The sequence below is a fragment of the Desulforamulus hydrothermalis Lam5 = DSM 18033 genome (genome assembly GCF_000315365.1).
Classification (GTDB): Bacteria; Bacillota; Desulfotomaculia; order Desulfotomaculales; family Desulfotomaculaceae; genus Desulfotomaculum; species Desulfotomaculum hydrothermale.
In genome coordinates this window covers 56,235-110,566 of sequence record NZ_CAOS01000007.1, presented here as the reverse complement: position 1 = coordinate 110,566, position 54,332 = coordinate 56,235, and the positions used below count along the sequence as shown (strand labels likewise).

Below are 54,332 nucleotides of genomic sequence, written 5' to 3'. Positions count from 1 at the left end.
ACCCCCCCCGGAGGGGGGCATAAAATAAAATTTTTTTTTTTTTTTTTTTTTTATTATTAGTGATGTCTCCCACTGGTGGGGTTCTATTTGGCCCGGGAGCCTTTTTTTTTCCTTTTTTTTCCGGGGGTGGGGGCGCGGGGAAATTTTTCGCCCACACCCTTTTTTTGTTTGGGGAGGTTTTGGGAAAAGTTTTCTTCCGGGCCCAAATTTTTTGTTTTTTTTCCACTTTTTTAAAAAAGCCCCCCTTTTTTATGGCCGAAAAAATTTGGGGGGTTTTTTTTAGCCATTCTGGGCAAAAAGATTTTTTGTTGGGCGGGTTGGTTTATTCCTACCCCCCCTTTTGGTTCGGCCCAGACTTATTTTTCCCTTTTTCAATTCCCGCCAAGGGCCCCGGTCCACCTTATAGTTCGTAAAATAGAATTGACCCCTTGATTGTCAAATAAAACTGCCCCACCCATATGATAAAATTTCCCCCGAAAAGGGGGATGCAAAAAAAAGTTGGTCAGTAATGTACAAATGGCAACGTTTTAAAGCTCTGTATGCCCAGGGGGTTAGCATTCAGAAAAATAGCCAAAACAGTGGGCGTATCAAGAAACACCGTTAGAAAATACCTAAGAGATGTTAATCCGCCGGAGTTTAAGGCCAGAAAGCATGAAAAACAACTTGATCAGTACCGTGAAGAAATCCAAACTATGCTCCATAAAGGCTATATTGGTACAAGAATCCACAAAGAATTGGTTCAAAAAGGCTACAAAGGCTCTTTATCCAGTGTACACCGTTTCCTGCGAGCCTTTAAAGAAGATGATAAGGCCGATAAATTAGCTACTACCCGTGTTGAAACTGATCCTGGCAGGCAGATGCAGTATGATTGGAAGGAGTGGATGCTGCCGGTTGCCGGAAAGCCAGTAAAAATATATATCCATGAAGTAGTCTTATCATGCAGTCGGATGAAACATTATGCCTTCTCTTTGAGTATAACCACGGCCGACGTAATCCGTGCCCTTGCTGAATCCTTTGATTTTTTTGGCGGGTATGCTCTGGAACTGGTAATGGACAATGCCAAGCAAATGGTTATTACCCACCGGGGGACGGTATCGTTCGTTACAATGATGATTTTCTAAAGTTCTGTGGTTTATATGGTATCCAGCCATCAGCCTGCGAAAAGTACCGTGCCAGAACAAAAGGAAAAGTTGAACGTCCGTTTTATTATGTTCAGGAACAACTGCTGCGTGGCCTGGAGGTGGACAGTTTAAGTGATTTTGCCGTTAAACTTAGAGAATTCCAGGATGAATACAATAAAAGACCCCACAGCACGTTGGGGCGGCCACCGGAGCAAATGTTTGAAGAAGAAGAAAAAGCACACCTGTTGAAAATACCTTCTATCGAACCGGCTTTATTACAATTCAAAGAACCCAGGAGGGTAAGTAATGATGGCTATATTTCCTATGAGGGTAATCTTTATCCCGTCCCCATGCGCTACTGCACAAAAAGGGTGTGGACAGAGATTATCTATGGACGGCGAATGAAAGTATATGACGAGGCTGGAAAACTGCTGAGTGAGTTTGATCTTTACCTGCAGAAACAAGCCAGCCGTCCGGTCCACCCGGAACATGAGGCTATGAATCGTCAATTTCAAGAAAAGAAAACCAGAGTTCGTTCCGCTCTGGTAGAGAAGTTTATCAGCACTTTTGGCGAAGCTGGCCAGGTTTATCTGGAGGGCCTGCGTAATCAGGCAGGTGCCAACCTCTACTGGCATTTAGCAGAAATTATACGCTACCAAAACATATATACCACTGAAGAAATTATTACAGCCATAAAAGAATGTCTGAATATCGGCTCTTTTCACAAAAATAGTATTAAAAGACTACTGGAGAAAAAAGAAATTACCCCGCTTTCTTTGGCTGGTTATAACAAGACAAATCTTAATCTGCCATCAATGAAAATTAAACGTGACCTTTCTTATTATGACCTGAATGAAAGCGAGGCGGCAATTTCATGAGCAATAAGTTGACCAGTTATTTAGAAAGCCAGATGAAAGCATTAAAACTGAAAGGTGTACTTACACATTATCAGGAAATCACGGAAAAGGCAAGTCAAAACAACTTGTCTTATAAAGAATACCTCTCTCTGTTATTCGAAGAGGAATTAAAAAGAAAAAACGAGGGAACAGTCAGGACTAAAATTAACAAAGCCCGCTTTCCATATATTAAAACATTGGAGGAATTTGACTTTAGCTTTCAGCCTTCACTAAGAGAAAAAGAAATCATCAGCTTAAGTTCTTTGGACTTTATTGAGAAAAAGGAAAATGTAATTTTCTTAGGCCCGCCTGGGGTGGGCAAGACCCACCTGTCAGTAGCCCTTGGTATTAAGGCATGCATGGCCAAATACCGAGTGGTATTTATTACTGCCCAGAAGCTGATGGAAGAATTAATGCTAAGCTCACGGGATGGTAGTCTTATGGACAAGCTCCTGGGCTATTCCCGGCTTAATCTTTTGATAATAGATGAACTTGGTTATATGCCAGTAAGCAAAGAGCAGGCCGATCTTCTTTTCCGCTTGGTCTCCATGCGCTATGAGAAGGGAAGTATTATCTTAACCAGCAATTATAACTTTAATGAATGGGGGGGGATATTTTCTGACCAGGTGGTGGCGGCGGCCATAATTGACCGGCTTGTCCATCATGCCCGGATATTTTATATCAACGGGACAAGCTATAGGCTAAAGGGCAAGCTAAAACCAGAAAACAACCCATTAAAATGAAAGCCCATAACCTCATGCTCTTTGACCTTTAAATGCTAAAATTTTGCCTGCCTTACAGGCGGCAGCAACCGGTACAATTGATTGAGGCGAGGCGGTTAGCCCAATCATCTCCTCATTGCCTCGCTCCTGAACCGGCTGCTGACGGTACCTGTCATGGCTGAGCGGAAGCGAGCCAGGCAAAATTTTCGCCTCATCCGTGATTGTTTTATTATTTTAGGTATTCAGGTGGGTCAAATTTATTTGCACAAGGTGGGTCAAATCTATTGACAATCAATAAATACGTGGCGTGGCTTGACCGGCCCTTTACAACGGCAGATGTTATCCAGATTCATGAAAATGCTTTTGCATACTTTGGTGGTATGACAAAAGAGATTGTCTACGACCAAGACCATCTTATCCTGGTCAGCGAAAACTACGGAGACCTGATTATGACGCATGAATTTGCCGCTTATGCGAAAAAACGGGGTTTTCAAATCTACATGTGCCGTAAACAGGACCCAGAGAGCAAAGGACGGATAGAAAACGTAGTGGGATACGTAAAAAAGAACTTTGCTAAACATCGGATGTTCTTTAACCTGGACAAGCTAAACGAAGATTGCCTGGCTTGGCTAGAACGGACAGGTAACGGAAAGAAGCATAACACGACAAAGAAAATACCGGCGGAAGTGTTCGTCCTCGAAAAACAACACCTTCGACCGGTTCTTGAAAAAATGGAAATAAGTTGTACCAATAGTATAACAAGACGAGTTCGAAAAGACAATACTGTTTGGTACAACGGCAATCGCTACTCGGTTCCGTTGGCGGTTAAACCCCCTATTATTAGAGTCTTTATCCCAAAATCGTCTTTTTCCATAGTTTTTTATTAAGTTAACGTTTAAACTTTCCATGAAGGACCAGCGGCCTTGACAGCCCTAAGGACTGCGGTGCTATTTAAATACCGACGGGCGGCTCCGAAAACATGCAATAAGGTTATACGTTCCGTCAGGATAAAATTATACCACAGCCCTTTTAACGGGCTGTCAAGGCTACCCTACGGCGCTTGGTGCTTAATCCAAAGGAACCTCTGGGACTCACCAAAAACATGCTTGATTAAACTTTTACGATAAATGGTTTCACTCTGCCTGCTGCTAATTGATTAATAAATTCCAATGGCGATAAATCATATAAACTGCCATGCAGGCGGCGTTGGTTGTAAAACTGAATATGATCACTAACAATCCGGTAGGCATCCTGGTAACTGGCAAATTCGTGCCTGCTCAGGCAATCCCTTTCCAAAATAGCATGAAATGATTCAATATGGGCGTTTTTGTTCGGTGTCTTGGGTGGAATACGCTCATGTTCTGTGCCATATTCCGAACAAGCATCTTCAAAGGCATGGCTAATAAACTGTGGACCATTGTCATTTCTAATAATTGGCCTGGTTGACTCAGAAAATAGCCGACGTTTCCACAAAGCTGGGCGGCATGTTTTCCTTCGCAGAAAAGCCCAATATGATAATCTATAATCATCCGATCATAAACATCTTATGATACACATTAAGTAAAAAAATCTATTTTCGCCTGCAATATATCCGTATTTAACGTCGATTTCCCATAGCTGGTTGGAGCCTGTTATTTCCCGGTTCATAGCAATTCTGCGCGGGTGTTTAAGGCGTACCCTGCGTTGCGGCTCTAATATGTCTAACTCCTTGCAAAGACGATATACTTTCTTTTTGTTAACCACGAGGTTATACTGGCGTTGCAAGCATCGTGTAAGCTTACGGTACCCATATACGTTTTCTTCCCCGGCAATTAGCTCTAAAAGCCATTCTTTAATTTGTTCATTCTAATTGGCTGATTGTTTAAAGTTAGTGAATATCCAGGAATTTTTCTTCCGCCATTGTATTCGCGCCGCTCCTTAGGAGGATATTTTTTGCGGTAATAGTAGGTGGCTTCATTTACGCCGACAATCCGCAATACAATGGCTGCTTAGTATCCCCGGGCAATCCATTTGTCGGCTATTTCTATTCTGTATGAAAGCCCGGGTTTTTCTTTTTTATTAAATCCCTCAATATGGCGATTTCAAGATCCTTTTCGCCCAGGAGTTTTTTTAATTGATTGTTTTCCTTTTCTAATTGTTTAAACTCTTGATGTGAGGGCACATAAACTGCTGTTTTCTTTGCTCCGCTGCTTGTATGCTCCCATGCTTTGTGTTTTGACCGGCTAATCCAGCGGTAGAGGGTTTTGGGGCTGATTTCGTGGCGCTTGGCCACTTGTACGACGTTACCGGTTTCCACTGTTTCTTGAATTAATTGGTCTTTAAATTCCTTTGGGTATCTCTTGCGCTTCATTCTTATCCCCTTTCTGTTGATTAAAGTTTATATCATTTGGGGATAAGACTCAAATCTTTTCAAGGGGCTAAATAGTCCTTGCAGCCATGCTCTAAGTTTATAATCGTTCCAACTTCTAGCGAAGTTTTCCTGTTGAGAAAAAAGTTTAATTTTAATATAGATATCTAATATCCTCTTACAATAAATCTAACTTCATACATATACTGTCATAACAGGCACAATTTAATGCTGATTTTTGCAATAGACTTTCCGGAATCTCACTTCGCTCTATTTTAGTAAAATCCCATCTTGCCATATAGGTAGCTGCTGTATTAGTAAGTAAATACGCTGTATTCCCTCCAGTTTGAATGGCTCTTTCTAGAGCTTTATTTACAAGTGCTGTGGCAATTCCTGACTTACGCCGGTCAACGGAAACTGCTAATGAACGCAGCAATACTGATGTTCCAGACCTCTCCATGCCAATAACACCTACTATATTGCCATCATAATCGGCCACAAAAAAATCATTCAAATTCTCTAATATCCCCTCTACCGGGAGACCATTAGAACTTAAGAGTCTTTCAATAGCTGGGTAATCACTGCTATTGGCAGAACGGATATGATAGTCCAAGCCTGGTGTAAGCTTAATATTTGCTTTCTTTGCCCGGATAAAGGCACTGACTATTGACCCGTTTAATTCATGACGTTCATCATCTGTTAAGTTGGGCAGAATGTCCTTCCCCTGTGAACTTGTTAAATCGTAGACTCGGGTTACCTGAATCTCAACATTTTGAAATCCTGCTGCAGTAAGTTTTTCTCGATATTCTTTTTCTTGCAGTGCACCGGCGATACATCCCGCCCAGGCCATTAAATCTTGCTGTACTTTTGGTGGGAGTGGGCGAGTTAAAACAATATCAGATACAGCAAATCTACCTCCTGGCCTTAGTACCCGATATGCTTCCTTTAACACACGATCCTTGTCTGATGAAAGATTGATAACGCAGTTAGAGATAATAACATCTACGCTGTTATCCGGTAACGGAATATCTTCAATATGCCCTTTAAGAAATTCCGCATTACTAATGCCTGTTTTAGCCTGATTCGCTCTGGCTGCTGATAACATTTCATCGGTCATATCTAAACCAAAGGCTTTTCCATAGGGTCCCACTCGTTGGGCAGATAAGAGAACATCCAGCCCAGCGCCACTCCCCAAGTCCAATACTACTTCACCCGCATGTAGTTCCGTTAGAGCAGTGGGGTTGCCACATCCGAAAGTTTTTGCCACCAAATCTTCAGGCAATCCTACAACCTGATCCTGCTGATATAGGTTACCGGTGATAATTTTCGTAGCTTGACTTAAGGAATCTCCCCCACAACAACTACTTCCACCACAGCAACTACCTTTGTTAGTGATAGCCTGGGCATATTTTTCTTTAACAAGTTCTCTAATATCTATCTTCATAACGAACCTCCTTTTGCATCAAATTTATTTGATGCAATTGCTTAAAAAAATTATTTCAAGGCAAAATCCTGTGTAATTTGTTCAATATATTGTCTTAAAGCCTTAGTATTAATAAAATACATTTTCCACTTACCTCTGGGTTCCTCTGTGACCAGACCCGCATCCACTAATTCCTTCATGTGATAGGACACTCTGGACTGAATCATGCCCAATGCTGACATTAATTCGCAATTACAAAACCCCGGCCTTTTGTCGTCCTCACCGGGAATAGGACAACAACCCTCCTCACTTTGGGCCAGCATCAGCATTATTTTGTAACGGATAGGATCACTTAAGGCCTTTGCTATTTTAACTGTATCTATCATAGTTATATCATATCAAATAAGTTTGATATTTCAAGTTAAATAAAATAATCTTATTTATCTTTTAGAATTCGATCCAAAATTTCCGCAGCATCCTTCACAAGTTTGGGACAAATTGTAGTAAATAACTTCTCTTCTCTGGCCCTTTTTAGTTCATCATTGTTACTTATATCGCAGTTTAACAGTTCCTTACAGGTTATAGTTCCGTTTTTGGCTTCAAATTCATTAACAAACTCCTTAACTATGGCATATGCCTTCTCTTTTGTCTGTCCGTCACGAGCCTCAGTATGACCATATTTCAGTCCTAGTACCATAAATGCACCGTTAACAGCGCCACATGTTTCCGCCATCCGAGCAACCCCTCCGCCAAAGGGTGCAGACAGTTTTAATGCTGTCTCTCTGGAAATCCCAAATTCGGGGCCGTAGGTTGCAAGTATTGCCTGGGAACATAGATATCCTTCTTCAAATAGCTTAACAGCTTTCTCAACTTGATTCATGACCAACCTCCTAAATGTAATAATAATTACACATATCATATCAAATAATTTTGATGCTAGCAATATCATGTCAAATTATTTTGATGTTAATACAAAAAAATAAGACACACCAAAAGTATAGGCGTGCCTTGTGAACTAACCATTGGCTATTTCACCAAAGGTTTTCATATTTTCATTAGCCTGTTTGACAAGTATTTGCCCCAAAACATCCAGCTTTCTATAATTTCAGGATACTTAATGCTGTAGATGGCCTTTAAGCCTTCCTTTCTACTTTGCAGGATATCCTGTTTTTTCATTACTGCAAGGTGTTGGGAAGTATTTGCTTGTTCAACGTTAAGTTCTTCAAATATTTCACAGACACAAAGTTCCCCTATTCGAACACACCTGTAAATACTTACAACAAATGACCCCAGCCTTTTTAGGACAGGGGTCATTTGTATTGAAAATTTACAGCTGCGCCCACTAGTTACCAATATTATTACTTAGTTACCGACTTTACTATAGAGTTACCAAGTATATTATTCGGTTACCAACTTTATTATCATTGAAGCAACAACATAATATGATCGCTACTCCTACTCCACCGTCACGCTCTTGGCCAAATTTCTCGGTTTATCCACATCGCAGCCCCGGTATACAGCCATGTAATAGGCCAGCAGCTGCAGCGGGATAACTGTCAGGATGGGCGCCAAAATCTGGTGCGTTTTGGGAATATACAGCACCCGGTCGGCAATTTTGGCCACTTCGGTATGGCCTTCCATGGCCAGGGCAATTACCGAAGCATCCCTGGCTTTAACTTCTTTAATGTTGCTGACCATCTTTTCAAACAGGCTTTGCTGGGTGGCCAGGGCAATTACCGGGATGTTTTCCACAATGAGGGCCAGGGTGCCGTGTTTGAGTTCGCCGGCCGCATAGGCTTCCGCATGGATGTAGGAAATCTCCTTCAGTTTCAAGGAACCTTCCAGAGCAACGGCATAGTCCAGGCCGCGGCCGATGAAGAAGGTATCTTCGGACCGGTGGTACTGCTGGGCAAATTCTTTAACGGGCGCCGCATTATCCAACACTTCCTGGGCTTTGGCATAAATTGATTTCAGTTCGCCCAGGATTTCTTTAATATTGCCGGCAGCCAGGGTGTTGCGTTCCTGGGCCAGGTAGAGGGCCAGCAGGTACATGGCCACCAGCTGGGTGGTATAGGCCTTGGTGGAAGCCACTGAAATTTCCGGGCCGGCCCAGGTATAAATGATGTCGTCAGCTTCCCGGGCCACTGAGCTGGCGATCACGTTGGTAATTGCCACCACCCGGGCGCCGCGCCGCCGGGCTTCCCGCAGGGCAGCCAAGGTATCGGCGGTTTCGCCGGACTGGCTCACCACCACCACCAGGGTATCTTTATCTATAATGGGGTCACGGTAGCGGAATTCGGAAGCAATGTCCACTTCCACCGGCAGCCGCACCAACTGTTCAATAACATATTTGCCTACCAGGCCGGCATGATAGGCTGTGCCGCAAGCAGTAATGACAATTCGTTTAATACCCTTGATTTGTTCCGGCGTCATATTAATTTCATCCAGCATAACTTTGTCGCCGGCATGGGAAATGCGGCCTTTCAGAGTATCCCGCAGGGCCCGGGGGCTGCTCGTAGATTTCTTTCAGCATGAAATGGTCATAGCCGCCCTTTTCGGCCTCTTCGGCATCCCAGGTAACTTCAAAGATTTCCTTTTCCACCACTTTGCCGCTGACATCCCGGATGATTACCCGGTCTGCTCTTAACTCCACCACATCACCGTCATTAAGCAGGTAACAGCGGCGGGTGTGTTTTAACAGGGCCGGAATATCTGAAGCCAGCAGGTTTTCGCCCTGCCCCAGCCCCACCACCAGCGGCATATCTTGACGTACCGCCACAATCCGCCCCGGCTGGTCCACCGAGATGGCCATAATGGCATAGGAGCCTTCCAGGTGCGAAACCGTTTTTTGCACCGCTTCCACCAGGTCACCTTTATAAAAATGCTCAATTAAGTGGGGAATTACCTCGGTATCGGTTTCGGATTTAAATACATGGCCCATGGCAGACAACCATTCCCGCAGCTGCAGGTAGTTTTCAATAATGCCGTTGTGCACCACCGCAATTTTGCCGTCGTTGGAGGTGTGGGGGTGGGCATTAATGTCGCTGGGACGGCCGTGGGTAGCCCAGCGGGTATGGCCAATACCGATGGTGGCATCCAGTTCTTTGCCGCTTAAAGCCTTTTCCAGTTCGGACAGGCGCCCCATTTTCTTTTCCACTTTCAACCCGTCCTGATCCAGCACCGCAACACCGGAAGAATCGTAACCTCTATATTCAAGCTTTTTTAATCCTTCTAAAATTATGGGAGTGGCAGGTCTGCTGCCTACATAACCGACTACGCCGCACATAGATGTCGACCTCCTTAAAATAGCATGCCGCAGCCACACCGGCTACGGCTTGTTGTTTTTCTGTGTAATTTACCCTGATTAAGGCAATACCATACCAGGGCGTGAACACTGCAAAATGCCGCCTGCTGGTCACCTGTAGTTTTTGGCCCGGAAGTTGCCTCCCGGATTTGTTCTACGCTGCGGCCGTGACCGGGCCGGAGGGCATCCGCCGAAAAATTCGATCTTCCCTCTCCTCGTCAACCCAGCACAAGCTGGGCTCTGGCGCTTGTTTTTTTATGCAGTTTTCTTTTGAACCGTCCTTATCACCCCCCTTAGCGGATTACAGGGTTGTTGTCAACTTTATATTATGCGGGCAGCAGTTAAATGCTGCCCACAATTTCTGCCATTTTGTCGACAATGGTCTGCAATTCTGCCATGTCTTTGCCTTCCACCATAATGCGCACCAGCGGCTCGGTGCCGGAGGGACGTACCAGAATTCGCCCCTGGCCGGCCAAATCCCGCTCAAAACGGCGAATGGCTTCGGTAATGATGGGGCTGTTCATAACTGCGGTTTTATCCTGTACCCTGACGTTTTGCAATATTTGCGGGTATTTTTCCATTTGTTCCGCCAGTTGGGCCAGGGATTTACCGGTTTCTTTAACCACCGCCAGCAGCTGCAGCGCTGTGATAATACCGTCGCCGGTGGTGTTGTGCTCCAGAAAGATAATATGCCCGGACTGCTCGCCGCCAAAGCGGGTGCCGGTTTCCAGCAGTTTTTCCAGCACATAGCGGTCGCCTACTTTGGTTTCTACCACACTGATGCCGCTCTTTTCCAAAGCCTTGTGCAAACCAAGGTTGCTCATCACGGTTACCACAACGGTATTTTTGCGTAGTTTTCCCTTGGCCTTAAGGTGTTTGGCACAGATAACCATAATCTGGTCGCCGTCCACCAGGTTGCCGGCGCTGTCCACCGCCAGCACCCGGTCGGCATCGCCGTCATGTGCCAGGCCCAAATGGGCACCCTGCTTAACCACCTCTGCCATCAGGCCCTCGGGATGGGTGGAACCGCAGTTGTCATTAATATTAACACCGTCCGGCAGGTGATTAATGGCAATAACCTCCGCTCCCAGTTCAGCTAAAACCCGGGGCGCTACCCTATAAGCCGCCCCGTTGGCGCAGTCTACCACCACTTTAAGGCCTTTGAGGTCGGTATTAACAGTGGTTTTAACATATTCCACATAGCGATCTAAGGCATCCTCCACCCTGTACATGCGGCCCAGTTCGCCGCCGGTGGGTTTGGGCAGCTTATCTTCCGCATCGGTGGCCAGTTTTTCAATCTGGGTTTCCAGTTCATCAGGCAGTTTGTAACCGCTGGGCCCGAAAAATTTAATGCCGTTATCCTCAACCGGGTTGTGGGAGGCAGAAATAACCACCCCGGCACCCGCTCCCAGCGCTCTGGTTAAATAAGCAATAGCCGGTGTGGGCAATACGCCAACCTGGTAGACATCCACGCCAACCGAGCAAACGCCGGCAGCCAGGGCAGCCTCCAGCATGTCGCCGGAAATCCTGGTATCCCGGCCGATAATAACTTTTTTCGGCTGACCCTGCCTGGTTAAAACATGAGCACCGGCCCGCCCCAGCCGGTAGGCCAGCTCGGCTGTCAGCTGGGTATTGGCCACGCCGCGCACACCGTCGGTGCCAAATAATTTTGCCATTATCTCACTGTTTCCTCCTTATATCACAAGCAAACCCATAATAATCAAAGCTATTATATAACCAATAACTTTTGACTGTCAATTTTTTAAATAACCCGGGCGCTACTATTTGGAGGACGCCCGCCGGGGCTAATCAGGGCTGCACCTCCGGTGCCGCCGGGCCGGTATTGTCCTGGGGTTTTTCAACCGGCTCCGGGTCCGCCGGCTGCTTGGGTTTAACCTGGAAGGCCAGCTCCACTTTGCCGGGAATTATATCCACCACTCCGGCCGGCAGCAGTAACCGGGCTTCCTTAATAACATCACCGGTGATACCGTCAATGCGGATGGTTTCAGTATTGATGATGTCCAGGTTCTGCAGCACTTCCACCGGGGCGTAAACCTGGACGGTGGCCGGTTGGGGAATCACCCGCAGCAGTTGGTAGGGATCGGCCGGGCTGCCGGAATAGCGGGGCACCACCGGCAGGGTACGGGAAGGCAGGGCCCGGGTAACGGGCACCAGTACCTTAACCCTGTCGGGCGTGGCGGCAACTCCCGCCGGCAGCGGTATCATCAGTTGTTGTTCGATATTTTGGCTGGTGCCTGTAATATCAACCGTCAGCTCCAGTTTTTTGAGATCCTGCAGCACCTTGGCCGGCCCCCGCACCAAAACCGCCGTGGGTTGCACCACCGGTTCCAGGGCGGTATAGCCGCTCAAGGGCTCGCCCTTCACCGCAGCAGCCACCGGCAGTTGTTTTTGGATCAACCTTTCTGCCACCAGGTTTAACCGGGCAGGGTTTACCTGTATTACCTGCAGGCCGCTGGGAGCGGATACCTGCACAGGCCGGCTGTTTTCTCCTTCGCCGATGTTGCCCAAATCAACATAAGCCTGAAAATCTGCAGACCGGATGCCGGAAAGCTGGGTATTTTTCCCCTGCACCCGCACGGTTACGCTTTTGGGCAGGCCGCTGACGGTTAAGCCCTGGGGCAGTTCCCCCCTGGTTTCCAGGGCTACCCTGAATTCCTGCTCTTTAACGGGATTTTGCACGATGTTAACGTAAACCCAGAGCAGCAAGGCCAGCAGCACTGAAAGCAACAGCATGGTGTTTTTGCTCCATTTCAGCCGGATCATGCTTCGTTCCTCCTAAAAATGCTGCCTAAGGAACCGGGTTGTTTTTGCTCCAAAGCGTCATTTAATTTTTGTTTCAGGGTAGATTCATCCAGCATGCGGTCAATTTCGCCGTCCATTGCCATTGAAATGGCACCTGTTTCTTCAGAGACAATAACCGCCACCGCATCGGATACTTCGCTTATGCCAATGCCGGCCCGGTGCCGGGTGCCCAGTTCCTTACTGATGTATGGGTTTTCCGACAGGGGCAAAAAACAGGCGGCCGCAGTTACCCGGTCGCCCCGGATAACAACCGCCCCGTCATGCAGGGGGGTGTTGGGGATGAATATATTCACCAGAAATTCCGCCGTAACAATACCGTCAATTTTTATGCCGGTATCAATGTATTCTTCCAACCCGGTGACCCTTTCGATAATGATGAGGGCACCCATTTTATTTTTGGTTAACACCTGCACCGCCCGCACCACCTCGTTAATCATCCGGCTGCGGTCTGCTTCTTTCAGAGTGTTAACGGTACGGCTGAAAAACTTGCCCCGCCCCAGAGTTTCCAGGGCCCGCCGCAGTTCCGGCTGAAATACGATGGGCAACGCCACCACCAGGGCAGTCATCACCTGTTGCAGCAGCCAGTTAACGGTGTACAGGTGCAACCAGCTGCTGACGGTGGTGGCCACCAGCAGCACCACCAAGCCCTTAATCAGCTGCACCGCCCGGGTGCCCTGAATAATCAGCATAAAGCGATAAAATACATAGCTGACCAGCAAAATGTCTAAAATGCTGGTAAAGTTAAATATATCAAGGTTCAGCGCCTTCAGTTGTTCCAGCAACCGGCACTCCCCCCACCTTCAGATATTTGTAGTATTTCTCAGAAAGATGGACTAATCCTTATTTGTTTTTTCGCTAACATATTTCATTTAACCTTCTAGTTATTATAAGGAATATTTTCACTTTTGGGGAAGTAAAAAATAAGATTGGGCCCTAAGTCCCAATCTTATTATGCCGGGAAAGCTTGCCTTGTCACTGGATTTTGTGTTCTTCCAGCAGGCCGTAAGCCATGCTGTCGGCCAGGGCCTGCCAGCTGGCTTCAATAATGTTGGTGGAAACCCCTACGGTGCCCCAGGTTTTTTTACCGTTGCCGGTTTCAATTAAAACACGCACCATGGCTTCGGTGCCGGCCTTTTCTTGCAGTACCCGCACTTTGTAATCCAGCAGCCGCAGGCCCGCCACTTCGGGATAAAAAGTTTCCAGGGCTTTGCGCAGGGCGTTGTCCAGGGCATTGACCGGTCCGTTGCCCTCCGCTGCCGTATGAACAACCTCATCTCCCACCTTTAGCTTAATTACCGCTTCCGAATGGATAGGCTGTTCCTCCCGCATTTCCAGAATCAGCCGCATGCTTTGCAGTTGGAAAGGCTCCCGGTAACCGTTAAGGGCCTTGCGCAGCATCAGTTCCAGGGATCCCTCGGCCGCCTCAAACTGGTAGCCGCGGTGTTCCAGGTTTTTCAACCGGTCTAATACCTGCCTGCCCTCGGGGCTGTTTTTATCTAAATGCAGTTCTTTGTATTTATACAGCAGGTTAGAAATTCCCGCCAGTTCAGACATCAACACCCGCCGGGTATTGCCCACCAGCGCCGGGTCCAGGTGTTCGTAGGTACCCGGTTCTTTTAACAGGGCACTGACATGGATGCCTCCCTTGTGGGCAAAGGCACTCTCGCCCACATAAGGCTGGTTGGCCACCGGGTTTAAGTTGGCCAGTTCATAGACATAGCGGGAAAGCTCGGTCAGGTAAACCAGGTTTTCCCGGGGGATGGTGGTGCAGCCCAGTTTAAAGGTAAGATTGGGGATGACGGAACAAAGGTTGGCATTGCCGCACCGCTCGCCCAACCCGTTAACGGTACCCTGCACCTGAACAGCCCCTGCCTGCACCGCCATCAGTGTGTTGGCCACCGCCATCTCGCCGTCATTATGGGCATGGATACCCAGTTCTACTCCGGGCAGCTCCTCCTTAACCCGGCTAACCGCCTGCCAAACCTCCAGGGGCAGGCTGCCGCCGTTGGTATCGCAGAGAATCACGGCATCCGCGCCCCCCTGTACGGCCGCCCGCAAAACCTCCAGGGCATAATCGGGGTTAGCTTTGTACCCGTCAAAAAAATGCTCCCCGTCAAAGAACACCGTCAGGCCATGGGCCTTAAGATAGGCCACCGACTCCCTTACCATGCGCAAATTTTCTTCCAGGGTGGTGTTTAAGGCCCTGATAACATGAAAATCCCAGGCTTTGCCGAAAATAGCGGCCGCCTTAACGCCGGCTGCCAGCAGGCAGTTAAGGTTGGCATCCTGATCGGCTGCCACGCCGGGCCGGCAGGTACTGCCAAAGGCGGTTATGATAGCGTTTTTCAAGGGGTACTGCCGGATACGGTTAAAGAATTCCATATCTTTAGGGTTGGAACCGGGCCAGCCCCCCTCGATATAATGAAAGCCCATTTCGTCTAAACGCAGGGCAATTTTAATTTTATCATCGGCCGAAAGGCTGACCCCTTCCCCCTGGGTGCCGTCCCGCAGGGTGGTATCGTAAATTTTAATGGTTGCCTTTAAATTCCCAATGTGAACCACCTCATTTATGCTATGGGGTTTTTCTTAACGGTCAGGCATCCTGGCCCAGCGCACTGATAACGGCATCGGTCATTTCCACTGTACCCAGGCGTGTTTTGCCCGGCTGCATGATGTCACCGGTGCGGTAGCCCTGTTGCAGTACCTTATTTACCGCCCGTTCAACAGCGGCAGCTTCATCCTCCAGGCCAAAGGAAATGCGCAGCATCATGGCCGCCGACAGGATGGTGGCAATAGGATTGGCCAGGTTTTGACCGGCTATATCCGGTGCTGAACCGTGGATAGGTTCATACAGGGCCACTTCGCCGCCCAGGCTGGCGGAAGGCAGCATGCCAATGGAACCGGTAAGTTGGGAAGCCAGGTCGGTTAAAATATCGCCAAACATGTTTTCGGTTATCAGCACGTCAAACTGTTTGGGGTTGCGCACCAGTTGCATGGCGCAATTATCCACATACATGTGGCTTAATTCCACATCCGGGTATTCGCCGGCCAGGCTTTCCACCACTTCCCGCCACAGGCGGGAGCTTTCCAGCACGTTGGCTTTATCCACCGAGGTCAGCTTTTTACGGCGCCGGCGGGCCATTTCAAAACCCAGCCGGGCCACCCGGGCCACCTCATGGGTGGTATATTCCAGGGTTTCAACCGCTTTTTGGCCGCCCCCCGGCAAGTCCTGCCGGTGTTTTTGGCCAAAGTATAGACCGCCGGTAAGTTCCCTGATAATCAAAATATCCAACCCTGCCACAATATCTTCTTTTAGGGTGGAAGCAGTCGCCAGGGCAGGATTTACCACTGCCGGGCGCAGGTTGGCATACAGCCCCAGCTTTTTGCGCAGCGGCAACAGGGCCCCCCGCTCCGGCCGCAGTTCGGGGGCCAGGTTATCCCATTTGGGGCCGCCTACCGCCCCCAGTAAAACAGCATCGCTGTTACGGCAGACCGCCAGGGTTTCCTCCGGCAGCGGGTGGCCGGTGGCATCGTAAGCTGCCCCGCCGATTAAAGCGGTTTGCAACGCAAACTGACGGTTATATTTTTCCCCCACCGCCTGCAGCACTCTGACCGCCTGGGGGATTATTTCCGGGCCGATACCGTCGCCGGGCAGCAGCGCAATTTTATACATCCTGCTTCACCCGCCCTTTAACGTAGTTAATCAGCCCGCCCGCTTCAATAATCTGCCGCATAAAATCGGGAATGGGTACGGCCTGGTAAGTTTTTCCGTCAGTCAGGTTGGTGATGGCGCCCGTGGCTGCGTCTACCGCAATAACATCCCCTTCCTGCAGTTCATCAATAATCTCGGGACATTCAAAAATAGGCAGGCCGATATTAAAGGCGTTGCGGTAAAATATCCGGGCAAAGGATTTCGCCACCACACAGGATACCCCGGCCGCCTTAATGGCAATGGGCGCGTGTTCCCGGGAGCTGCCGCAGCCAAAATTTTTGCCCGCCACCAGGATATCGCCGGGCTTTACCCGGGAGGCAAACTGCGGGTCGGCATCCTCCATGCAGTGCCTGGCCAGCTCTGCCGGGTCGGAGCTGTTAAGGTAGCGTGCCGCAATAATTAAATCGGTATCCACATCGTTGCCAAATTTCCATACTTTACCCTGCAGCTTCATTTACAGCACCTCCTCGGGATGTGATATGCGGCCTGTCACGGCACTGGCAGCGGTAACTGCCGGGTTGGCCAGGTATACTTCACTTTCCGGGTGGCCCATGCGGCCCACAAAGTTGCGGTTGGTGGTGGCAATGCAGCGTTCCCCCTTGGCCAAAATGCCCATATGGCCGCCCAGGCAGGGGCCGCAGGTGGGGGTGCTGACCACCGCGCCGGCATCCAGGAAAATTTCAAACAGTCCTTCCCGCATGGCCTGGCGGTATATTTCCTGGGTACCCGGGATAATAATTAACCTGACCCGCTTGTTCACTTTTTTGCCCTGCAGCACTTGGGCAGCCAGGCGCAAATCTTCCATCCGCCCGTTGGTGCAAGAACCGATGACCGCCTGGTGGATTTCCACCTGGCCGGCCTGGCTCACCGGCCGGGCGTTCTCCGGCAGGTGAGGAAAAGCCACCTGGGGTTCAATTTTGCTTGCATCAAATTCGTAAACCGCTGCATAAACGGCATCCGGATCGCTGGTATAAAAGGTGTAGGGGCGTTTGGCCCGACCCTCTACATACTGCCGGGTAATCTCATCCGGCTCAATAATGCCGTTTTTGCCGCCCGCTTCAATGGCCATATTGCACATGGTAAACCGTCCGTCCATGGAAAGCCGGCGGATGGCTTCGCCGCAAAATTCCATGGCCCGGTAGAGGGCGCCGTCCACCCCGATTTGGCCGATCGTATAAAGGATGAGGTCTTTGCCGCCCACCCATTTGTTTAAGGAACCGTGATAAACAAACTTCAGGGATTCCGGTACTTTAAACCAGGTTTCGCCCAGGGCCATGGCGGCAGCCAGGTCGGTGCTGCCTACCCCGGTGGCAAAGGCACCCAAAGCACCGTAAGTGCAGGTGTGGGAATCAGCCCCGATCACCACATCGCCGGGACCCACCAGCCCCTGTTCGGGCAGCAGGCAGTGTTCAATGCCCATACGGCCCACTTCAAAATAATTGGTCAGTTCCTGGCTGTGGGCAAAGTCCCGCACCAGTTTTGCCTGTTCCGCAGACTTGATGTCTTTGTTGGGGGTAAAATGGTCGGGCACCAGGGCTACCCGTTCTTTATCCCAAACCCTGGTCAGGCCGATTTTTTGAAATTCTTTAATGGCCACCGGTGCGGTAATATCGTTGGCCAGCACCAGGTCTACCTTGGCGTTAATCAGCTCCCCCGGTTTGACGCTATCTTTTCCTGCTGCCGCAGCCAGTATCTTTTCTGTTATGGTCATGGGCACGGTACTTCACCTCTCATATTAGCTAAAAATGCTTAACTTCTGTCATAAATCAATTTATTTACGGCATTGACATAGGCTTTGGCGGATGCTTCCAAAATATCGGTGCTGACCCCCCGGCCGGTGTAAATTTTTTCCTGGCCGCTGCACTTTAGTTTTACGGTAACATCGCCCAGGGCGTCTGTGCCGCCGGTAATGGCATTAATGGCATAGTTAACCAAAGTGCAGGAAATGCCGGTAATTTTGTCCACAGCCTTGTAGATGGCATCCACCGGGCCGTCGCCGCAGGCGGCATCTTCCTGCCGTTCCTCCCCTACCCTAAGCCCTACGGTGGCTGTCGGCACCACCGTACTGCCGCTGGAAATGTGGAAGTATTCCAGCGTATAGGTATCCGGGATATGCCTGATTTCATCTTCCACAAGGGCCTGCAGGTCGTCATCCGTAATTTCTTTCTTTTTATCGGCCAGTGCCTTGAATCTGGCAAAGGCCAGGTTCAATTCTTCATCCGACAGGTTGTAGCCCAGCTCCGCCAAACGGTCCCGGAAGGCATGCCGGCCGGAATGTTTGCCCAGCACCAGGTTGCTGGCCGCAATGCCAACCAGCTCCGGGTTCATAATTTCGTAGGTGGTGCGTTCTTTCAACACGCCGTCCTGGTGGATGCCGGACTCGTGGGCAAAGGCGTTTTTGCCCACCACTGCTTTGTTAGGCTGCACCGGCATGCCGGTTAACGAACTAACCAACCGGCTGGTGCGGTAAATTTCCCGGGTGTTAAAACCGGTGGTGAGGCGGTAAAGATCCTGGCGGGTGTACAGGCCCATCACCACTTCTTCCAGGGCGGCGTTGCCCGCCCGCTCACCAATGCCGTTAACGGTCCCCTCCACCTGACGGGCGCCTGCTCCAACGGCAGCCAGGGAATTGGCCACCGCTAACCCCAGGTCATCGTGGCAGTGTACGCTGACCACTACCTTTTCAATGCCCGGTGTTTTCTCCATCACCTGTTTAATAAACCGGGCAAACTCATCGGGCATGGCATAACCTACGGTATCCGGTATGTTAATTACCGTAGCGCCTGCTTTAATTACCTCGCCAAACACCCGGGCCAGGTAATCCACATCCGAACGGGAGGCATCCTCCGCCGAAAACTCTACATCCGAAGTGTATTTTCTGGCGTGCCGCACCGCCGCCACAGCCGCCTCCACCACCTGATCCCGGTTCTTGCGCAGCTTGTATTGCAGGTGTATATCCGAAGTGGCAATAAAGGTATGGATGCGGGGCTGTTCGGCATCCCGCAAGGCTTCCCAGGCGCAATCAATGTCTTTAAAATTGGCCCGGGCCAAGCCGGCCACCGTAACTCCCCGCACTTCCCGGGCCACTGCCTGCACAGCGGCAAAATCCCCGTGGGAGGTAATGGGAAAACCGGCTTCGAGAATATCCACACCCAGGCGGGCCAGTTGCCTGGCAATTTGCAGTTTTTCGTTGATGTTTAAACTGACGCCCGGGGATTGCTCACCATCCCGCAGGGTTGTGTCAAAAATATAAACCCGGTTGCTCAAACCATTCCCTCCTGTCATTCTTCTTGCCGGTCTACTGCATTACAAATGTCCGCACCTGTCAGCACCATGGGCAACACATTTTCATCCGGGTCAATGGCGCAGTCCACCAGCACCGGCCCCGGTTCATTGAATACTTCCGGCAGGGCTGCCAGCAGCTCCTGCTCGGTGCGTACGGTTAAGCCCTTGAAGCCATACAGGCGGCCCAGTGCCGCAAAGTCAGGCACAAAGCTAAAGTCCACTGCCATGTACCGTTTATCACAGTAAAACTCCTGCAGCTGCCGCACCATGCCCAGCCGCCGGTTGTTTAAGACAAATATTTTTAAAGGCAGGCTTTGTTCCGCGGCGGTGGCCAGCTCATTGAAGGTCATTTGAAAACTGCCGTCACCGGTAACCAGCACCACTGTTTTGTCCGGCCGGCCAAAATGGGGCGCCGATGGCACCGGGCAAACCGAAGGCCCATGCAGCCCAAACCGCCGGAGGTAACCAGTTGGCGGGGGGATTTAAAAGGAAAGTGCTGGGCTACCCACATCTGGTGCTGGCCCACATCGGTGGCAATAATTACATCCCCGCCGCTGTGGCGGTAAATTTCTTCTATTATATATTGCGGTTTCAGGTAACGGCCCCCCATGCGGTACCTGGGGGCAAATTCCGTTTTCCAATAGCCCACGGTGTTAACCCAGGGTGTGTTTTGTTTCTTATCCAACCGTACCAGCAGGTCTTCCAGCACCCTTTTGGTATCACCCACGATGGGCAGGTGGGAAATAACGTTTTTACTGATCTCCGCCGGGTCGATATCCACATGGATAACCTTGGCCCGGGGAGCAAAACCGGCCACCCGCCCGGTTACCCGGTCGTCAAAACGGGCCCCCAGGGTAATTAACAGGTCACACTCGGTAACCGCCAGGTTAGCCGCTTTATTGCCGTGCAGCCCCAGCATGCCCAGGAAAAGCGGGTGGTCGCCGGGAAAAGCCCCCAGCCCCATCAGGGTGGAAACCACCGGGGCGTCAATGGTTTCTGCCAGCCACACCAGTTCTTCCGATGCGTTGGCATTTACCACCCCGCCGCCGATGTAAATAACCGGCCGCTGGGCCTGCATGATCAGTTTGGCGGCCTGGTTGATTTGTGCCATGTGCCCTTTAACGGTGGGCTTATAGCCCATCAGCTCAACCTCCTGGGGATATTTAAACTGAATGGGCGTCATGGCAATATCCTTGGGCAGGTCGATTAAAACCGGGCCAGGCCTGCCGGTGCGGGCAATGTGGAAAGCCCGCTTAACAATCATGGGCAGCAGCTTGGGGTCTTTAACCAGGTAGTTGTGTTTGGTAATGGGCATGGTGATGCCGGTAATGTCCACTTCTTGAAAGGCATCCGTCCCTACCTGAACGGTGGGAACCTGCCCGGTAATGGCCACCAAGGGTATGGAATCCATATAGGCGTTGGCCAGGCCGGTGACCAGGTTGGTGGCGCCGGGCCCGGAGGTGGCCATACAGACGCCTACCTTGCCGGTAGTCCGGGCATAACCGCTGGCCGCATGGGCTGCCCCCTGCTCGTGCCGGGTAAGTATGTGCTTGATCTGGCTGTCTTTTAAGGCATCGTACACAGGGAGGATGGCACCACCGGGATAACCAAAAACTAATTCCACACCCTCCATCTCCAGGCAGCGAACCAACGCTTCGGCACAGGTAATTTCCAAAGCATATCCCTCCCGAACAGGCTGACTGCCGTCAGCCGTCAGCTTATAATCTAAAAGGCGCTTATTTTTTCAACCAGGGCATCATCTGGCGCAGCTGGGCGCCCACCTTTTCCACCGGGTGCTGTTGTTCCGTTTTGCGGATGGCATTAAATTGCGGCCCGTTTACCTGGTTTTCCAGCATCCAGTTGCGGGCAAAGGTACCGTTTTGAATTTCTGCCAGCACCCGTTTCATTTCTTCCCTGGTTTGCCGGTTGATGATGCGGGGACCCACCATATAGTCGCCGTATTCTGCGGTATTGCTGACCGAATATCTCATGCGGGAAAGCCCTCCCTCGTAGATCAGGTCGACAATCAGCTTCAGTTCGTGCAGGCACTCAAAGTAAGCCATTTCCGGAGCATAACCGGCTTCCACCAGGGTATCAAAACCTGCCTTAATCAGCTCACTGACACCGCCGCACAGCACTGCCTGTTCGCCAAACAGGTCGGTTTCGGTTTCTTCCTTAAAGGTGGTTTCAAAAACCCCCGCCCGGGTGCAGCCGATGCCCTTGGCATAAGCCAGGGCAATGTCTTTGGCTTTACCGGTATAATCCTGGTGCACTGCCACCAAACCCGGCACCCCTTTGCCTTCTACATACATGCGCCTGACCAGATGGCCGGGGCTTTTGGGCGCCACCAGAAAGACATCCACATGCCGGGGCGGCACAATTTGCCCAAAGTGAATATTGAATCCGTGGGAAAACATCAAAGCCTTGCCTTCGGTGAGATGGGGCGCAATTTCGGTGGCATAAACCCGTCCCTGAATTTCATCCGGCAGCAGCACCTGGATGACATCCGCCTTGGCGCAGGCTTCCGCCACAGCCGCCACTTCCAGCCCGTCTGCCTCCGCCTTGGCCCAGCTGGGGCTGCCCCGGCGCAGCCCTACCACCACATCCAAACCGCTGTCACGCAAGCTCTGCGCCTGGGCGTGGCCCTGGCTGCCGTATCCTAAAACAGCAATCTTTTTGCCCTTTAAGTACTCCAGATTAGCATCTGCATCATAATAAATCTTTACCATGTTTAGTCCTCCTCTTTTGTCCTGTTAAGATTGGTATATTTGGCACCCCGCAGCATGGCTACTTTGCCGGTGCGCACCAGTTCTCTGATGCCAAAGGGCCGCAAGGCTTCTTCAAAGGCATTGATTTTTTCCTGGTTGCCGGTGCATTCCAAGGTTAAGTTTTTGTGGCCGTAATCCACAATGTTGGCCCGGAAAATCTGGGCAATCTGCATAATTTCTCCCCGGGTGCCTGACTCGGCGTTAACCTTGATCAGCACCAGTTCCCTGTCAACATGGGGGGATGAGGTAATATCGCTGATTTTAATGACATCAACCAGCTTATGCAGTTGTTTGCTGACCTGTTCCAACACCCGTTCATCTCCCTCCACCACAATGGTCATGCGGGAAATTGCCGGGTTGTCGGTGCGTCCCACCGCCAGGCTGTCGATATTGTAGCCCCGCCGGCTGAACAGTCCGGCCACCCGGGCCAGCACTCCGGGGCTGTTTTCCACTAATACCGCCAGTGTATGGTACATCACGGCACCCCTTTCTAACCTATCATTTCGTTCAGCGCCTTGCCCGGCGGCACAAAGGGCAAGACGTTTTCTTCTCTCTCAATCACAAAATCCATCAAAACAGGTTTGCTTGACTGGATGGCAGCCTGCAGTACCTCGGCCACTTCCTCCCGGCGGGTTACCTGGTAACCCTCGGCGCCGTAGGCTTCGGCCAGTTTAACAAAGTCCGGGTTGTTCATCTCGCTGTAGGAATAGCGCCGGTTATAAAACATTTCCTGCCACTGGCGCACCATGCCCAGGTAGCCGTTATTCATAATGGCCACATTAACCGGCAGGTTGTAATCCACTGCGGTGGCCAGCTCCTGGATGTTCATTTGAATGCTGCCGTCGCCGGCGATGTCAAAGACTGTTTCTCCCGGGCAGGCCACCTGAACGCCGATGGCGGCCGGAAAACCGTAACCCATGGTGCCCAGGCCGCCGGAGGAGATAAAGGAACGGGGCCGGGTGTAGGTGTAATAGTGGGCTGCCCACATCTGGTGCTGGCCCACTTCGGTGGTAATGCGGGCCTGGCCGCCGGTCTGCCGGTAAATCTCCCGGATCACCTGCTGGGGCTTTAAATTACTGCCCTGCTCATTAAAATCAAGGGGATATTCCTTTTTCCAGGCGGCAATTTTATCCCGCCAGGCCGACTGCAGTTTTGCTTCAATGCGTTCCAGCAGCTGGCGGAGTACCGTCTTCACATCTCCGGCAATGGCAATATCCACCCTTACATTTTTGCCCAGCTCGGCCGGGTCAATATCAATATGGATGATTTTGGCGTTGGGAGCAAAGGATTCTACCTTGCCGGTGACCCGGTCATCAAAGCGAACTCCTACAGCAATCAGTAAATCGCATTCGCAGATGGCATAGTTGGCGTACTTGGAACCGTGCATGCCCAGCATGCCCAGGGACAGCGGGTGATCGCCGGGAAAGCCTCCCAGCCCCATCAGGGTGGTGGCCACCGGCGCCAGCAATGACTCGGACAGCCGCAGCAGTTCTTCATGGGCGCCGGCGCTGATGATGCCGCCGCCGGCATAGATAACCGGCCGCCGGCTGGCGGCAATGGCTTGCAGCGCCTGGTTAACCAGCTCTTCCCGGGCTTTGCGGGGCGGGTTGTAGCCCGGCAGGTCCAGGAAACCGTTGCGGTGGTAATCCATGGCACCGGAAGAAACATCCCTGGGAATGTCAATCAAAACCGGGCCGGGACGGCCGGTACCGGCAATGTAAAAGGCTTCTTTAACAATTCGGCCCAGATCCCGGATGTCTTTAACTATATAGTTGTGCTTGGTAATAGGCAGGGTGATGCCGGTAATGTCTACCTCCTGGAAAGAATCCCGGCCCAGCATGGCAGTGGGCACCTGGCCGGTGATGGCCACCAGCGGCACCGAATCCATGTAAGCGTTGGCAATGCCGGTTACCAGGTTGGTGGCGCCGGGGCCGGAAGTGGCCAGGCATACCCCCACCCGGCCGGAAGCCCGGGCATAGCCGTCGGCGGCGTGCACCGCCCCCTGTTCGTGACGGGTTAAAACGTGATGAATATCCGCATCGTACAGGGCGTCGTAAATGGGGAGCGCCTGCCCGCCCGGGTAGCCGAAAATGGTTTCGACGCCCATTTCTTTTAAACTGTCAATTAAAATTTCCGCTCCGGACATTTTCATATAAAAAACCTCCAATTATGCCTATGCATTTTTTGGGGGGGCTTCTCAGCTTAATACCGCACCCTGACCGGCTGAAGACACCTGCTTGGCGTAACGGGCCAGGTAGCCTTCAGTTACTTTGGGTGCCGGGGGCTGCCAGGCTTCAAGGCGCTGCTTGATTACCGTTTCATCCAGCTTAGCCGCCAGCCGGTAGTTGGGAATATCAATTTCTATCATGTCGCCGTCCTGCAGGAGAGCAATTAATCCGCCTTCGGCGGCTTCCGGGGAGATATGGCCGATGGAAGCTCCCCGGGAGGCTCCGGAAAATCGCCCGTCGGTTAACAGGGCCACTTCTTTATCCAGCCCCATGCCCGCCAGCACCGAGGTGGGTGCCAGCATTTCCCGCATGCCCGGGCCGCCTTTGGGGCCTTCGTAGCGGATAACCACCACATCGCCGGGCTTGATTTGGCCGGCCATAATGGCTGTAATGGCGGCTTCTTCGCCGTCAAACACCCTGGCCGGGCCGGTATGCCGCAGCATCTCGGGTGCCACCGCCGCCCTTTTTACCACCGCCCCGTTAGGCGCCAGGTTGCCCCGCAGAACAGCCAACCCGCCGGTGGAACTGTAGGGTTCCTGCACACTGCGGATTACCTGCCGGTCTTTTACTTTAGCCTGTTCTAATAATTGTCCAACCGTCAAGCCACTGACAGTTTTAATGTTTGGATTAATCAGACCGTTATTAAGCAGTTCTTTCATCACCGCCTGGATCCCGCCGGCGGCATCCAGATCCTGAATGTGATGGCGGCCCGCCGGGCTCAGCTTGCACAGGTGCGGTGTCCGCTCGCTGATTTCGTTAATTAAATCCAGGTTAAGCTCTATACCCGCTTCCCGGGCAATGGCCGGCAGGTGCAGTACCGTATTGGTGGAACAGCCCAGGGCCATATCCACCGCCAGCCCGTTGCGGAAGTTTGCCATGGTTAAAATATCCCGGGGTCTCAGGTTTTCTCGCACCAGCGCCACCGCCCGCAGGCCCGCTGCCTTGGCCAGCCGGCGTCTGGCGGCACTGACGGCGGGAATGGTGCCGTTGCCCGGCAGTGCCATACCCAGTGCTTCGGTTAAACAATTCATACTGTTGGCGGTAAACATACCGGCACAGGAGCCGCAACCGGGGCAGGCGTTTTCTTCCAGTTCCGCCAGTTCCTCAGGAGTCAGGCGGCCCGCCTGCACTGCCCCCACTGCTTCAAACATTTGCGTAACTGAAACATCCTGGTTTTGAAACCTGCCGGCCAGCATCGGACCGCCGCTGACCACAACAGCCGGTATGTTTAACCGGGCCGCCGCCATCAGCATCCCCGGCACCACCTTATCGCAGTTGGGTATCAGTACCAGCCCGTCAAAGGGATGGGCCTGAGCCATAATTTCTATAGAATCGGCAATAATCTCCCGGCTGGCCAGGGAATAGCGCATGCCCGGGTGCCCCATGGCAATGCCGTCGCACACTGCAATAACCGGGAATTCCAGCGGCGTGCCGCCGGCCATGCGAACGCCTGCCTTCACGGCTTCGGCAATATCCCGCAAATGGATATGCCCGGGTACAACCTCGTTAAAGGAATTTACTACGCCAATCAAAGGGCGGGATAATTCTTCATCCAGCAGCCCCAGTGCTTTTAACAAACTGCGGTGGGGCGCCCTGGCCAGCCCCTCTTTCATAACATCACTGCGCATAACCAAACCTCCCGAATTCCAAGTATACAAAAAACCTCCCGCCCCTGGCATTAATGCCAGGGACGAGAGGTTTATCCTTCCGCGGTACCACCCTGATTGCTCATGAAGAGCCGCTCATGCACAAAACACATACCATACCTGTGCCTTTTGATAACGGGTTTCTGAAAACCCGGCCCCCATTACCGGTGCCGCCGGCACGTTCACAAGGGCAGCTCCCGGGTGAGCCCAGACTGCCCAGTGACACCGGTTCCCACCTGCTCCGGCTCTCTGTGGCCCTGTTCAGCCTGTTATCCCGATCATGGCTGTTAATTATACCTACTAAATAAATTACTAGTAAGTATAGTTGTTTCGCCTGGTGGTGTCAAGCAGTTCTGTGTTATGATCGGGTTAAATTTGCGGGTGTTACAACAAAAAACCTCTCGTTCCCGGCCACTGCCAGGGACGAGAGGTATTCCTTCCGCGGTACCACCCTGATTGCTCACAAAGAGCCACTTTTGCACAGCATACAGACGTACTTGTGCGGTTTGATAACGGGTGCCTGACCCGGCCCAGCCTACTTGCAGCATGCGTTCGGAAGGGCAGCTCCGGGGTGATGTAGGTAACCTGTCATGCGGCGCCGGCTTTCACCTAACCCGGCTCTCTGTGGCCCTGTACCAGATTCCCGGTCCCCATCAAAGCTGTTTGGCTATTAATTACTTTTTAGTATAATTTTTTAGTCAACTGCTGTCAAGAAATAAATAAATTTTTGACTGCATAAGCCTTGCGGCTGCTGACATTTTCCTGCCGGCTTCGCTTTATTTGTTAACCGTCTGCCGGCTTAGATATTCCTTGCATGGCCTTAAGAAATACCTCTACCAGCTGGGGGTCGAAGTGTTTGCCGGCACAGTTTTTTATTTCCGCCAGGGCTTCTGCCGGGCTCTTGCCCTTGCGGTAAGGGCGGTCACTGGTAATGGCGTCGTAGGCATCGGCAATGGCAATGATCCGGGCCACCAGGGGAATTTGCTTGCCCCGCAGGCCGCCGGGGTAACCGCTGCCGTCATATTTTTCCTGGTGATACATAACCCCTTCGTATATCTGTTTCATCACCGACTTGGGTTCGATTTGTTGGATAATCTGGGCACCGATCACCGGGTGGCTTTTCATGATCCGCCACTTGTCTTCGTCCAGGGGACCCGGTTCCAGCAGTACGTTATCCCGGATACCGATTTTCCCCACATCGTGCAGCAGAGCCGCCTGCTGCAGTATTTCTTGCTGTTGGGGGCTCAGTCCCATTTCCCTGGCAATTAATAAAGACAGCCGGCTGACCCTTTCCGAATGACCGCGGGTGTAGGGATCCCTGGCATCAAGGGCGGATGTAAGGGCTCGAATCAGGCTGATCATTAATTTTTCCTGGTTGGCCAGCAGCAAGCTGTTGTCAATAATTACCGCCGCCTGGCTGGCAAAAGTGTGGCACAACCGTATATCCCGCCGGCTGAATTGGCTGCCGTCCTGTTTGTTGATTAACTGCAGGCAGCCCAGCAGGCGGCCTTTATTAATCAGAGGCAAAAATACCATGCTGGTAACGGCAAAGTTTACCGCATAGGTTGCTCGCTCTAAAATACAGCCTTCCTGTTTGCCGTTGCCGGTAATCACCGGCTTTCCTGCCGCCGCCAGGCCGTTAACGTAGTCCTGCAGCTGCCTGTCCAGCAGGGCGACAGCATCATAATCCAACCCGTAGGAAGCCGCCGGGACAATGGCCGCTTCTTCTCCCTGCTTCAGCCACAGCACGCCGGTTGCCGCCTTTACCAGCAGCACCGCCTGATCCATTAATATTTCCACCACCTCCTCCAACCGGAGGTTTGAACTGAGTAAGGCACCCACTTCGATAAGAGCTTCAACCTCCTCGGTGGTGAAGGATGTTTCAGCCTCAGCACTGATATATTCTTCCATAGGATTATTCTCCCTGACAAAGTGTATGCCAAATATATTGGCTGTTTTTTACCAATCCACCTTCCTGCCGGGAGAAGAAAAATAAGCATTTTCTTAAAAATGTTGCAATTTTAAAGTTGTAATTATTGCGCTTAGCCTTAATAATTTATATTAAGCGGGGTGCTATTTATGGATATTCTTTGTTTTCTGTTGCTAGTCTTAATTTGGGGCATTGCTTGCTTGTTTGCTTCATTTTTTGCCTTTTTGATCGGTTCTTTCTTTGAGTATGCGCTTGGCGCATGGTTTTTTTGGCCCGGTTTTGTCTTTGGCTTTTTCGTTTTTATGTATAACCTGCGCCCACTGCTGTTTTTCTACAATGACAGTATTACAGTGGAACCACCGAAAAAACATAAATCAATTCTTCCATTTATTTTAGGTTTATGGCTAGGTATAGAATTTTTTGATAATGAAGAAAAATGACATGGCTTACCGCATGCCAAACGGTAAACCATGTCATTTTTCTTAAAAATAAATTGAACAAGTCGTAGTAGAAAGCCTCGGCAAGCACATTATACCACTGTTTAATATCTCGCCAGCAGCCGGCGGGCGGCGGCGACAGCCTGCCGGACTGCTTCGGGAGCCGGACCGCCCCGCACTTTGCGGGCAGCGGCACAGTGTTCGACGCCTATAACTTCATACAAATCATCGCTAAAGTGGGGGGATAATTTTTGGTATTCCTCCAGGGTCATTTCTTCCAGGGTTTTTTCTTGCTGCAGGCAGTAAAATACCGCTTTGCCCACAATTTCATGGGCTTCCCGGAAGGGTACACCCTTTTTGGCCAGGTAATCCGCCACATCGGTGGCGTTGGTAAAACCGCCCCGGGCGGCTTTGGCCATGTTGTCCCGGCGCACAGTCATGGTGGCAAGCATGGGACGGCAAACCATTAAACAGCCCTTCACAGTATCAATGGCGTCAAAGAGAGCCTCTTTATCCTCCTGCATGTCTTTGTTGTAGGCCAGGGGCAGCCCCTTGAGCATGGTTAACAGGCCTATTAAATCGCCGTAAACCCGGCCGGTTTTGCCCCGGATCAGTTCCGCCACGTCCGGGTTTTTTTTCTGGGGCATAATGCTGGACCCGGTGCTGTAAGCGTCATCCAGTTCAATAAAAGCAAATTCGCCGCTGGACCAGAGAACAATTTCTTCGCACAGCCGGCTGAGGTGCATCATAATCAGAGAAGCGGCGGCACAAAACTCCACCGCAAAATCCCGGTCGCTGACTGCATCCAGGCTGTTTTCACTGACAGCGGCAAAACCCAGCAATTCGGCGGTGTACTGCCGGTCCAGCGGGAAGGTGGTGCCGGCCAAGGCACCGGAACCCAGGGGCATCACATCCGTCCGCCGGTAACAATCCGTCAGCCGATCCATATCACGCAAGAACATTTGCACATAGGCCATTAAATGATGGGCCAGGGTAATGGGCTGGGCCCGCTGCAGGTGGGTATAACCCGGCATAACGGTCTGCAAATGCTGTTCTGCCAGGGCCAGCAGTGTTTCTACCAGTTCTTTCAGCAGCAAGCGGATGGCAGTAATTTCGTCCTTAAGGTACATACGAATATCCAAGGCCACCTGGTCGTTGCGGCTGCGGGCAGTATGCAATTTCTTGCCCACCGCACCGATTTTCGCCGCCAGCAACTGTTCCACATTCATGTGAATATCTTCTGCCGCAACATCAAAGGCCACCCGGCCGCTTTCGATTTCCGCCAGGATTTCCTCCAAGCCCTGCACAATCTGCCGGGTTTCCTCAGGGGTGATAATGCCCACCTTGCCCAGCATGGTGGCATGGGCGATGCTGCCCCGGATATCCTGCTTGTACAGTCTTTGGTCAAAAGAAATGGAGGAGTGAAAATCCTCCACCAAACGATCGGTTGTTTTCTGGAAGCGACCGCCCCAGAGTTTCATGTCAGACACCTCGCTTGTCTTTCTGTGGCAATTACCTTAAGCCCGCCTTTTTCTCCATCAAGGCCCGGACTTTCAGCGGTAAGCCAAACAGGTTGATGAAGCCCGCCGCATCCGCCTGGTTGTATACCTCATCCCGGCCAAAGGTGGACAGCTCTTCGTCATAAAGGGAATAGGGAGAGGTGATACCGGCAGGCATAATGTTGCCTTTGTACAGCTTCAGTTTAACCGTACCGGTAACGGTGCGCTGGGTGCTGTTTACAAAGGCATCCAGGGCTTCCCGCAGGGGCGAGAACCAGACACCGTCATATACCAGTTCGGCGTAGCGCAGGGCCACCTGTTCTTTGTAGTGCAGGGTAGCCCGGTCGAGGGTCAGCAGTTCCAGTTCGTGGTGGGCATACACCAGGATGGCACCGCCGGGGGTTTCATACACGCCCCGGGATTTCATGCCCACCAGGCGGTTTTCCACCATATCTACAATACCGATACCGTTGGCACCGCCGATGGCATTTAGTTGTTCCAGCAAACTGACGCCATCTAGCCGCCGGCCGTTTAACGACACCGGAATGCCCTGCTCAAAGCCGATTTCTACATAGGTGGGCCGGTCCGGCGCCTGTTCCGGCGGGACGGTAAGCATCAGCATATCGTAGGAAGCTGCGTTGGCGGGGCTTTCCAGCTCGCCGCCCTCGTGGCTGATATGCCAGATGTTGCGGTCCCGGCTGTAAATGCTTTTCTTGGTGACCGGCACCGGAATGCCCCGGGCCGCCGCATAATCAATAGCATCTTCCCGGGAACGGATGTCCCATTCCCGCCAGGGAGCAATTACTTTTAAGTGAGGTGCCAGGGCCTTGACGCCCAGTTCGAAGCGCACCTGGTCGTTGCCCTTGCCGGTGGCACCGTGGGCCACCGCCACCGCCCCTTCCCGCTCGGCAATTTCTACCAGTTTTTTGGCAATCAGGGGCCGGGCAAAGGAGGTACCCAGCAGGTATTTGCCTTCATAAACAGCTCCCGCTTTGAGGGTAGGCCAGATGTATTCCTCAACAAATTCCCGGCGCAAATCTTCAATGTAGATTTTGCTGGCGCCGCTGCGCAGGGCCTTTTCTTCCAGTGGTGCCAGTTCTTCGCCCTGGCCCAGGTCGGCGGTCATGGCAATCACTTCGTAGCCGTAGTTTTCTTTCAGCCAGGCAATGATAACGGAGGTGTCTAAGCCTCCGGAATAGGCCAAAACAACCTTTGACATGTCAGTAAGCTCCTTCCTGTGCATAATTATTCGTTTACTATTATAACATATGGCTGCAGACACGCCGCCTGGTTGAACAATTTTTTTACATTAACAGAGCCATTACGGCCTTTTGGGCGTGCAGGCGGTTTTCCGCCTCATCCCACACCACCGAGTGGGGCCCGTCGATGATTTCTGAGGTCACTTCTTCGCCCCGGTGGGCCGGCAGGCAGTGGAGGAAAATGAAATCACTTTTGGCCTGGGCGCACAGGGCTTCGTTTACCTGGTAAGCAGCAAAAGCTTGTACCCGTTCTTGCTGTTCGGACTCCTGCCCCATGCTGGCCCACACATCGGTCACGATGACATCCGCCCCCTGCACCGCTGCCACCGGGTCGCCGGTTACCTGGATTTGGGCACCGGTGGCCCGGGCCTCCTGCCGGGCCAGTTCCACCACCCAATCTTTGGGCCGGTAGCCTGCCGGGGAAGCCACGCTGATGTTCATACCCACCTTGGCACAGCCCAATAACAGGGAATGGGCAATATTGTTGCCGTCTCCCACATAGGCCAGTTTAAGCCCCTGTAATTTCCCTTTGTGCTCTTGAACGGTCAGCAGGTCGGCCAGGATTTGGCAGGGGTGAGTTAAATCTGTCAGGCCGTTAATTACCGGCACATCGGCATACCGGGCCAGTTCTTCTACCTCGCTTTGCTGATAAGTGCGGATCATAATGCCGTCCACCATGCGGGACAATACCCGGGCGGTATCCGCCACCGATTCCCCCCGCCCCATTTGAATATCCTTCGGGCTTAAAAACAAGGCGTAACCGCCCAGCTGGTACATGCCTACCTCAAAACTGACCCTGGTACGGGTAGAGCTTTTTTGAAAAATCATAGCCAGGGTTTTGCCCCGCAAATAAGGGTGAGGGATGCCGGCCTTTTGCATGGCTTTCAGCCGGGCGGCTTCCTCCAGAATCAGGTGAATTTCTTCGCCGGTTAAATCACGCAGGGACAGCAAATCCCTGCCTTTTAGCTTTGTTCTTAATTCTTTCATTTATGTCATCCTCTCCGCATCAACCTGCATGCTGGGCAGGCAAATGTTTGAGAAATTGCGTAAATTGATCCAGGGAAACCGGCGTAACCGGTTCGCCCCGCAACAGTTCATGCAGCACCCCGGCCATGGCCCGGGCGGTATCCAATGAGGTTAAGCAGGGCACCTTGTACTCGGCAGCCAGCCGGCGCAGGCGGAAGCCGGGCCGTCCGGGTATCTTGCCCCGGGTGGGAGTATTGATAACCATTTGCACGCCGCCGGAGCGTACCAAAGCCAGGGGATCTTCCGTGCCCACCACCGGCAGCCCGGCGGTGGCCAGGGCTACGGCGGTTTGCGCGGTGGCATACAGCTTAAAGCCCAGCTGGTGATACTGGCGAGCCACCGCCACTGTCTCCAGTTTATCCCGGTCGGCTACCGAAAACAGTACTGCCCCGCTTTGGGCCACCTTTAAACCGGCGGCCACAATGGCTTTGTAAAAGGCATGGGAGAAGGTTTTATCCACCCCCATAACTTCGCCGGTGGATTTCATTTCCGGCCCCAGGGAGGTTTCCACCAGTCCCAGTTTTTCAAAAGAAAATACCGGCGCTTTTACTGTCACATGGTCGGACAGCGGGCCCAGGCCCGGGCGGTAGCCCAATTCGGCCAGGCTTTTCCCCAGCATGCAGCGGGTGGCGGTTTGTACCATGGGCACCCCGGTTACCTTGGAAAGCACCGGTACCGTCCGGGAAGCCCGGGGGTTCACTTCCAGTACAAAAACCTCCCCTTCCCCCACCACATACTGAATATTCATCAAACCGCAGATTTTTAAGGCCCTGCCGATGCGCTGGGTGTATTCCACCACCCGCTCCAGTTCCTGCTGGTTTAAGCTCTGGGGCGGGTAAACGGCAATGCTGTCGCCCGAATGCACGCCGGCCCGCTCAATGTGTTCCATAATGCCGGGGATAAAAATGTGCTGCCCGTCTCCGATGGCATCCACTTCCACTTCTTTGCCCCGCACATATTTATCTACCAGCACCGGGTGACGGGGGGATACCTGCACTGCGCCGGACATGTATTTCAACAGCTGGTCTTCATTGTAAACGATTTCCATGGCGCGGCCGCCCAGTACATAGGAGGGGCGTACCAGCACCGGAAAGCCCAGGTGGGCGGCAATTTGCCGGGCTTGCTCCACAGTGGTGGCGGTTTTCCCTTCGGTTTGGGGAATATCCAGGCTCTTTAGCAACTTTTCAAACTTTGCCCGGTCTTCGGCGGCATCAATGCCTGCCACCGGGGTGCCCAGGATGTTCACGCCCAGCTCCGCCAGGTCGTTGGCCAGGTTGATGGCGGTCTGCCCGCCAAACTGGACTACCACACCCAGGGGCTGCTCTTTTTCGATAACGTTCATCACGTCTTCGACCGTTAATGGTTCAAAATACAGTTTATCGGCGGTATCAAAATCGGTGGATACTGTTTCCGGGTTGTTGTTAATAATGATTGCTTCGATATTTTCCTGTTGCAGTCCCCACACCGAATGCACCGAGCAGTAGTCAAATTCTACACCCTGCCCGATGCGGATGGGACCGGATCCCAGCACAACCACTTTGGGCCGCTGGGATACCATTACTTCGTCCTCGCTGTCATAGGCTGCATAATAATAGGGGGTGGCGGCCTCAAACTCGGCGGCGCAGGTATCCACCACCTTGTAGGTGGGCAAAATATTGTACTGCCGGCGCAAGCGTCGTATTTCCAGCATGCCGGTGCCGCACAGGCGTCCGATATGGGCATCCGAAAAACCGCAAACTTTGGCCCGGCGCAGCAATTCTTGGTCGGGCAGCCCGCCGGCATTGCGGATCTGCTGCTCCAGCACCACCAGATCTTTGATTTTTTCCAGGAACCAGTAGTCAATGCCGGTTAACTGATGTATTTCTTTCAGGGTCCAGTAACGGCGGAAGGCCTCGGCCACCACAAACAGCCGCTCGTCGTCCGGCCGGCTCAGTTTGCTTTCCAGTTCCATCTCGGTCCAACTGGCGCTGCCCTTGATTTGCAGGCTGTCCACGCCGATTTCCAATGACCGCACCGCCTTCATTAAGGCCCCTTCAAAGGTACGGTCAATGGCCATGACCTCGCCGGTGGCTTTCATCTGGGTGCCCAGGGTACGGTCGCCGCTGGCAAATTTGTCAAAGGGCCAGCGGGGAATTTTTACCACCACATAATCCAGGGTGGGTTCAAAGCAGGCGGTGGTTTTGCCGGTTACCGGGTTGGTGATTTCGTCCAGGTTGAGCCCGATGGCAATTTTGGCCGCCAGTTTGGCAATGGGGTAGCCGGTGGCCTTGGAGGCCAGGGCTGATGAGCGGCTGACCCGCGGGTTCACTTCAATAACGATATAGTTCATGCTGTGAGGGTCCAAGGCAAACTGCACGTTGCAGCCGCCGGCCACCTTGAGGGCCCGGATAATTTTAAGGGCGGCGCTGCGCAGCATTTGGTATTCCCGGTCGGACAAGGTCTGGGAAGGTGCCACCACGATGCTGTCGCCGGTATGAATCCCCACCGGGTCAATGTTTTCCATATTGCAAATGGTGATGCAGTTGTCCGCATGATCCCGCATCACTTCGTATTCTATTTCCTTCCAGCCGGCTACGCTGCGTTCCAGCAGAACCTGGTTGATCATGCTCATTTTTAGGCCCCGGTGGCAGATGGCGGTTAATTCTTTTTCATCCCGGGCAATGCCGCCGCCGGTGCCGCCCAGGGTGTAGGCCGGCCGAACAATCAGCGGATAGCCGATTCGATTGGCAAACTCGATGCACTCCTCCAGGGTGCCGGCAATCGTGCTTTCCGGAATGGGCTCGCCGATGGCCAGCATGGTCGCCCGGAACAGCTCCCGGTCTTCCGCTTTCTTAATCGTTTCCAGGGAGGTTCCCAGCAGCTCTACGCCGTATTTCTCCAGGATGCCGCGTTCCGCCAGTTCCACTGCCATATTTAACCCGGTCTGGCCCCCCAGGGTGGGCAAAATGCCGTCCGGCCTTTCTTTGGCAATGATTTTTTCTAAGCTATCCCAGGTTAAGGGTTCGATATAAACAACATCCGCAATATCTTGGTCGGTCATAATGGTGGCCGGATTGGAATTCACCAGCACCACTTTGATGCCCTCTTCCCGCAGCGCTTTGCAAGCCTGGGTTCCGGCATAATCAAACTCTGCCGCCTGGCCAATGATAATAGGACCGGAACCAATCACCAGTACCGTATTAATGTCTTTCCGTTTGGGCATCTTTTCCCTCCATCCGCTATTACTTTATTGTATTTATCCGGCAGCCATCGCTTGCTCCAGTATTGCCATCGCCTGATCCGCTTCCTGGCGGCTGACCGTCAGCGGCGGCAAAAACCGCAGCACATTGCCGTTAGTACAGTTAATCAGTAAACCCTGCTCCTGGCAGCGGGCCACAATCTCCTTGCCTTCGACAGTCAATTCCATACCCAGCATTAAGCCCAGGCCCCGCACTTCTTTAACATAGCTGTACCGGCGGGCCAGTTCCTGCAAGCGGTTGGCCAGGTAGGCCCCTGTGCTGTTGGCTTTTTCCGGCAGCCCGTCTTGTATAATGGTTGTCACGGCTGCCAGGGCGGCTGTGCAGGCCAGAGGGTTGCCGCCAAAGGTGCTGGCATGATCCCCCGGCTGAAAGGCTGCCGCCACCCGGTCTTTGGCCAGCATGGCACCGACCGGGAAACCGCCGCCCAGGGCCTTGGCCAGTGTTATGATATCCGGTTCCACCTGGTAGTGTTGGTAAGCAAACAGCTTGCCGGTACGGCCCAGGCCGCATTGCACTTCGTCAAAAATCAGCAGCAGCCCCTTTTCTTTGCATAATTGCGCCACTCCCGCCAGGTAGTCCGGTCGGGCCGGTATAACGCCTCCTTCGCCCTGCACCGGTTCCAGCATCACCGCGCAGGTGTGGGGGCCAATGCTTTGTGCCAGTGCTGCCAGGTCGTTAAAGGGCACATAGCGAAACCCCTGCGGCAGCGGGTCAAAACCCTTTTGGTATTTGGTCTGGCCGGTGGCCGTAACGGTCGCCAGGGTGCGCCCGTGGAAAGAGTTGGTGGCAGTAATAATTTCATATTTATCCGGCCCCAGGTTTAATTTGGCATACTTGCGGGCCAGTTTGATGGCTCCTTCGTTGGCTTCCGCCCCGCTGTTGCAGAAAAATACCTTGTCGGCACAGGAGTTTTCTGCCAGCAATTGGGCCAACTTTACCTGGGGCTCAATCCAGTAAAGGTTTGAACAATGCAGCATGGTACCGGCCTGCCGGCAGATGGCCGCCGCCACTGCAGGGTGGGCATGGCCCAGGGAATTTACCGCCAGACCCCCCACAAAATCCAGATACTCCTTGCCGTCGGCATCCCAAACCCGGCAGCCTTCCCCTTTTACCAGGGCTATGGGCAGCCGTCCGTATGTATGCATTACATACTGTTGCCCCAAAGCAGCAATCTCTTGATTATTCATTTTTTTCACCGTCCTGTCACTTATCGCCGACAACCATGGTGCCAATGCCTTTATCTGTAAATACCTCCAGCAATATGGCATGGGGCACCCGGCCGTCCAAAATGTGGGTGGTGGTGACCCCGCCCTTGATAGCGTTGACGCAGCACTCCACCTTGGGAATCATTCCCCCCTGGATAATGCCCCGCTCAATCAGTGCCGGTATTTCTTCCACTTTGATGGTTGACAGCAGGGATGTTTGATCGCTGCGATCCGCCAGAATACCTTCAACATCTGTTAAGATAATCAGCTTGTCGGCCTGCAGGGCGGTGGCGACGGCGCCCGCCACCGTATCGGCGTTGATGTTGTAGCTTTCGCCGGCCGGGCCGCTGCCCACCGGGGCAATCACCGGGATGTAGCCCTCCTTTACAACCGTTTCGATGAGCTGCGGGTTAACTTGCGCCACCTGCCCTACAAAGCCCATGTCCTGCCTGTCTTTGCCCAGTTTTTTTGCGGCTATAATTAAATTGGCATCCTTGCCCGACAACCCTACCCCCCGGCCCCCCAGCCGGTTAAGCAGGGCAACAATTTCTTTGTTCAGCTTGCCCAGTACCATCTCCACCACTTCCATGGTGGAAGCATCGGTGACCCGCAGGCCGTTAACAAACCTGGATTCAATGCCAAGTTTTTGCAACATGCCGGTAATGGCCGGGCCGCCCCCGTGCACCACCACCGGGTTAATGCCCACATATTTCATTAACACCAGGTCGGTCATCACGGCCTGTTTTAGCCGGCTGTTGATCATGGCATGGCCGCCGTACTTGATAACAATGGTTTTGCCGGAGAATTTTTTAATATATGGTAAAGCCTCCACCAGAATTTCTGCTTTTTCCAGCGCGGTTAACATGGTAGGATCTCCTTTTCTTTAAGGTACTGACTCCGATGCAGCCTGGTTATGTCCGGTAGCTGCCGTTTATGCGCACATAATCATAGGTAAGATCGCAACCCCAGGCTGTGGCACGGTGCGCGCCGCATTTTAAATCCACCCGCACGGTTACCGGGTCTTGTTTGAGCATGGCTGCCGCACGTTCTTCAGCAAAATCCAGCGCCCCGCCGTTGCCGGCCACCTGGACATCGCCAATATAAATATCTACCCGGTCCGGACGGAAGTTGGCACCGGAATAACCTACGGCGCACAGGATGCGCCCCCAGTTGGCATCCTGGCCGAACACCGCTGCCTTAAACAGGTTGGAACCGGCCACCGCCCGGGCCGCCAACCGGGCGTCTTGAACCGTGGGCGCACCGGTAACGGTTACTTCAATCAGCCGGGTGGCCCCCTCGCCATCCCGGGCAATCATTTTCGCCAGGCAGCTGCATACCTCCAGCAGCCCTCCATAGAACAGTCGGAAATCATCGGTATCCGGCATAATCTCCGGATTAGCCGCCTGGCCGTTGGCCAGGGCCAGCACCATGTCATTGGTGCTGGTATCACCGTCCACCGTTATCATGTTAAAGGAATCATCCACTGCCTGTTTTAGAGCGGCCTGCAGGGCCTGGCTGCCGATGTTCGCATCGGTGGTGATAAAGCACAACATGGTGGCCATGTTTGGATGAATCATGCCGGACCCTTTAGCCATACCCCCGATGGTAATTGTCCGGTTGGCCAGCGCCACTTGTACCGCATATTCTTTGGCTACCAGATCAGTGGTCATGATGGCCCGGGCTGCCCGGCTATGGTTTTCCGGGCTGAGGGAAGCCGCCAAAGCCGGTACGGCAGCGGCAATTTTTTCTACCGGCAGCGGTACGCCGATTACGCCGGTGGAGGCCACCAGCACCTGCTGTTCCTCAATATCCAGGGCAGCAGCAGCAGCACCGGCCATGGCGGCCGCATCCGACAGCCCCCTGGCACCGGTGCAGGCGTTGGCGTTGCCGGCATTGATAATCACCGCCCGGGCGGTGCCTGCGGCAACCCTCCGGCGGGTTAATACCAGCGGGGCGGCTTGTACCAGGTTAGTGGTATACACCCCGGCTGCCCGGGCAGGGGTGCTTGAATAAATTAAGGCCAGATCCAATTGGCCGTTTTTCTTAAGCCCGGCAGCTGCCCCGCCGGCCAGAAAGCCCCGGGCTGCCGTTACGCCGCCCGGTACAGGTTGATATGCTCCTGCATTAATCATTTGGTTTCCTTCCTCTCTAGGGATACATGCCTGCGAAATTTAACCCGGTATCTTCCGGTAAGCCATACATAACATTGAGATTCTGCACCGCCTGCCCGGCTGCTCCTTTCAGCAAGTTGTCAATGGCTGCCAGCACAATTACTCGTTTAGTCCGCGGGTCTACGGTGACTGACAGGTCGCAGTAATTGGAACCGGCCACACCCTTGGTGGTGGGATAGCGGCCCGGCGGCAACACTCTGATAAACCTTTCGTTTTGATAAAAGCTGCGGTAGATATCGGTCAGCTCTTGTACATTGAGGTCTACCGACAGTTTGGCGTACATGGTGCTTAGGATGCCCCGCACCATGGGAGTTAGGTGCGGCGTGAAGTTCACCACCACCGGCACGCCGGCCAGGGCCGACAGCTCCTGCTCAATTTCCGGCGTGTGGCGGTGGGTAGCCACCCCGTAGGCCTGAAAATTCTCAGTGGTTTCAGAAAAATGGGTTTTCAGGCTTAAGCCCCGGCCGGCTCCCGAAACGCCTGATTTGGAGTCAATAATGACGGTATCTGTGTCAATTAATTTATTAGCCAGCAGGGGTGCTAAGCCCAAAATGGCACTGGTGGGATAACAGCCCGGGTTGGCCACAATGACACTGTCCTTAATGTCTTCCCGGTACAGTTCCGGCAGCCCGTAAACCGCTGATGCCACCAGCACCGCAGCGGTATGCTCTGTTTTATACCAGGACTGATAAACATCCACGTCTTTTAGGCGAAAATCCGCCCCCAGGTCAATCAGCCGCCGGCCCCGGCGCATTACTTCCTGGCCGACGGTCATGGCATGGCCGTGGGGCAGGGCGGTAAATATTACCTCGCAGCGGGCCATCAGTTCGGGAATATTTAACGTTTCCAAGGTTTTATCCACGATACCGTATAAATGGGGAAAAACCTCCCACATTTTTTGTCCGGCATAACTCTGGGATGTCAGGACGGCTATTTCCACTTCCGGGTGCCCGGCCAGCAAGCGAACTAATTCCGCCCCGGCATAACCCGTTGCCCCCACCACTCCTACCTTAATCATGGCCATTCCTCCCCATCTATGTATAAATCATTGCATATTTATTCTGTTTATGCAGTAAAACAGCGGTTTAATATTTATAATTATACATTCAAATGAATAAAATACAATAATTATTTTAGCAAATTATCTTAATTGGCTCTCCGCACTGCCGGCAGGCCTGTCCCGCCAGGCCCACCTTGTTGGTTTGATAGCCGTTTCTTTGTACCAGCAGGTTCCGGCACCGGGGGCAATATGTGTGCTGGTATTGGGCTTCCCCCAGGTTGCCCAGGAAAACATAATTTAACCTGGTCCGGGCCAGCTCGTAAGCCCGCCGCATGGTGGCCGGCGGGGTGGGCGGCAGATCAAATTGGTAGTTGGGAAAGTAGCGGGAAAAATGCAAGGGTATATCCGGGTCCAGATCGGCCAGCCAATCCACCAGCCGCTGCAGGTCTGCTTCGTTATCATTAAGGCCGGGTACCAGCAAGGTGGTAATCTCCACATGGCAATACTGCCGGGCGGTTGCCACCGTTTCCAGCACAGGCGCCAACTGCCCCCGGCAGCTGCGGTGGTAATATTCCTCCGTAAACCCTTTAACATCAATATTCATGGCATCAATACAGGGCAGCAGCTGCTTTAACGGTTCCTGCCGCACATAGCCGTTGGTTACCAGCACATTTTGCAGGCCCGCTTGTTTGGCCAGCCGGGCGGTATCGTAAACATATTCATACCACATCAGGGGTTCTGAGTAGGTGTAAGCAATGCCCACACAGGGCAGTCCCCGCTGCTTTTGCTGCAGGGCCAACTCCACCGCCTGCCGTGGAGTCAGTTGACAGGTGGGCGGGTCGCCCTGGGCAATTTGCCAGTTCTGGCAAAAGCCGCAGCGCAGGTTGCAGCCCACGGTTCCCAGGGAAAAGATCAGGCTGCCGGGATAAAAGTGATACAGGGGTTTCTTCTCCATAGGATCCATGGCATAAGCGGCAACCCTGCCGTAATTCAGAGTATATAAGCTGCCATGCCGGTTTTCCCTGACCCGGCAGTACCCCCGGTGCCCTTCCCTGATGCGGCAGCCCTTAGGGCACAGCCGGCAAAAAACAACATTGTCATCCAGTTGCTGCCAATACATAGCTTCCTGCATTAAAATCACTCCGCGATAAAAAAACTATGCTCCGCCGGCAATATGACCGCGGCCACAGGTTGTTGCAAAGCCCGGTGCTTATTTGTATCTGATTACGGCAAACCTTTCCAGGCGAATCTCCTCATCAGGTGCAATGCCTGCTTTTTGCCGGGCAATCGCAACCTGCTGTTCCGGCGTATCAACCCCCTCCAGGTCGGGCAGCAGCAGCCCGCTTTTATTGCCGGCCCGGACAATCACCCCGTATTTTTTGACATCCAGCTGATGTAAACCGTCTACCGGTTCCGGCGGCATCAGCACGTCTACCGAAACCGTCAGTTCGTCCAGCTCGTCCGGGCGGATGGGATAAAAACGCGGGTCCTGGGTGCCGGCACTGACGGCGTTGTAAGCCACTTCTTGCACCACGTTGGGCCGGGTAGGGGCGGTGGTACCGATGCACCCCCGCAGGCGTCCGTTCTTTTTAAAGGAAACAAAGGCGCCTGCCCGGCCGGCAAACTCCGGTGGTACCCGATAGCCAGCGGGGTCTTGCCACTGCCCCTGCAGGTAACTGGCTAAACTTTGCCGTGCCACCTGCACCGGATAACTTTCTCTGCTGTGCTGTTCTGCCAATAATTTTTGCCGTCTTTCCTGCAGTTGAGGCAGCAGCTCTCTGGCCGCATCAGCGCCGGTTGGTACCAGTTCGGCCACCAGGTAGCCCACCCCGAAGGGGCCCTCATAGGAGAGCACCTCGCTGCGGACGGCCAATCCGTCCAAGGCTCCCAACATCATGGTTATGGAGCGGTGGCCGCACTGGCCGGCTCGCTCGCAAAAATCTTCAGACAGGGCCAGCAGCCCAAGTACATCCGGTTGTTTAATCAATTCCTGTACGGCCCGGTCATATTGCTGCCCCACCGGGTCAAAACCTGCCGGCGCATCCGGTGTCAGGCGGTGCGACAGGTCGCCGCTGGCAATTACCGCCACTTTGGTGTCGGTTGCCCGGGCCGCCCGCTGCACCGCCACGCCAAAGGCATACAGTTTTTCCGGTGCAAACAAACCTATGGAACAAGGTACCAGGGGCAAGTCCACCCCCGCTTGCCGCAAATAATACAGGGGAACTGTAAATCCATGGTCGAGGCTCAAATCTACCCCCAACCGTTTAGCAATTTTTTGATCAATCTCCGCCACCGGCAGGCCCAGATCTTCTGCCTGCCAACTGATTTCGTCAGCCAGCTCTTTATTATAACGGCAGTTAACGGCTGCCTGCGGTGCCCCGAAGCGTCCCAAATCACCTCTGGTTTCCGGCAATCCGTTAATGGCAATGGCATCCCCGAAAACCGCAGCGTGAGGCGAAATCATCACCAGGGTCGCAGCGCCGCTTGCTTTGAGCCGCTGTCCCAGCTCCCGCATGGCCTGCCGGGTAACAGCAATCTTAGCTGACTCGTCGCCCCCCACAGCCGGCACAGCAATGGGCGGGTGGGGCATAATACCGCAAAATACCACCGTCATAAACCATCCCTCCCCAACCTGCTGGTAATCAACAGGGGCTTTCCGGGTATTTTGACTTGAAAGCCCGGTTTTTATGTAATATGTCATAAGACCTGATTTTTACTTCTGGCGGCCGGGGGAAAATCCTGCTGTTTGGTTAAGGTGCAGGAACATTTTTGTTTATGTCGAACGTATACTGCAACCAGGGGGTGGTGGGATGATTGATAAAATAATGGCCGGCCTGTTTAAAGCAGCAGACAACATGCGGGTAACACCCGGCAAGCCGGTGGATAAAGTGCAAACCAAACCCTTTACCCTGGAACAAAATCCGGCGGCCGAAACAACCCGGGAAGCGGCCAGGGTTGCCCGCCCGGCCGGCAAAACGCCCCTGCCTGTGCCAGCCACCGAACGGCAGGATCAGCCGGTTTATGTGCCGCTGCCCTGGCGCACCCCTTTATATCAGGATGCTAAATTTTACTGGCAGGTGAAAGATTTCTCCGCCAAACTGGATACCCGGGGCGAGGCGAGAGTTATCTTCAGCGTCGATACCCTAAACCTGGGGCTGTTATGGTTTAGTATGACGGCACAGCCCGGCAGTTTACTTTCTGTCCAGTGCATCGCCGAAACACAGGCAGCGGTTGAAGCCTGGCAGGCAGCTGCCGGCCTTTTGCAGCAGGAGTTAGCCGACCTGGGCTTTAACCGGGTAATTATCAGCGGCCGCCGGCAGGCCGGCATACGCAGCATAACGGATATCGACCCTCATTTCGGCTCGGCGGCAGACAGCCTGTTATTGGATGTGAAAATATGAGCAGGCAGCAAAAAAAAGAGCGGGTGGCCGCCGCCTTGCGTTACCGTCACGGCCAGGATAACGCCCCCAGGGTGGTGGCAGTGGGCCGGGGCGAGCTGGCCGACGCCATCGAGGAGCTGGCCCGGCAGCACAACATACCCCTGCACCGTGATGAAAATCTGGCCCGTACTTTGGTTGAGCTGGGCCTGGGGGTGGAAATACCCAGGCAGCTTTATGAAGCGGTGGCCAAGGTGTTGGTGCATGTGGCTGCTTTAGACAATAAGCTGACTCAGAACAAATAACAGCTCGCCGCTTCTAACGGGCGAGCCAGACTGTAGACAAAATCTGCAAAACAATATCAAGGTGGTTTTATGATCCCCTGTCGGCGACTTGTCGAAGCACCGGTCACAGCACTTGATGAGCGAAGGAGCCATTGGGGTGGCGCCCACAGGACGTGGGCGCCAGCCGAACCGGGCCAGGATGGCCCGTTTGAGGCAACCCCAATGGCGATCGTAGCGAATCATAGTGCTGTCGGTGCGTAGACCGGAGCCAAAGGGGATCATAAACTACCGATAATGTTTGTCGAAACTCCGGCTCGCCGCTTCTAACGGGCGAGCTTCATATTTTGGGGCTGCTGTGTGAAATCCACCGCCGATGTGATTTTCTTGTTATACCGGCAGTACCTTGAGGGGGCTTGCGGCAGCTATTTGCCGCAGGGCAGCCAGGGCATAATCCACTTCTTCCGGCGTGTTGTAATAAGAAAAACTAAACCTCACCAGTTTTTCTTCAAAGGTACCCAGAGTGCGGTGGGCATCCGGGGCACAATGCAGACCGGCCCGGCAGGCAATGTTATATTCTTTGTCCAGCCGTTCTCCCACTTGCCCGGCTTTATAGCCGTCAATGCGGAAGGAAACCACCGGCACCCGCCTGGCCAGCTCTGTTGGCCCGTAAACCTGCAGCCCGGCTATGCCGGCGGCTCCCTCTAAGAAGCGCCGGGTCAGTTGCAGTTCGTGTTCTCTGATGTTAGCCATACCTTTTTTACGCAAGAATTTTAACCCAGCTCCCAGTCCGGCAATGCCCACTGCATTTAAGGTGCCGCTTTCGTATTTTTCCGGCATCAGGTTGGGCTGATAGGGTGTTTCAGACCCGCTGCCGGTACCCCCTTCCCGCAGGGTCATTAACTCAACATCTTCCCGTATATATAAACCGCCCGTCCCCTGGGGCCCCAGCAACCCTTTGTGTCCCGGGAAAGCCAATAAGCTGATGTTTAGTTTTTTTACGTCAATATCCAACAGCCCGGCCGTTTGGGCCGCATCCAGGATAAAATGAATGTTGTGCCGGGCAGCCAGCCGCCCTGCTTCTTCCACCGGCATAATGGTGCCGGTAACATTGGACGCATGAGTCAAAATGATGGCCCGGGTGTTGGGTTGGATTGCTTCGGCCATTTTGTTCACGTCAATATGGCCCTGTTTATCGCACTGTATTTTAGTTACCTGCACGCCGTAAAATTCCAGGGTATGGAGGGGGCGGGTCACCGAATTATGTTCCATGGAGCTGGTAATAACATGGTCGCCCGCCCGCAGCAATCCCTTAATGGCCAGGTTTAAACTGTCGGTGGCATTTAAGGTAAAGATGATGCGATGATGGTCAGCTACATTAAAAAGGTCTGCCAGTAACTGTCTGGTTTCATCCACAATGCGGTTGGCCTCGACGGTTTGTTGGTGGCCGGCCCGGCCGGGGCTGGCTCCCACTTCTCTGATAAAATGCTCCATTGCCTGCCAGACTTCCGGCGGCTTAGGCCAGGAAGTGGCAGCCGTATCAAAATAAATCATGCCCATCCCCCCATAGACGCAGCAGGATAACCGCCGGCGCTGCATCTTAAGAATGTTCCGGCCCCTTAACTGACAATTATTGCCGGCGGCCCCGCAGCCGGCTTGCCGGTGTTTGCTTGCGTTGTTTTCTTTCGTTAATTTACCATAATATGCAGGTGATTATGCGCCGGTGCATCTCCTGTAGCGGGCAGTAATTAACCGGCCGGGCCGGTAGGCCCGGCCGGCCGGTTTGGTCAGGGCGCCGGTATATAGCTGCCCGGCTGCCGTTGAAAGGTTTGCAATATTTCTTTTTCTTGAGGGTCCAATTCCTTTTGTTTGGCTTCATAGTATTTGATCAGGCCGGCTGCAATGCTCCAGGCCACCTTGCTCTGGTACAGGGGCTCCTGCAGCAGCCGGTCTTCCTTCGGGTTGGTAACAAAACCAATTTCCACAATGGCCGCCGGCATTTTAGTGGTTCTCGTGACATAGTAGTCCACTTGCTTGGCTTTGCGGGCAGTATTGCCTAAAATATCCGTCATCGCCGCCTGAATGCTTTCGGCCAGCCGCTTGCTTTCCTCTGAGCCGGGCTGCGAAAATACCTGGGCTCCATGTTCCCGGGGGCTGGTGAAGCCATTGCAATGGATGCTGATAAACAGGTCGGCCTCCCTCTGGTTGGCAATTTCTGCCCGCCGGTTTAAATCCTGCCTTTTTTTGTTCCCGCTTATTGTGTTATCGCATAAATCCATATCGCTGTCCCGGGTTAAAATTACCGCGGCCCCCATTTCGCCCAGAAGAGTTGCCAGCCGTTTCGCCACCGCCAGGTTAATGTCTTTTTCAGGCACGCCGCTGACGCCGATTTTGCCGGGATCTCTGCCGCCATGACCCGGGTCAACCACAATGATTTTGTTAGCCAGCACATATGATAAGGCTGCTATGTGCCGCTCTTCAGTTTTCAGGCCGGTCAGCTTGTATATATTAACCGCCAGGGCCAGCAGGACGAGACAGCCAATGAGGTACCTTTTTTTTATTTTAACCGCATGGATGACAGCCAAGTTTACCACTCCTTTAGTTGTACAAGTCTCCTAAAGGAATGGTATGCAGTTTAACTGGAAAATAGAAGCAAAAAAGGAAGGCTCCTGCCTTCCTTTGATACAGGTTAACGTTTGGAGAATTGAGGCGCGCGGCGGGCTTTCTTCAGACCGTACTTGCGACGTTCTTTCATCCGCGGGTCGCGGGTAAGGAAGCCGGCACGCTTTAACACCGGGCGCAGGTTGGGGTCGGCTTGCACCAGGGCGCGGGCAATGCCGTGTCTGACTGCACCGGCCTGGCCGCTGACACCGCCGCCTACCACTTTGGCAATAACGTCAAAGCGACCGGTCGTGTTGGTCAGCTCCAGGGGCTGGCGAACAACCATATCCAGGGTTTTGCGTCCAAAATACTCTAATACTTGTTTGTTATTTACAACAACCTTGCCTTCGCCGGGTACCAGGTAAACTCTGGCCACTGCGTTTTTACGACGGCCGGTTCCGTAAAATTGTACTTGAGCCACAATATTTCCTCCTTCCGGTAAAGACTCTAATGATTAAAAGTTCCATACTTCCGGCTTTTGAGCCTGATGGGGGTGTTCGCTGCCGGCGTAGACTTTCAGCTTTTTAAATTGCTGGGCGCCTAAACGGTTATGGGGCAGCATGCCTTTAACGGCCTTTTCTACCATCAGCTCAGGGCGTTTATCCAGCATAATGCGGTATGAGAACTGTTTTAAACCGCCGGGATACCCACTGTGCCGGGTGTACATTTTTTGATCCAGCTTTTTACCGGTAAGGATTACCTTATCAGCATTAATTACAATTACATGGTCACCGGTATCTACGTGGGGGGTGTACATGGGAGTATGCTTACCACGTAAGATACGAGCAGCTTCTGCAGCCACACGACCAAGGGCCTTTCCTTCAGCATCTATAACATACCACTTGCGCTGTATTTCAGCTGGCTTGGCCATGAATGTTGTCTTCATTATCCGTATACCCTCCTTACTGCACTGGGCTGCTTTGCGACAACGGGGCGGGAATCGCAACCAGCCGCACATAATAGTATTTTAATAGATTGCCTTTGAAGTGTCAAGTATTGAGGCATGACTTGTGTGACAAACAACACTTAGTATTCCACTTCCATCAAGCACAAGCCCTGGGGCGGAACAGTGGTGCCGGCCAGGGTGCGGTCCCGGGCTGCTATGATCTGGGCCATTGCCGACGGCGGTATTTTGCCCATGCCGATGTCCAGCAGGGTACCGGTAATGATGCGTACCATATTGTAAAGAAAACCGTTTCCTCTCAGGTAAAGGTGAATTAGCGGCGGCTCGCTGAGGATTTCTGCCCGGTAAATGGTTCTCACCGTGTCTTTTACCGGGGTACCCTGGGCCTGAAAACTTTTGAAATCATGGCTACCCACCAGGTAGGCGGCCCCTTCCTGCATGGCCCTGACGTCCAACAGCCTGGGTTCGTGGTAGCAGTACAGCCGGTGCAGGGGGGACATAACCCGGTGATTATAAATAGAGTAGCGGTAAGTTTTAGCCGTAGCGGAAAACCGGGCATGAAAATCCAGCGGTACTTCCTCGGCTTGCAGCACTTTGATATCGTCCGGCAGCAGGGCGTTCATGGCCAGGTGAATTTTTTCGGTGGGAACCGGCCAGCGCCCGCTGCGAAAATTAACCACTTGGCCCCAGGCATGCACGCCGGCATCCGTACGTCCTGCCCCGATTACCTGGATGGTGTCTTTGGCAATTTTGCTGAGGGTGCTTTCCAGTACCTCTTGCACGGTGGCCAGCCCGGTTCCCCGTTGTTCCTGAAAACCGTGGTAATTGGTGCCGTCGTAGGCTACAGTTAATTTTATATTTTTCATGCCGCACATCACCCTGTCCTGTTATTTCCAGCGTGCTGCCGCTACGGCAACCGTTAGCACGAATAAACCCGCCAGTGCCGCAATATCTGCCGGCCGGTATCGCAATTGTTTTAGCCTTGTGCGTTGGATATCGCCTCGGTAGCACCTGGCCTCCATGGCGGTGGCCAGCTCATCCGCCCGCCGCAGCGAACCGGCCAGCAGGGGCACTAAAAATGCCACCAGGGCCTGCAGCCGCTGCGTCAGGCTGCCTCTTTTCAGGGAACCGCCGCGGGCCTGCTGGGCTTTCAAGATTAATGTGGCCTCGTCTAATAATGTAGGGATAAACCGCAGGGCAATGGTCATCATCAGGGCCAGTTCGTGAGCCGGCACGCCGGCTTTTTTAAAGGGCTGCAACAGTTTTTCCAAGGCGCTTGTCAGGTTAAGCGGGGTGGTGGTCATGGTTAATAACATGGTGGAGATAATAATCAAACTCAGCCGGTAAAAAAGCAGCAGTCCCAGGCTAAGGCCCTCCCGGCTGACGCTGATAAAACCCCACTGCCACAGTTTTGCGCCCGGTACCGTCAAACCCTGGATGACCAGGCCGATTAGCAAAATGATCCACAGGGGCCGTAATCCCTGCCAGAAATGGCCGGGCGGTATTCCTGCCGCCAGCAGGGCCAGCACTACCGGCCCGCCGGCCATGATATAACCGGCCGGGCCGTCCGCCAGCAGTCCCATAATTATCAGCAGCGGCAAGGCCAGGATTTTTGCCCTGGGATCCATCCGGTGCAGGAATGAGCTGCCGGGATAATATTGACCTATGGAAATATGGGAAAAAAGGGACATGGTCAGCCACCCGCCCGCTTGATTTTTGAACACCTATGCAACAATTCGGCCACTTGCCGCTCTGCTTCTGCCATGGTTGTCATCTGCCGCACCGGCAAACCCTTTTCCTGCAGGGCGCCGGCCAGTTGGGCAGCAAAGGGCAGTGCCAGTCCTATCTCTGCCAGCCGGCTTCGGCAGGCAAAGACTTGCCGGGGGCAGCCCTCCAGAACAACCCTGCCCTGGCTTAAAACGGTAACTTTATCCGCCCGGTGAGCCACTTCCTCCATGTCGTGGGTAACCAGCACCACAGTAACTTGTTTTTCACGGCAAAGCCGGCTGAATAAATCCATCAGTTGGCCCTTGGCCCGGGGGTCCAGGCCGGCTGTCGGCTCATCCAGCAGCAACAGCCGCGGCTCCATGGCCAGCACGCAGGCAATGGCGGCCCGGCGCTGCTGGCCGCCGCTCAGTTTAAAAGGAGACAGCCGGTGTGTTTCCGGAGGTAAATTAACGGCTGCCAGGGCTGCTCTGACCCGCCGCTGCACTTCTGCTTCGTTAAGGCCCAGGTTCCTGGGTCCGTAGGCCACGTCGTTAAAAACAGTATCTTCAAACAGTTGCCGCTCAGGATATTGAAAAACAAGACCCACCTGCCGCCAGAGTTGATCGCGGTTTTTGGCCGGCCGCAAATCCAAACCGGCAACGGTTACCTGTCCCTCGCCCGTTAATAACCCTGCCATCACCTGCAACAGGGTTGATTTGCCTGAACCCTGGGGACCGATCAGGGCCCGGTACTCGCCTTTCGCCACTGACAGGTTAATGTCCTGCAGCGCCAGTCTCTGCAGGGCAGTACCGGGAGCATAGGTTAAACTAAAGTTTTTCAACGAGATGATTTCTGACATAAAAAATCAACCCAATCCGCCACCTGAAATAAATCCTTAGGAACCGCCAACCCCTTCTGCCTGATTCTGTGGGCTAACTCCACTGCCGGCGGTACCGCCAGCCCTTGGTCCGTCAGCCAGGCTGCATCCGAAAAACAGGCCCGGGGTGTCCCCTCAAACACAATTTTGCCTTGTTCTAAAACAACCACCCGGTCTGCTGCCAGGGCTTCGGTCATATCATGGGTTACTAATACTACTGTTTGGCCGTCCTGCTTGATGCGGCGCAGCTCTGCCAAAACTTCCTGCCGCCCGGCAGGATCAAGCATGGAGGTTGGCTCGTCAAGCACCAGTACCTGCGGCTGCAAAACTAAGACAGAGGCAACGGCCAGGCGCTGTTTCTGGCCGCCCGACAGGCGGTGCGGCGGCATAGCCAAGAGCGGCTGCAACTGCAGGCGGGCACTGATGGTCTGGATGCGCTGCCTCATCTCCTGCGGCGCCAGGCCCAGGTTTTCCATGCCGAAGGCCAGTTCTTCTTCCGCGGTGGCGGCCACCAGCTGGTTATCCGGGTTTTGAAACACCATGCCCACTTGTTTTTTAATCTCCCAACGCGCATCTTCCCGGGCGGTATCTATGCCGTTGATCAGCACGCAGCCGCCGGTGGGCAGCAGCAGGCCGTTCATCAGCCTGGCCAGGGTCGACTTGCCCGATCCGTTGGGGCCCAGCAATGCCAGCATTTCCCCGGCGTATACCGTCAGGCTGATGTTATCCAACACAGGCCGGTTGTCGGTTTCCGGGTAAGCAAAGGTTACCCCTCGCAGTTCAATAATTTTGTCTTTGTTTGACATTGGCTTCACCTTCTGAGCCGGCTCTGCCGGCAGCCGTAAGTTGCGGCAGCGGCACCTTTAAGAAAAAACCCCGGGGCTGTATCTGCAAGCCCCGGGGCCGTTTCTCTTTCCTTCAGGCAAGGCGAAACGGAAACCGCACAACCCGGGGTTTCCGCCGATGCTTACGCCATCATAATTATACCAGTTCCAGCAGCACCATTTCTGCTGCGTCACCCCGGCGATAACCTACCTTTACGATACGGGTATAGCCACCCTGGCGGTCAGCGTATTTCGGGGCAATGGAATCAAACAGCTTTCTTACTACATCTTCTTCATAGATATATTCCAAGCACTGGCGGCGAGCAGCCAGGTCGCCTCTTTTGGCAACTGTAACCAGCTTCTCAGCAATGCTGCGGACGTCTTTCGCCCGGGGTTCGGTGGTTTGAATCCGCTCATCCCGGAATAAAGAAGTTACCAGGTTTCTCAGCATTGCTTTGCGGTGGCCGGTGGTTAAACCAAATCTGCGATAGCCCACAAGTCGTCCCTCCCTTACTCGTCGTCTTGCCTTAACGACAGGCCTAATTCACGTAGTTTATTAACCACTTCTTCCAGCGATTTTTTACCAAGGTTGCGCACCTTCATCATATCTTCTTCATTGCGCTGGATCAGTTCTTCGACGGTGTTGATACCAGCCCGTTTCAGGCAGTTATAGGAGCGCACCGACAGATCAAGTTCTTCTATGGTCATTTCCATGATCTTGTCTTTTTGCTCCTCTTCTTTTTCCACCATAATTTCAACGTCGTTGACCGTCTCTGTTAAACCAATAAACAGCCGTAAATGCTCGCTTAAAATTTTGGCAGAAAGGCTGGTAGCCTCGTCCGGTCGGATACTGCCGTTGGTCCAGACCTCAAGAGTGAGTTTGTCGTAGTCAGTAATCTGGCCTACACGAGTGTTCTCCACCGTGTAGTTCACCTTGCGTACCGGCGTATAAATAGAGTCGACGGGAATAACCCCGATAATATGCTCACCCTTTTTGTTTTTCTCGGCAGAGGCATAACCCCGGCCCTTATTGGCGGTTATTTCCATAAACAGGCGACCGCCCGCATCCAGGGTAGCTAAATGCAAATCAGGGTTTAATATTTCCACATCGGCATCATGAATAATATCGCCGGCAGTGACGGGACCTTCGGTTTGGGCTTCTACCCGAAGAACTTTCTCCTCGTCGGAACCGTGAATCTTAAGGCAAAGATTTTTCAGATTCAGGATAATATCGGTAACGTCTTCCCGAACGCCCGGAACTGTGCTGAATTCATGCAGAACACCTTCAATTTTAACAGATGTCACAGCAGCTCCAGGCAAGGAGGAAAGTAGAATCCGGCGGAGTGAGTTGCCCAGGGTAATCCCGTAGCCACGCTCCAGCGGTTCTACTACAAATTTACCGTAAGTATTATCCTCACTCTGTTCCACAATCTCAATCTTTGGCTTTTCAATTTCCAACAATTCGGTAACCCTCCTTTGGCCGGACCGGAACTAACATATACCCGACCAATTACCTGGAATACAATTCGACGATCAGATGTTCTTCAACCGGCACGTCGATTTGATCCCGGCTTGGTAATGCGACGACTCTGCCCTTGGCTTCCTGACCGTCATATTCCAACCAGGCCGGCGGCGTACGGTCAGCAGCCCTTTCCATTAACTCCTTGATACGGGGAGAATCTTTGCTCTTGTCGCGAACGGCAATTTCATCTCCTACCCGTACTTGGAAAGAAGGAATATTTACTTTTTTACCGTTGACGGTAAAATGCCCGTGACGTACCAGCTGGCGTGCTTCCACCCGGGAGCTGGCCAGACCCAGACGGTAAACTACGTTATCCAAGCGGCGCTCCAGCAGGCGCAGTAAGTTTTCGCCTGTAACGCCGGCCTGGCGCTCTGCCTTTGCAAAATAGTTGCGGAAAGGTTTTTCCAGTACACCGTAAATACGGCGGGCCTTTTGTTTAGCACGCAGCTGAATGCCATATTCGGAAATCTTTTTACGGCTTTGACCATGCTGTCCAGGAGCATAACTGCGACGATCGACGGCGCATTTGCCGGTGTAGCAGCGGTCTCCTTTTAAGTACAGTTTCAGGCCTTCACGCCGGCATAAGCGGCATTGTGGACCAGTGTATCTTGCCATGGAAACTCACGCACCTCCCTTTACACTCTCCGGCGCTTCGGCGGCCGGCAACCATTATGCGGAATGGGTGTTACATCTTTGATAACGCTTACTTCTAAGCCTGCGGCCTGCAGCGAACGAATGGCAGCCTCGCGTCCGGAACCCGGCCCTTTTACGTTGACTTCCACTTCTTTCAAGCCGTGCTCCATGGCATCTTTGGCAGCAGCTTCGGCAGCCATTTGGGCGGCAAAGGGAGTGCTTTTACGAGAACCCTTGAAACCAACCTGACCGGCGCTGGACCAGCCCAGGGTATTGCCTTTCATGTCAGTGATGGTAACGATGGTATTGTTAAAGGTGGACTTGATATGAGCCACACCCTGCTCAATGTTTTTTCTTTCTTTACGCTTCGTTCTTACTTGGCGACGAGCCATGTCAGTTCTTTACCCCCTCTCCCGTTACTTTTTCTTGCGTGCGCCAACGGTTTTCTTGGGACCCTTGCGGGTACGAGCATTGGTTTTGGTGCGCTGGCCGCGTACAGGCAAGCCACGACGGTGTCTGACACCACGATAGCAGCCAATCTCAATGAGGCGCTTAATGTTGAGAGCGACTTCCCGACGCAGGTCACCTTCAACCTTAATGTTTTTATCAATGTAATCACGCAGTTTGTTAACTTCTTCTTCAGTCAAATCCTTAATTCTGGTGTCCGGGTTCACACCGGTTTGGGCCAGAATTTTTTCAGCGGTGGGCTTACCGATACCGTAAATATAGGTAAGTCCGATTACTGCCCGTTTATCTTTCGGCAGGTCCACCCCGGCAATACGTGCCATATTACAAATACACCTCCCGTGTTACCCTTGCTTTTGCTTGTGCTTGGGGTTTTCGCAGATAACCATTACCTTACCTTCACGGCGGATAATCTTGCATTTTTCACAAATCGGTTTGACCGATGGTCTCACTTTCATAATATAACCCTCCTTTGGGGGTAGCTTTTACTTGAAGCGGTAAACGATGCGACCCCGGGTTAAGTCATAGGGAGACAGTTCCACCGTAACCCTGTCGCCAGGCAGTATGCGGATGAAATTCATGCGAATTTTACCGGATACATGGGCCAGGACTTTGTGCCCGTTCTGCAATTCCACCCGAAACATGGCGTTCGGCAGTGGCTCCAATACTTTACCTTCTACTTCTATAACATCATTTTTAGACATTGCTCTTTACCCAACCTCCTTACCCTTTGAGTAAAGGTTCTTCCTGGAGTTGCTTCAACAGCTCAGCCAGTTCAGACATTATTTCTGCATTTGTTACTTTGCTCCGGGACACCAGCTTCGCCCCGACGGACCGGGAAACCAGCGGCCAGATTTTAAGATGCTTGGGGTTTTTTTTCTTGGGTTTTTCAATCCCTTTATATTCACCGTCAGTAACCAATACAAAACCATCCTCAGACTGATGCACAACCAGGTAGTACCTTCCTGCGTCACGCCCCTGGGTCGAACTTACCAGCTGCCCGGGCCTCACTTCACCAACCAAACCTTGCACTTTCAACA

The 54,332-nt window shown here is 52.9% G+C and carries 56 protein-coding genes and 3 pseudogenes; 8 read left to right on the top strand and 51 right to left on the bottom strand.

Annotation, left to right across the window (positions count from 1 at the left end):
* On the bottom strand, window positions 1-226 hold a 226-nt coding region (locus DESHY_RS14390; protein ID WP_207635913.1), incomplete at its 3' end, for a hypothetical protein.
* 313 nt (window positions 227-539) lie between these two features.
* Between DESHY_RS14390 and DESHY_RS14540 the strand changes: the two genes are divergently transcribed.
* The 4 genes and pseudogenes from DESHY_RS14540 (at window position 540) to istB (ending at window position 2,760) form a co-directional block, all read left to right on the top strand.
* Window positions 540-1,121, top strand: a complete 582-nt coding sequence (locus DESHY_RS14540; RefSeq protein ID WP_008410969.1) for a transposase — start codon at window positions 540-542, stop codon at window positions 1,119-1,121.
* A pseudogene (locus DESHY_RS14925) lies at window positions 1,094-1,312 on the top strand (integrase core domain-containing protein); the annotation flags it as partial. The gene DESHY_RS14540 and the pseudogene DESHY_RS14925, both read left to right, overlap by 28 nt.
* 24 nt (window positions 1,313-1,336) lie before the next feature.
* On the top strand, window positions 1,337-1,999 hold the full coding sequence (locus DESHY_RS14535; protein ID WP_476580437.1) for a Mu transposase domain-containing protein: 663 nt from the start codon (window positions 1,337-1,339) through the stop codon (window positions 1,997-1,999).
* Entirely contained in the window at window positions 1,996-2,760 is a 765-nt protein-coding gene (gene istB / locus DESHY_RS05185; RefSeq protein ID WP_008410967.1) for an IS21-like element helper ATPase IstB, read from the top strand. Before DESHY_RS14535 ends, istB begins: the two co-directional genes overlap by 4 nt.
* Window positions 2,761-2,772: 12 nt before the next feature.
* Here istB and DESHY_RS14000 read toward each other — a convergent pair whose 3' ends face one another.
* Entirely contained in the window at window positions 2,773-2,940 is a 168-nt protein-coding gene (locus DESHY_RS14000) for a hypothetical protein (RefSeq protein WP_160162480.1), read from the bottom strand.
* 83 nt (window positions 2,941-3,023) lie between these two features.
* Between DESHY_RS14000 and DESHY_RS05180 the strand changes: the two genes are divergently transcribed.
* On the top strand, window positions 3,024-3,626 hold the full coding sequence (locus tag DESHY_RS05180) for an IS21 family transposase (protein ID WP_008410965.1): 603 nt from the start codon (window positions 3,024-3,026) through the stop codon (window positions 3,624-3,626).
* 223 nt (window positions 3,627-3,849) lie between these two features.
* On the opposite strand, the gene DESHY_RS13540 is transcribed toward DESHY_RS05180, so the two are convergent.
* The 22 genes and pseudogenes from DESHY_RS13540 to DESHY_RS05070 form a co-directional block, all read right to left on the bottom strand.
* Complete coding sequence (locus DESHY_RS13540) at window positions 3,850-4,212, bottom strand: IS3 family transposase (protein ID WP_008410964.1); 363 nt, start codon at window positions 4,210-4,212, stop codon at window positions 3,850-3,852.
* 60 nt (window positions 4,213-4,272) lie between these two features.
* Window positions 4,273-4,575 (bottom strand): IS3 family transposase, encoded by a 303-nt coding sequence (locus tag DESHY_RS14845; protein WP_082210467.1) that lies wholly within the window; start codon window positions 4,573-4,575, stop codon window positions 4,273-4,275.
* Window positions 4,576-4,762: 187 nt separating this feature from the next.
* Window positions 4,763-5,089, bottom strand: coding sequence for a transposase (locus DESHY_RS05170; protein ID WP_008410960.1), 327 nt, complete (start codon window positions 5,087-5,089; stop codon window positions 4,763-4,765).
* A 175-nt stretch (window positions 5,090-5,264) separates the two neighbouring features.
* Complete coding sequence (gene arsM / locus DESHY_RS14800; RefSeq protein WP_008410958.1) at window positions 5,265-6,530, bottom strand: arsenite methyltransferase; 1,266 nt, start codon at window positions 6,528-6,530, stop codon at window positions 5,265-5,267.
* Between the two features lie 50 nt (window positions 6,531-6,580).
* Complete coding sequence (locus DESHY_RS05160; RefSeq protein WP_008410956.1) at window positions 6,581-6,895, bottom strand: ArsR/SmtB family transcription factor; 315 nt, start codon at window positions 6,893-6,895, stop codon at window positions 6,581-6,583.
* 50 nt (window positions 6,896-6,945) lie between these two features.
* Window positions 6,946-7,389, bottom strand: coding sequence for a C-GCAxxG-C-C family protein (locus tag DESHY_RS05155; RefSeq protein WP_008410955.1), 444 nt, complete (start codon window positions 7,387-7,389; stop codon window positions 6,946-6,948).
* A gap of 164 nt (window positions 7,390-7,553) precedes the next feature.
* On the bottom strand, window positions 7,554-7,823 hold the full coding sequence (locus DESHY_RS05150) for an ArsR/SmtB family transcription factor (RefSeq protein WP_008410954.1): 270 nt from the start codon (window positions 7,821-7,823) through the stop codon (window positions 7,554-7,556).
* Window positions 7,824-7,964: 141 nt separating this feature from the next.
* Window positions 7,965-9,795 (bottom strand): annotated as a pseudogene (glmS, locus tag DESHY_RS05145) (glutamine--fructose-6-phosphate transaminase (isomerizing)).
* A 359-nt stretch (window positions 9,796-10,154) separates the two neighbouring features.
* Window positions 10,155-11,489 (bottom strand): phosphoglucosamine mutase, encoded by a 1,335-nt coding sequence (gene glmM / locus DESHY_RS05140; protein WP_008410950.1) that lies wholly within the window; start codon window positions 11,487-11,489, stop codon window positions 10,155-10,157.
* A 133-nt stretch (window positions 11,490-11,622) separates the two neighbouring features.
* Window positions 11,623-12,597 carry a CdaR family protein gene (locus DESHY_RS05135; protein ID WP_008410949.1) on the bottom strand — a complete coding sequence of 325 codons (975 nt, stop codon included), beginning with the start codon at window positions 12,595-12,597 and terminating at the stop codon, window positions 11,623-11,625.
* Window positions 12,594-13,418: a diadenylate cyclase CdaA gene (gene cdaA, locus DESHY_RS05130; RefSeq protein ID WP_008410948.1), complete on the bottom strand. Its 825-nt coding sequence runs from the start codon at window positions 13,416-13,418 to the stop codon at window positions 12,594-12,596. Before cdaA ends, DESHY_RS05135 begins: the two co-directional genes overlap by 4 nt.
* A 190-nt stretch (window positions 13,419-13,608) precedes the next feature.
* Entirely contained in the window at window positions 13,609-15,198 is a 1,590-nt protein-coding gene (cimA, locus tag DESHY_RS05125; RefSeq protein ID WP_008410946.1) for a citramalate synthase, read from the bottom strand.
* Between the two features lie 31 nt (window positions 15,199-15,229).
* A complete protein-coding gene (gene leuB, locus DESHY_RS05120) occupies window positions 15,230-16,309 on the bottom strand; it encodes a 3-isopropylmalate dehydrogenase (RefSeq protein WP_008410944.1) in 1,080 nt (359 codons plus the stop codon).
* Window positions 16,302-16,802: a 3-isopropylmalate dehydratase small subunit gene (gene leuD, locus DESHY_RS05115; RefSeq protein ID WP_008410942.1), complete on the bottom strand. Its 501-nt coding sequence runs from the start codon at window positions 16,800-16,802 to the stop codon at window positions 16,302-16,304. The genes leuB and leuD overlap by 8 nt, the downstream gene beginning before the upstream one ends.
* Window positions 16,803-18,065, bottom strand: coding sequence for a 3-isopropylmalate dehydratase large subunit (gene leuC, locus DESHY_RS05110; protein WP_008410940.1), 1,263 nt, complete (start codon window positions 18,063-18,065; stop codon window positions 16,803-16,805).
* Window positions 18,066-18,097: 32 nt separating this feature from the next.
* Window positions 18,098-19,615 (bottom strand): 2-isopropylmalate synthase, encoded by a 1,518-nt coding sequence (locus DESHY_RS05105; protein ID WP_048817902.1) that lies wholly within the window; start codon window positions 19,613-19,615, stop codon window positions 18,098-18,100.
* A gap of 14 nt (window positions 19,616-19,629) precedes the next feature.
* Window positions 19,630-21,308: pseudogene (gene ilvB / locus DESHY_RS05100) on the bottom strand (biosynthetic-type acetolactate synthase large subunit).
* Between the two features lie 61 nt (window positions 21,309-21,369).
* Window positions 21,370-22,362: a ketol-acid reductoisomerase gene (gene ilvC, locus DESHY_RS05095; RefSeq protein ID WP_008410934.1), complete on the bottom strand. Its 993-nt coding sequence runs from the start codon at window positions 22,360-22,362 to the stop codon at window positions 21,370-21,372.
* Window positions 22,363-22,364: 2 nt separating this feature from the next.
* The gene (ilvN, locus tag DESHY_RS05090) at window positions 22,365-22,877 is read right to left on the bottom strand and encodes an acetolactate synthase small subunit (RefSeq protein ID WP_008410933.1); all 513 of its coding nucleotides are present in this window, start codon (window positions 22,875-22,877) and stop codon (window positions 22,365-22,367) included.
* 14 nt (window positions 22,878-22,891) lie between these two features.
* Entirely contained in the window at window positions 22,892-24,553 is a 1,662-nt protein-coding gene (gene ilvB, locus DESHY_RS05085; protein ID WP_008410931.1) for a biosynthetic-type acetolactate synthase large subunit, read from the bottom strand.
* A gap of 45 nt (window positions 24,554-24,598) precedes the next feature.
* Window positions 24,599-26,257 carry a dihydroxy-acid dehydratase gene (gene ilvD / locus DESHY_RS05080; protein WP_008410930.1) on the bottom strand — a complete coding sequence of 553 codons (1,659 nt, stop codon included), beginning with the start codon at window positions 26,255-26,257 and terminating at the stop codon, window positions 24,599-24,601.
* 801 nt (window positions 26,258-27,058) lie between these two features.
* Window positions 27,059-28,186 carry an HD domain-containing phosphohydrolase gene (locus DESHY_RS05070; protein WP_008410928.1) on the bottom strand — a complete coding sequence of 376 codons (1,128 nt, stop codon included), beginning with the start codon at window positions 28,184-28,186 and terminating at the stop codon, window positions 27,059-27,061.
* A gap of 168 nt (window positions 28,187-28,354) precedes the next feature.
* On the opposite strand from DESHY_RS05070, the gene DESHY_RS05065 reads away from it, so the two are divergent.
* Window positions 28,355-28,645, top strand: a complete 291-nt coding sequence (locus tag DESHY_RS05065) for a hypothetical protein (protein ID WP_048817900.1) — start codon at window positions 28,355-28,357, stop codon at window positions 28,643-28,645.
* A gap of 101 nt (window positions 28,646-28,746) precedes the next feature.
* Here the strand turns inward: DESHY_RS05065 and argH are convergent, their stop codons facing one another.
* From argH to amrA, 10 genes are all read right to left on the bottom strand, one after another.
* Entirely contained in the window at window positions 28,747-30,123 is a 1,377-nt protein-coding gene (gene argH / locus DESHY_RS05060; protein WP_008410926.1) for an argininosuccinate lyase, read from the bottom strand.
* Between the two features lie 31 nt (window positions 30,124-30,154).
* Window positions 30,155-31,384, bottom strand: a complete 1,230-nt coding sequence (locus DESHY_RS05055) for an argininosuccinate synthase (protein WP_174269702.1) — start codon at window positions 31,382-31,384, stop codon at window positions 30,155-30,157.
* Window positions 31,385-31,445: 61 nt separating this feature from the next.
* Window positions 31,446-32,387: an ornithine carbamoyltransferase gene (gene argF / locus DESHY_RS05050; RefSeq protein ID WP_008410921.1), complete on the bottom strand. Its 942-nt coding sequence runs from the start codon at window positions 32,385-32,387 to the stop codon at window positions 31,446-31,448.
* A gap of 19 nt (window positions 32,388-32,406) precedes the next feature.
* A complete protein-coding gene (gene carB, locus DESHY_RS05045; protein ID WP_008410920.1) occupies window positions 32,407-35,628 on the bottom strand; it encodes a carbamoyl-phosphate synthase large subunit in 3,222 nt (1,073 codons plus the stop codon).
* A gap of 33 nt (window positions 35,629-35,661) precedes the next feature.
* Entirely contained in the window at window positions 35,662-36,852 is a 1,191-nt protein-coding gene (locus DESHY_RS05040; protein WP_008410918.1) for an acetylornithine transaminase, read from the bottom strand.
* A 16-nt stretch (window positions 36,853-36,868) separates the two neighbouring features.
* Complete coding sequence (gene argB, locus DESHY_RS05035) at window positions 36,869-37,735, bottom strand: acetylglutamate kinase (protein WP_008410916.1); 867 nt, start codon at window positions 37,733-37,735, stop codon at window positions 36,869-36,871.
* A 46-nt stretch (window positions 37,736-37,781) separates the two neighbouring features.
* Entirely contained in the window at window positions 37,782-39,002 is a 1,221-nt protein-coding gene (gene argJ / locus DESHY_RS05030; protein ID WP_008410915.1) for a bifunctional glutamate N-acetyltransferase/amino-acid acetyltransferase ArgJ, read from the bottom strand.
* Window positions 39,003-39,018: 16 nt separating this feature from the next.
* On the bottom strand, window positions 39,019-40,059 hold the full coding sequence (gene argC / locus DESHY_RS05025; protein ID WP_008410913.1) for an N-acetyl-gamma-glutamyl-phosphate reductase: 1,041 nt from the start codon (window positions 40,057-40,059) through the stop codon (window positions 39,019-39,021).
* A 115-nt stretch (window positions 40,060-40,174) separates the two neighbouring features.
* Window positions 40,175-41,173 carry an AmmeMemoRadiSam system radical SAM enzyme gene (gene amrS / locus DESHY_RS05020; RefSeq protein ID WP_008410912.1) on the bottom strand — a complete coding sequence of 333 codons (999 nt, stop codon included), beginning with the start codon at window positions 41,171-41,173 and terminating at the stop codon, window positions 40,175-40,177.
* Between the two features lie 78 nt (window positions 41,174-41,251).
* A complete protein-coding gene (gene amrA, locus DESHY_RS05015) occupies window positions 41,252-42,655 on the bottom strand; it encodes an AmmeMemoRadiSam system protein A (RefSeq protein WP_008410911.1) in 1,404 nt (467 codons plus the stop codon).
* Between the two features lie 196 nt (window positions 42,656-42,851).
* Here amrA and DESHY_RS05010 point away from each other — a divergent pair, with 196 nt between their 5' ends.
* Window positions 42,852-43,442, top strand: coding sequence for a hypothetical protein (locus DESHY_RS05010; RefSeq protein ID WP_008410910.1), 591 nt, complete (start codon window positions 42,852-42,854; stop codon window positions 43,440-43,442).
* A complete protein-coding gene (locus tag DESHY_RS05005; RefSeq protein ID WP_008410909.1) occupies window positions 43,439-43,723 on the top strand; it encodes an EscU/YscU/HrcU family type III secretion system export apparatus switch protein in 285 nt (94 codons plus the stop codon). The genes DESHY_RS05010 and DESHY_RS05005 overlap by 4 nt, the downstream gene beginning before the upstream one ends.
* Here the strand turns inward: DESHY_RS05005 and DESHY_RS14090 are convergent.
* The 17 genes from DESHY_RS14090 to DESHY_RS04925 form a co-directional block, all read right to left on the bottom strand.
* Window positions 43,694-43,984, bottom strand: coding sequence for a hypothetical protein (locus DESHY_RS14090; RefSeq protein ID WP_162470932.1), 291 nt, complete (start codon window positions 43,982-43,984; stop codon window positions 43,694-43,696). The two genes, DESHY_RS05005 and DESHY_RS14090, sit on opposite strands and share 30 nt — an antisense overlap.
* A gap of 105 nt (window positions 43,985-44,089) precedes the next feature.
* Window positions 44,090-45,253: an aminotransferase class V-fold PLP-dependent enzyme gene (locus tag DESHY_RS05000; protein WP_008410908.1), complete on the bottom strand. Its 1,164-nt coding sequence runs from the start codon at window positions 45,251-45,253 to the stop codon at window positions 44,090-44,092.
* 233 nt (window positions 45,254-45,486) lie between these two features.
* Window positions 45,487-46,284 (bottom strand): N-acetylmuramoyl-L-alanine amidase family protein, encoded by a 798-nt coding sequence (locus DESHY_RS04995; RefSeq protein WP_008410907.1) that lies wholly within the window; start codon window positions 46,282-46,284, stop codon window positions 45,487-45,489.
* A gap of 104 nt (window positions 46,285-46,388) precedes the next feature.
* Window positions 46,389-46,781 (bottom strand): 30S ribosomal protein S9, encoded by a 393-nt coding sequence (rpsI, locus tag DESHY_RS04990; protein ID WP_008410905.1) that lies wholly within the window; start codon window positions 46,779-46,781, stop codon window positions 46,389-46,391.
* A 33-nt stretch (window positions 46,782-46,814) separates the two neighbouring features.
* On the bottom strand, window positions 46,815-47,246 hold the full coding sequence (rplM, locus tag DESHY_RS04985) for a 50S ribosomal protein L13 (protein ID WP_008410903.1): 432 nt from the start codon (window positions 47,244-47,246) through the stop codon (window positions 46,815-46,817).
* Window positions 47,247-47,386: 140 nt separating this feature from the next.
* Window positions 47,387-48,130 (bottom strand): tRNA pseudouridine(38-40) synthase TruA, encoded by a 744-nt coding sequence (gene truA / locus DESHY_RS04980; RefSeq protein WP_162829794.1) that lies wholly within the window; start codon window positions 48,128-48,130, stop codon window positions 47,387-47,389.
* A gap of 21 nt (window positions 48,131-48,151) precedes the next feature.
* Entirely contained in the window at window positions 48,152-48,955 is an 804-nt protein-coding gene (locus DESHY_RS04975; protein ID WP_008410900.1) for an energy-coupling factor transporter transmembrane component T family protein, read from the bottom strand.
* A gap of 2 nt (window positions 48,956-48,957) precedes the next feature.
* Window positions 48,958-49,830 carry an energy-coupling factor transporter ATPase gene (locus DESHY_RS04970; RefSeq protein ID WP_048817899.1) on the bottom strand — a complete coding sequence of 291 codons (873 nt, stop codon included), beginning with the start codon at window positions 49,828-49,830 and terminating at the stop codon, window positions 48,958-48,960.
* Window positions 49,809-50,654 carry an energy-coupling factor transporter ATPase gene (locus DESHY_RS04965; RefSeq protein ID WP_008410896.1) on the bottom strand — a complete coding sequence of 282 codons (846 nt, stop codon included), beginning with the start codon at window positions 50,652-50,654 and terminating at the stop codon, window positions 49,809-49,811. The genes DESHY_RS04970 and DESHY_RS04965 overlap by 22 nt, the downstream gene beginning before the upstream one ends.
* 175 nt (window positions 50,655-50,829) lie before the next feature.
* Window positions 50,830-51,168, bottom strand: a complete 339-nt coding sequence (gene rplQ, locus DESHY_RS04960; RefSeq protein ID WP_008410895.1) for a 50S ribosomal protein L17 — start codon at window positions 51,166-51,168, stop codon at window positions 50,830-50,832.
* Window positions 51,169-51,182: 14 nt separating this feature from the next.
* Window positions 51,183-52,133 carry a DNA-directed RNA polymerase subunit alpha gene (locus tag DESHY_RS04955; RefSeq protein WP_008410894.1) on the bottom strand — a complete coding sequence of 317 codons (951 nt, stop codon included), beginning with the start codon at window positions 52,131-52,133 and terminating at the stop codon, window positions 51,183-51,185.
* 49 nt (window positions 52,134-52,182) lie between these two features.
* Window positions 52,183-52,809 carry a 30S ribosomal protein S4 gene (rpsD, locus tag DESHY_RS04950; RefSeq protein WP_008410893.1) on the bottom strand — a complete coding sequence of 209 codons (627 nt, stop codon included), beginning with the start codon at window positions 52,807-52,809 and terminating at the stop codon, window positions 52,183-52,185.
* Window positions 52,810-52,829: 20 nt separating this feature from the next.
* Window positions 52,830-53,219: a 30S ribosomal protein S11 gene (gene rpsK, locus DESHY_RS04945; protein WP_008410892.1), complete on the bottom strand. Its 390-nt coding sequence runs from the start codon at window positions 53,217-53,219 to the stop codon at window positions 52,830-52,832.
* A 24-nt stretch (window positions 53,220-53,243) separates the two neighbouring features.
* On the bottom strand, window positions 53,244-53,615 hold the full coding sequence (gene rpsM / locus DESHY_RS04940) for a 30S ribosomal protein S13 (RefSeq protein ID WP_008410891.1): 372 nt from the start codon (window positions 53,613-53,615) through the stop codon (window positions 53,244-53,246).
* Window positions 53,616-53,636: 21 nt separating this feature from the next.
* Complete coding sequence (gene rpmJ / locus DESHY_RS04935; protein ID WP_003544690.1) at window positions 53,637-53,750, bottom strand: 50S ribosomal protein L36; 114 nt, start codon at window positions 53,748-53,750, stop codon at window positions 53,637-53,639.
* A gap of 27 nt (window positions 53,751-53,777) precedes the next feature.
* A complete protein-coding gene (infA, locus tag DESHY_RS04930; RefSeq protein WP_003544696.1) occupies window positions 53,778-53,996 on the bottom strand; it encodes a translation initiation factor IF-1 in 219 nt (72 codons plus the stop codon).
* Window positions 53,997-54,015: 19 nt separating this feature from the next.
* Window positions 54,016-54,324, bottom strand: a complete 309-nt coding sequence (locus DESHY_RS04925) for a KOW domain-containing RNA-binding protein (protein ID WP_008410885.1) — start codon at window positions 54,322-54,324, stop codon at window positions 54,016-54,018.
* Window positions 54,325-54,332: the final 8 nt, after the last annotated feature.

Bases quoted from the DNA above. Each gene is read 5' to 3' on its own strand.
- leuD (WP_008410942.1), bottom strand. From the start codon at position 16,802: ATGAAGCTGCAGGGTAAAGTATGGAAATTTGGCAACGATGTGGATACC.
- DESHY_RS05065 (WP_048817900.1), top strand. From the start codon at position 28,355: ATGGATATTCTTTGTTTTCTGTTGCTAGTCTTAATTTGGGGCATTGCT.
- DESHY_RS05040 (WP_008410918.1), bottom strand. From the start codon at position 36,852: ATGAATAATCAAGAGATTGCTGCTTTGGGGCAACAGTATGTAATGCAT.
- argH (WP_008410926.1), bottom strand. From the start codon at position 30,123: ATGAAACTCTGGGGCGGTCGCTTCCAGAAAACAACCGATCGTTTGGTG.
- argJ (WP_008410915.1), bottom strand. From the start codon at position 39,002: ATGATTAATGCAGGAGCATATCAACCTGTACCGGGCGGCGTAACGGCA.
- DESHY_RS05070 (WP_008410928.1), bottom strand. From the start codon at position 28,186: ATGGAAGAATATATCAGTGCTGAGGCTGAAACATCCTTCACCACCGAG.
- arsM (WP_008410958.1), bottom strand. From the start codon at position 6,530: ATGAAGATAGATATTAGAGAACTTGTTAAAGAAAAATATGCCCAGGCT.
- DESHY_RS04965 (WP_008410896.1), bottom strand. From the start codon at position 50,654: ATGTCAAACAAAGACAAAATTATTGAACTGCGAGGGGTAACCTTTGCT.
- rpsK (WP_008410892.1), bottom strand. From the start codon at position 53,219: ATGGCTCGTCGCCAAGTAAGAACGAAGCGTAAAGAAAGAAAAAACATT.
- argB (WP_008410916.1), bottom strand. From the start codon at position 37,735: ATGTTAACCGCGCTGGAAAAAGCAGAAATTCTGGTGGAGGCTTTACCA.
- DESHY_RS05155 (WP_008410955.1), bottom strand. From the start codon at position 7,389: ATGAATCAAGTTGAGAAAGCTGTTAAGCTATTTGAAGAAGGATATCTA.
- truA (WP_162829794.1), bottom strand. From the start codon at position 48,130: ATGAAAAATATAAAATTAACTGTAGCCTACGACGGCACCAATTACCAC.
- rpsD (WP_008410893.1), bottom strand. From the start codon at position 52,809: ATGGCAAGATACACTGGTCCACAATGCCGCTTATGCCGGCGTGAAGGC.
- DESHY_RS05055 (WP_174269702.1), bottom strand. From the start codon at position 31,384: ATGCACAGGAAGGAGCTTACTGACATGTCAAAGGTTGTTTTGGCCTAT.
- DESHY_RS05170 (WP_008410960.1), bottom strand. From the start codon at position 5,089: ATGAAGCGCAAGAGATACCCAAAGGAATTTAAAGACCAATTAATTCAA.
- ilvN (WP_008410933.1), bottom strand. From the start codon at position 22,877: ATGTACCATACACTGGCGGTATTAGTGGAAAACAGCCCCGGAGTGCTG.
- argF (WP_008410921.1), bottom strand. From the start codon at position 32,387: ATGAAAGAATTAAGAACAAAGCTAAAAGGCAGGGATTTGCTGTCCCTG.
- DESHY_RS14535 (WP_476580437.1), top strand. From the start codon at position 1,337: ATGTTTGAAGAAGAAGAAAAAGCACACCTGTTGAAAATACCTTCTATC.
- amrS (WP_008410912.1), bottom strand. From the start codon at position 41,173: ATGCAGGAAGCTATGTATTGGCAGCAACTGGATGACAATGTTGTTTTT.
- DESHY_RS05135 (WP_008410949.1), bottom strand. From the start codon at position 12,597: ATGATCCGGCTGAAATGGAGCAAAAACACCATGCTGTTGCTTTCAGTG.
- carB (WP_008410920.1), bottom strand. From the start codon at position 35,628: ATGCCCAAACGGAAAGACATTAATACGGTACTGGTGATTGGTTCCGGT.
- DESHY_RS04975 (WP_008410900.1), bottom strand. From the start codon at position 48,955: ATGTCCCTTTTTTCCCATATTTCCATAGGTCAATATTATCCCGGCAGC.
- leuB (WP_008410944.1), bottom strand. From the start codon at position 16,309: ATGTATAAAATTGCGCTGCTGCCCGGCGACGGTATCGGCCCGGAAATA.
- rplM (WP_008410903.1), bottom strand. From the start codon at position 47,246: ATGAAGACAACATTCATGGCCAAGCCAGCTGAAATACAGCGCAAGTGG.
- ilvB (WP_008410931.1), bottom strand. From the start codon at position 24,553: ATGAAAATGTCCGGAGCGGAAATTTTAATTGACAGTTTAAAAGAAATG.
- rpsM (WP_008410891.1), bottom strand. From the start codon at position 53,615: ATGGCACGTATTGCCGGGGTGGACCTGCCGAAAGATAAACGGGCAGTA.
- ilvC (WP_008410934.1), bottom strand. From the start codon at position 22,362: ATGGTAAAGATTTATTATGATGCAGATGCTAATCTGGAGTACTTAAAG.
- DESHY_RS14540 (WP_008410969.1), top strand. From the start codon at position 540: ATGCCCAGGGGGTTAGCATTCAGAAAAATAGCCAAAACAGTGGGCGTA.
- amrA (WP_008410911.1), bottom strand. From the start codon at position 42,655: ATGACGGTGGTATTTTGCGGTATTATGCCCCACCCGCCCATTGCTGTG.
- DESHY_RS05150 (WP_008410954.1), bottom strand. From the start codon at position 7,823: ATGACCCCTGTCCTAAAAAGGCTGGGGTCATTTGTTGTAAGTATTTAC.
- rpmJ (WP_003544690.1), bottom strand. From the start codon at position 53,750: ATGAAAGTGAGACCATCGGTCAAACCGATTTGTGAAAAATGCAAGATT.
- DESHY_RS05160 (WP_008410956.1), bottom strand. From the start codon at position 6,895: ATGATAGATACAGTTAAAATAGCAAAGGCCTTAAGTGATCCTATCCGT.
- DESHY_RS04970 (WP_048817899.1), bottom strand. From the start codon at position 49,830: ATGTCAGAAATCATCTCGTTGAAAAACTTTAGTTTAACCTATGCTCCC.
- DESHY_RS05010 (WP_008410910.1), top strand. From the start codon at position 42,852: ATGATTGATAAAATAATGGCCGGCCTGTTTAAAGCAGCAGACAACATG.
- ilvD (WP_008410930.1), bottom strand. From the start codon at position 26,257: ATGCGCAGTGATGTTATGAAAGAGGGGCTGGCCAGGGCGCCCCACCGC.
- istB (WP_008410967.1), top strand. From the start codon at position 1,996: ATGAGCAATAAGTTGACCAGTTATTTAGAAAGCCAGATGAAAGCATTA.
- infA (WP_003544696.1), bottom strand. From the start codon at position 53,996: ATGTCTAAAAATGATGTTATAGAAGTAGAAGGTAAAGTATTGGAGCCA.
- argC (WP_008410913.1), bottom strand. From the start codon at position 40,059: ATGATTAAGGTAGGAGTGGTGGGGGCAACGGGTTATGCCGGGGCGGAA.
- DESHY_RS05000 (WP_008410908.1), bottom strand. From the start codon at position 45,253: ATGATTTATTTTGATACGGCTGCCACTTCCTGGCCTAAGCCGCCGGAA.
- glmM (WP_008410950.1), bottom strand. From the start codon at position 11,489: ATGGCAAAATTATTTGGCACCGACGGTGTGCGCGGCGTGGCCAATACC.
- DESHY_RS14090 (WP_162470932.1), bottom strand. From the start codon at position 43,984: ATGATCCCCTTTGGCTCCGGTCTACGCACCGACAGCACTATGATTCGC.
- DESHY_RS05005 (WP_008410909.1), top strand. From the start codon at position 43,439: ATGAGCAGGCAGCAAAAAAAAGAGCGGGTGGCCGCCGCCTTGCGTTAC.